50 protein-coding genes (2 of these 50 cut by a window edge) are annotated in these 57,671 nt (G+C 67.2%); 17 read left to right on the forward strand and 33 right to left on the reverse strand.

The features are described from left to right. On the reverse strand, window positions 1-385 hold the beginning of the coding sequence (locus HZA32_03320) for a hypothetical protein (GenBank protein ID MBI5423088.1). It extends 1,250 nt beyond the left edge of the window; the window shows 385 of its 1,635 coding nt (coding positions 1-385); its start codon is at window positions 383-385; its stop codon lies off the left edge, out of view. 431 nt (window positions 386-816) lie between these two features. On the opposite strand from HZA32_03320, the gene HZA32_03325 reads away from it, so the two are divergent. From HZA32_03325 to HZA32_03345, 5 genes are all read left to right on the forward strand, one after another. Then, window positions 817-2,784, forward strand: coding sequence for a hypothetical protein (locus tag HZA32_03325; GenBank protein MBI5423089.1), 1,968 nt, complete (start codon window positions 817-819; stop codon window positions 2,782-2,784). Window positions 2,785-2,795: 11 nt separating this feature from the next. Continuing rightward, window positions 2,796-3,656 carry a hypothetical protein gene (locus tag HZA32_03330; GenBank protein ID MBI5423090.1) on the forward strand — a complete coding sequence of 287 codons (861 nt, stop codon included), beginning with the start codon at window positions 2,796-2,798 and terminating at the stop codon, window positions 3,654-3,656. 64 nt (window positions 3,657-3,720) lie between these two features. Further along, window positions 3,721-4,512: a fumarylacetoacetate hydrolase family protein gene (locus HZA32_03335; GenBank protein MBI5423091.1), complete on the forward strand. Its 792-nt coding sequence runs from the start codon at window positions 3,721-3,723 to the stop codon at window positions 4,510-4,512. Window positions 4,513-4,641: 129 nt separating this feature from the next. Further along, a complete protein-coding gene (locus HZA32_03340; protein MBI5423092.1) occupies window positions 4,642-6,303 on the forward strand; it encodes a hypothetical protein in 1,662 nt (553 codons plus the stop codon). A 219-nt stretch (window positions 6,304-6,522) separates the two neighbouring features. Then, a complete protein-coding gene (locus HZA32_03345; protein MBI5423093.1) occupies window positions 6,523-7,617 on the forward strand; it encodes a cupin domain-containing protein in 1,095 nt (364 codons plus the stop codon). Window positions 7,618-7,699: 82 nt separating this feature from the next. On the opposite strand, the gene HZA32_03350 is transcribed toward HZA32_03345, so the two are convergent. Next, the gene (locus HZA32_03350; GenBank protein ID MBI5423094.1) at window positions 7,700-9,475 is read right to left on the reverse strand and encodes a cytochrome C peroxidase; all 1,776 of its coding nucleotides are present in this window, start codon (window positions 9,473-9,475) and stop codon (window positions 7,700-7,702) included. A gap of 110 nt (window positions 9,476-9,585) precedes the next feature. Here HZA32_03350 and HZA32_03355 point away from each other — a divergent pair, with 110 nt between their 5' ends. After that, entirely contained in the window at window positions 9,586-10,317 is a 732-nt protein-coding gene (locus tag HZA32_03355) for a response regulator transcription factor (protein ID MBI5423095.1), read from the forward strand. A 15-nt stretch (window positions 10,318-10,332) separates the two neighbouring features. Here the strand turns inward: HZA32_03355 and HZA32_03360 are convergent, their stop codons facing one another. Beyond that, window positions 10,333-12,048, reverse strand: coding sequence for a YHYH protein (locus tag HZA32_03360; GenBank protein ID MBI5423096.1), 1,716 nt, complete (start codon window positions 12,046-12,048; stop codon window positions 10,333-10,335). 127 nt (window positions 12,049-12,175) lie between these two features. Here HZA32_03360 and HZA32_03365 point away from each other — a divergent pair, with 127 nt between their 5' ends. Further along, window positions 12,176-13,633: a HAMP domain-containing histidine kinase gene (locus tag HZA32_03365; protein ID MBI5423097.1), complete on the forward strand. Its 1,458-nt coding sequence runs from the start codon at window positions 12,176-12,178 to the stop codon at window positions 13,631-13,633. A 91-nt stretch (window positions 13,634-13,724) separates the two neighbouring features. Further along, window positions 13,725-13,877 carry a hypothetical protein gene (locus tag HZA32_03370; GenBank protein ID MBI5423098.1) on the forward strand — a complete coding sequence of 51 codons (153 nt, stop codon included), beginning with the start codon at window positions 13,725-13,727 and terminating at the stop codon, window positions 13,875-13,877. Between the two features lie 25 nt (window positions 13,878-13,902). Here the strand turns inward: HZA32_03370 and HZA32_03375 are convergent, their stop codons facing one another. The 4 genes from HZA32_03375 to HZA32_03390 all read right to left on the reverse strand — a co-directional run bounded on the left by HZA32_03375 (window position 13,903) and on the right by HZA32_03390 (window position 20,823). Beyond that, on the reverse strand, window positions 13,903-16,197 hold the full coding sequence (locus tag HZA32_03375) for an oligopeptide transporter, OPT family (GenBank protein ID MBI5423099.1): 2,295 nt from the start codon (window positions 16,195-16,197) through the stop codon (window positions 13,903-13,905). Between the two features lie 232 nt (window positions 16,198-16,429). Continuing rightward, a complete protein-coding gene (locus HZA32_03380) occupies window positions 16,430-18,460 on the reverse strand; it encodes a M13 family metallopeptidase (GenBank protein MBI5423100.1) in 2,031 nt (676 codons plus the stop codon). A gap of 158 nt (window positions 18,461-18,618) precedes the next feature. Next, window positions 18,619-19,575 (reverse strand): 2-dehydropantoate 2-reductase, encoded by a 957-nt coding sequence (locus HZA32_03385; protein MBI5423101.1) that lies wholly within the window; start codon window positions 19,573-19,575, stop codon window positions 18,619-18,621. Window positions 19,576-19,980: 405 nt separating this feature from the next. After that, on the reverse strand, window positions 19,981-20,823 hold the full coding sequence (locus HZA32_03390) for a pantoate--beta-alanine ligase (protein ID MBI5423102.1): 843 nt from the start codon (window positions 20,821-20,823) through the stop codon (window positions 19,981-19,983). Between the two features lie 136 nt (window positions 20,824-20,959). Here HZA32_03390 and HZA32_03395 point away from each other — a divergent pair, with 136 nt between their 5' ends. Beyond that, complete coding sequence (locus HZA32_03395) at window positions 20,960-21,814, forward strand: 2,3,4,5-tetrahydropyridine-2,6-dicarboxylate N-succinyltransferase (GenBank protein ID MBI5423103.1); 855 nt, start codon at window positions 20,960-20,962, stop codon at window positions 21,812-21,814. Beyond that, entirely contained in the window at window positions 21,811-22,833 is a 1,023-nt protein-coding gene (locus HZA32_03400; protein ID MBI5423104.1) for a M20/M25/M40 family metallo-hydrolase, read from the forward strand. Before HZA32_03395 ends, HZA32_03400 begins: the two co-directional genes overlap by 4 nt. 33 nt (window positions 22,834-22,866) lie before the next feature. Here HZA32_03400 and HZA32_03405 read toward each other — a convergent pair whose 3' ends face one another. From HZA32_03405 to HZA32_03425, 5 genes are all read right to left on the reverse strand, one after another. Beyond that, window positions 22,867-23,169, reverse strand: a complete 303-nt coding sequence (locus HZA32_03405; protein ID MBI5423105.1) for a hypothetical protein — start codon at window positions 23,167-23,169, stop codon at window positions 22,867-22,869. 478 nt (window positions 23,170-23,647) lie between these two features. Further along, complete coding sequence (locus HZA32_03410; GenBank protein MBI5423106.1) at window positions 23,648-24,241, reverse strand: membrane integrity-associated transporter subunit PqiC; 594 nt, start codon at window positions 24,239-24,241, stop codon at window positions 23,648-23,650. A gap of 5 nt (window positions 24,242-24,246) precedes the next feature. Next, window positions 24,247-25,257, reverse strand: coding sequence for an MCE family protein (locus HZA32_03415; GenBank protein MBI5423107.1), 1,011 nt, complete (start codon window positions 25,255-25,257; stop codon window positions 24,247-24,249). Then, window positions 25,254-26,042 carry an ATP-binding cassette domain-containing protein gene (locus tag HZA32_03420; protein ID MBI5423108.1) on the reverse strand — a complete coding sequence of 263 codons (789 nt, stop codon included), beginning with the start codon at window positions 26,040-26,042 and terminating at the stop codon, window positions 25,254-25,256. The genes HZA32_03415 and HZA32_03420 overlap by 4 nt, the downstream gene beginning before the upstream one ends. A gap of 25 nt (window positions 26,043-26,067) precedes the next feature. Next, window positions 26,068-27,213 (reverse strand): ABC transporter permease, encoded by a 1,146-nt coding sequence (locus tag HZA32_03425; protein MBI5423109.1) that lies wholly within the window; start codon window positions 27,211-27,213, stop codon window positions 26,068-26,070. A 251-nt stretch (window positions 27,214-27,464) separates the two neighbouring features. On the opposite strand from HZA32_03425, the gene HZA32_03430 reads away from it, so the two are divergent. Further along, window positions 27,465-28,112, forward strand: coding sequence for an HAD family hydrolase (locus tag HZA32_03430; protein MBI5423110.1), 648 nt, complete (start codon window positions 27,465-27,467; stop codon window positions 28,110-28,112). 203 nt (window positions 28,113-28,315) lie between these two features. Here the strand turns inward: HZA32_03430 and HZA32_03435 are convergent, their stop codons facing one another. From HZA32_03435 to HZA32_03455, 5 genes are all read right to left on the reverse strand, one after another. Next, on the reverse strand, window positions 28,316-28,768 hold the full coding sequence (locus HZA32_03435; protein ID MBI5423111.1) for a DUF2721 domain-containing protein: 453 nt from the start codon (window positions 28,766-28,768) through the stop codon (window positions 28,316-28,318). Between the two features lie 46 nt (window positions 28,769-28,814). Continuing rightward, entirely contained in the window at window positions 28,815-29,201 is a 387-nt protein-coding gene (locus HZA32_03440; protein MBI5423112.1) for a hypothetical protein, read from the reverse strand. Next, window positions 29,198-29,653: a DUF2721 domain-containing protein gene (locus HZA32_03445; protein MBI5423113.1), complete on the reverse strand. Its 456-nt coding sequence runs from the start codon at window positions 29,651-29,653 to the stop codon at window positions 29,198-29,200. Before HZA32_03445 ends, HZA32_03440 begins: the two co-directional genes overlap by 4 nt. Before the next feature lie 209 nt (window positions 29,654-29,862). Next, entirely contained in the window at window positions 29,863-30,225 is a 363-nt protein-coding gene (locus tag HZA32_03450) for a DUF1304 domain-containing protein (GenBank protein ID MBI5423114.1), read from the reverse strand. A gap of 103 nt (window positions 30,226-30,328) precedes the next feature. After that, window positions 30,329-30,802, reverse strand: coding sequence for a MaoC family dehydratase (locus HZA32_03455; GenBank protein ID MBI5423115.1), 474 nt, complete (start codon window positions 30,800-30,802; stop codon window positions 30,329-30,331). 103 nt (window positions 30,803-30,905) lie between these two features. Here HZA32_03455 and HZA32_03460 point away from each other — a divergent pair, with 103 nt between their 5' ends. Next, window positions 30,906-31,466 (forward strand): DUF2059 domain-containing protein, encoded by a 561-nt coding sequence (locus HZA32_03460; GenBank protein ID MBI5423116.1) that lies wholly within the window; start codon window positions 30,906-30,908, stop codon window positions 31,464-31,466. A 24-nt stretch (window positions 31,467-31,490) separates the two neighbouring features. Here the strand turns inward: HZA32_03460 and HZA32_03465 are convergent, their stop codons facing one another. Continuing rightward, window positions 31,491-32,006 carry a hypothetical protein gene (locus tag HZA32_03465; GenBank protein MBI5423117.1) on the reverse strand — a complete coding sequence of 172 codons (516 nt, stop codon included), beginning with the start codon at window positions 32,004-32,006 and terminating at the stop codon, window positions 31,491-31,493. A gap of 232 nt (window positions 32,007-32,238) precedes the next feature. Between HZA32_03465 and HZA32_03470 the strand changes: the two genes are divergently transcribed. The 5 genes from HZA32_03470 (at window position 32,239) to HZA32_03490 (ending at window position 38,486) form a co-directional block, all read left to right on the forward strand. Continuing rightward, window positions 32,239-33,000 (forward strand): hypothetical protein, encoded by a 762-nt coding sequence (locus tag HZA32_03470; GenBank protein MBI5423118.1) that lies wholly within the window; start codon window positions 32,239-32,241, stop codon window positions 32,998-33,000. Window positions 33,001-33,118: 118 nt separating this feature from the next. Then, window positions 33,119-35,419, forward strand: coding sequence for an ATP-dependent RecD-like DNA helicase (locus HZA32_03475; GenBank protein MBI5423119.1), 2,301 nt, complete (start codon window positions 33,119-33,121; stop codon window positions 35,417-35,419). Window positions 35,420-35,571: 152 nt separating this feature from the next. After that, entirely contained in the window at window positions 35,572-36,834 is a 1,263-nt protein-coding gene (locus HZA32_03480) for a mechanosensitive ion channel (GenBank protein MBI5423120.1), read from the forward strand. 190 nt (window positions 36,835-37,024) lie between these two features. Then, window positions 37,025-37,507 carry a cytochrome P460 family protein gene (locus tag HZA32_03485; protein ID MBI5423121.1) on the forward strand — a complete coding sequence of 161 codons (483 nt, stop codon included), beginning with the start codon at window positions 37,025-37,027 and terminating at the stop codon, window positions 37,505-37,507. A 40-nt stretch (window positions 37,508-37,547) separates the two neighbouring features. Further along, window positions 37,548-38,486: a ChaN family lipoprotein gene (locus HZA32_03490; protein MBI5423122.1), complete on the forward strand. Its 939-nt coding sequence runs from the start codon at window positions 37,548-37,550 to the stop codon at window positions 38,484-38,486. A 4-nt stretch (window positions 38,487-38,490) separates the two neighbouring features. Here HZA32_03490 and HZA32_03495 read toward each other — a convergent pair whose 3' ends face one another. From HZA32_03495 to HZA32_03565, 15 genes are all read right to left on the reverse strand, one after another. Further along, a complete protein-coding gene (locus HZA32_03495) occupies window positions 38,491-38,778 on the reverse strand; it encodes a response regulator transcription factor (GenBank protein ID MBI5423123.1) in 288 nt (95 codons plus the stop codon). A gap of 356 nt (window positions 38,779-39,134) precedes the next feature. After that, window positions 39,135-40,442 (reverse strand): TlpA family protein disulfide reductase, encoded by a 1,308-nt coding sequence (locus tag HZA32_03500; GenBank protein MBI5423124.1) that lies wholly within the window; start codon window positions 40,440-40,442, stop codon window positions 39,135-39,137. Window positions 40,443-40,528: 86 nt separating this feature from the next. Beyond that, the gene (locus HZA32_03505; GenBank protein ID MBI5423125.1) at window positions 40,529-41,626 is read right to left on the reverse strand and encodes a redoxin domain-containing protein; all 1,098 of its coding nucleotides are present in this window, start codon (window positions 41,624-41,626) and stop codon (window positions 40,529-40,531) included. Window positions 41,627-41,667: 41 nt separating this feature from the next. Beyond that, entirely contained in the window at window positions 41,668-44,736 is a 3,069-nt protein-coding gene (locus HZA32_03510; GenBank protein ID MBI5423126.1) for a TonB-dependent receptor plug domain-containing protein, read from the reverse strand. Between the two features lie 75 nt (window positions 44,737-44,811). Further along, on the reverse strand, window positions 44,812-45,846 hold the full coding sequence (locus HZA32_03515; protein MBI5423127.1) for a FecR domain-containing protein: 1,035 nt from the start codon (window positions 45,844-45,846) through the stop codon (window positions 44,812-44,814). Then, complete coding sequence (locus HZA32_03520) at window positions 45,843-46,286, reverse strand: sigma-70 family RNA polymerase sigma factor (GenBank protein MBI5423128.1); 444 nt, start codon at window positions 46,284-46,286, stop codon at window positions 45,843-45,845. Before HZA32_03520 ends, HZA32_03515 begins: the two co-directional genes overlap by 4 nt. 252 nt (window positions 46,287-46,538) lie before the next feature. After that, window positions 46,539-47,753 carry a TlpA family protein disulfide reductase gene (locus tag HZA32_03525; GenBank protein MBI5423129.1) on the reverse strand — a complete coding sequence of 405 codons (1,215 nt, stop codon included), beginning with the start codon at window positions 47,751-47,753 and terminating at the stop codon, window positions 46,539-46,541. Between the two features lie 125 nt (window positions 47,754-47,878). After that, window positions 47,879-51,010: a TonB-dependent receptor gene (locus tag HZA32_03530; GenBank protein MBI5423130.1), complete on the reverse strand. Its 3,132-nt coding sequence runs from the start codon at window positions 51,008-51,010 to the stop codon at window positions 47,879-47,881. 97 nt (window positions 51,011-51,107) lie between these two features. Then, on the reverse strand, window positions 51,108-52,169 hold the full coding sequence (locus HZA32_03535; GenBank protein ID MBI5423131.1) for a FecR domain-containing protein: 1,062 nt from the start codon (window positions 52,167-52,169) through the stop codon (window positions 51,108-51,110). Continuing rightward, window positions 52,166-52,708 carry a sigma-70 family RNA polymerase sigma factor gene (locus HZA32_03540; GenBank protein MBI5423132.1) on the reverse strand — a complete coding sequence of 181 codons (543 nt, stop codon included), beginning with the start codon at window positions 52,706-52,708 and terminating at the stop codon, window positions 52,166-52,168. Before HZA32_03540 ends, HZA32_03535 begins: the two co-directional genes overlap by 4 nt. A gap of 116 nt (window positions 52,709-52,824) precedes the next feature. Continuing rightward, on the reverse strand, window positions 52,825-52,995 hold the full coding sequence (locus tag HZA32_03545) for a response regulator transcription factor (GenBank protein MBI5423133.1): 171 nt from the start codon (window positions 52,993-52,995) through the stop codon (window positions 52,825-52,827). Window positions 52,996-53,362: 367 nt separating this feature from the next. After that, a complete protein-coding gene (locus HZA32_03550; protein ID MBI5423134.1) occupies window positions 53,363-54,859 on the reverse strand; it encodes an altronate dehydratase in 1,497 nt (498 codons plus the stop codon). 8 nt (window positions 54,860-54,867) lie between these two features. Beyond that, a complete protein-coding gene (locus HZA32_03555; protein MBI5423135.1) occupies window positions 54,868-56,400 on the reverse strand; it encodes a tagaturonate reductase in 1,533 nt (510 codons plus the stop codon). Between the two features lie 195 nt (window positions 56,401-56,595). Next, entirely contained in the window at window positions 56,596-57,417 is an 822-nt protein-coding gene (locus tag HZA32_03560) for a hypothetical protein (protein MBI5423136.1), read from the reverse strand. Between the two features lie 73 nt (window positions 57,418-57,490). Further along, on the reverse strand, window positions 57,491-57,671 hold the end of the coding sequence (locus HZA32_03565) for a S9 family peptidase (GenBank protein MBI5423137.1). It continues 1,922 nt past the right edge of the window; only the last 181 of its 2,103 coding nucleotides appear in the window; the start codon falls outside the window, past its right edge — the gene reads right to left on this strand; its stop codon occupies window positions 57,491-57,493.

Raw genomic sequence — 57,671 nt, forward strand, 5'->3', positions numbered from 1 at the left:
GGATGTCGCCGGCGGATTTGGCGTCGGTGAACAGATCGGCGGGCGTCGGCAGCGTCATGAAACGCGGCACGCCGTTGGTGTTGAGCGCGGTGGCCCAGACGAACGCTTCCCACGACCATTGATGGAACGCGCAGTCGGGCGTCGGCATGTTTTTCGTATCGTCGATCGGGAACGCCGCGCCCGGTTTCAGGTAAGCGGGCAGCAGCTCCGGCCAGCCGATCATCGGGCAATTGTCGAAACCGGCCGGGGCCGGGCCGGCCGCGGTGGCGGGCGCAGCCGCGGGAGCTTGGGCGAACGAGGCGGCGCCGGCGGAAAGCGCGGCAAGGAGGACGAAACAGCGCGCGAGCGGCACGCGGGGCATGTGGTGGTCAGCAGTGGATTTCATGGGTGTGGTTCGGGTTCACCCGGCGCGCCATGGCCCTGCCGCGCCGGGAAACTGGATCGACGGCTCCGTCCGGAACTCGCGCATGGCGCGCGACAGTCTTCAGGGTGGAGCCGCAAGGGTGCGTGGAAAGAAGCTGGCCCGCGCGCGAACGAAGGGCGCGCCTCGCCGCAAAGCAAGCGCGGGCTCTCCTCCCCGATTTCCCGCGCCTCGCGGCACGGCCCGCGCGCCACCGCGCATTGTGCCCTTGCAGTCGCAACCGCGCCGGAAATGATGCGCGCATCACGGGCCACCTCCACGCCACTCCTCGCGAGTAGCACAACCCCTCCGGCCCACGCCGGCTCATACTCCCGTCCGACGCCAACCCGCCCGCCCGCTTCGCTCGCACCTTGCCTGCCTGCGCCGCGCGCGGCCACACCCCCACCGCTCCTCCCATGATCCTCCCCGGCAGCGCTTCGCTGGTCCTCTCCGCAGTCCAGCAGATCGTCAAACTCGGCGGCCGCCTCGACCGCCTCATGGCGCAGAAAACCGCCGCGCAAGCCCAGCTCGTGCTCGGCATGCCCACCGTCCGCGTCGACAACCTCCCCGCGCAATGCGCGCTCGCGCTCCAGCAACTCAACGCGACCGCCGGACAGGACCCCGATCCGTTCGGCGCCGACCGCGGGACGTTCACCGCCGAGGCCAACAATCCCACCGCGGTCTTCGATCAGCTCTTCCTCAAATACTTCCCCGAGGAAGTCGCGAAAACCACCTTCAACCCCGACGCCGCCTACCTCGCGCAACTCCAGGCCGCGTTTCCCAACGTCGACTGGACCGACCTCAGCGTGCGCGTCGCCGCCTTCGCGCTCAGCGCCGGCCCGAGCAACGACCAGATCGGCTTCACCGGCCGCGTCGCCCTCGCCGTCGCGGACACGTTGCTGGAATTCGGCGCGGAGAACACCGCGCTCTTCGTCCGCGACGAGAAACTGCAGGGCGTCGTCCAGTCCGTGCTCGAACGCTTCGCGCAACCCGAGTGGGACCAATTCGAAAGCTGGAATCCCCTCCTCCAGACCGCACTGGGCATCACGCTCAACTCCGCCCTCGACGTCGCGCACGCGCTCCCGAGCGAGAATCCCTGGCTCGACGCCACGCTCGACGCGCTGGTCAAAGCCCGCGCCGCCTCGCCCACGCCCGACGATTTCCTCCTCGGCCTCATGCAGGGCAAAGGCGTGCCGCTGCTGCTCTCCCAAGGCCTGCTCGTCGCCGCCGACCGCCTCGACGCCTCGAGCGCCGCGTCGTTCAAGCAAGTCGCCGCCGACGTCCTGCGCGCCGCCGCGCCGATCATCCAGAACTCCGCCAATCCCACGCTCGGCCAATTCCTCCAGGACCACTGGGGCGACCTGCTCCGCGCCGGCCTCACCTCGCTCGAGAAACACGGCTCCACGCTCCTCGCGCCCGGCCAGCCGCTGCTCTCCGGCGTGCTCACCGCGATGGTCGGCCAGCTCGCGCAGACGCCGAACGCGCAGTTCCTCTCCAGCGACACGCTCTACCGCCTCGCCGACGCCGCGATCGACACCGTCGCCGCCAATCCCGCGCAGCTCGCCACGCTCACGAGCGCGCCGTGGCTCCAGCAATTCCTCGCCGCCGCCGCCACGACCGCGCAGCAACTCACCGCGCGCAACCTCTTCACGCCCGCCGCGGCCGACGCCCTGCTCGCCGACGCGCTCGGCGTGCTCGCAAAAAATCCCAGCCTCGTCGTCGGCAACAACCCCGCGACGCTCACGCTCGCCTCGTCGATTTTCACCGCGCTCGCCGCCGTGCCGAACCTCACCACCGCCGGCACGCGCACGCTCGGCGAAACCGCGTTGCGCGCCGCGCTCACTTCCCTCGCGCAAAACCCGCAGCTCGTCTCCACGAAGTTCGCGCCGGTCGTCACCGCCGTCGCCACGCAACTCGCCGGCTGGGTCGGCGCCGGCCAGATCACCTCCGCACAGGCCGCCGCGCTCGCCTCCGCCGTCATCGACGCCATCTCGCGCAACCCGCAACTCTACGCCGGCGCCACCAACGGCATCGCTCAAGCCGTGCTCTCCGCCGTGCAAGGAGCCTTCTCGGCCAACGCCGCGTGGGCCCAGCGCCTGCTCGTCGACACCGCCAACCAGACGCTGCTCGCCTACGCCCGCGCCGGCGGCTCGCCGGGCGCGCCGACCCTCGCCGCGCAAGTTCAGCAACTGCTCCTCCAAGTCCTCGGCTCCGGCCTCCAAGTCGCGCAGACCCAGCTCGGCCAGTCCACCGATCTTGCCGGCATTCCGCCGATCCTCGGTGGCCTCGTCGCCCAAGCCCTGCGCGGCAACCTCACCGCCCTCGACCCGACCTCGCCAACCTTCATCGCCGCCTTCCAAGCCCTCGCCCCGCAAACCGCCTGATTCCTTCCGCCATGTCTTCGCTCGTCCACCGCACCTTCCGCCCGCTCGCCCTGCTCGTCGCGCTCGCCCTCGGCGGCTGCGTCACCACCGACCAAGTCCGCGACATCGTCCGCAGCAGCAACTACGAGATGCTCGTCTCGGCCGACCCGGCGCTCGCCACCACCGTGCCCGCCGACGCCAACACCGGCCCCAAGCCGTCGCCCAGCGCCGCCGAACGTCTCACCACGTTTCTCCAGGAGCATCCGAACGACCCCGTTCTCGGCCCCGCGCTCAACTTGCGCCAGGCCCTGCTCTACCTCAACGAGCGCCAGTTCGCGCTCGCCCAAGCGTCGTTCGACAAGGTCAAGGGCGCGAAATTTACCACCGCGCGCGACGAGGCGCTCGCCGCCGCCTTCCCCACGATCAAGTGGTGGACCGAGCAATCGCTCGCCGCCGGCGGCGCCTTCCGCGCCGAGCGCGCCAACGCCGTCGCGCAAATGAAGACGCTCGCCGACTTTGCCGCGGGCAGCGCCAAGCAAATCCCCGACGTCGCCGACTACTTCCTCGAGATGCGCGCGTGGATTGGACTGAAAGCCGGCTTCGCCGTCGTGCTCCCTGCCGACGCCGCGTTCCAACAACAGACGCTGCAGGACGCGATCAACGGTTGGACCGACACCTTCGCCGCCGATCAGCTCGCCCTGCTCAGCCAGTCGAAATTCGGCCCGAACGACGCCCTCACGCTGTCCACGCGCCGCGTGCTCCGCCTGCGCACCTTGCTCAACACCCTCGCGACCGTCGCGAAGTCCGGCGGCACCCTCGTGCCGCCGCCCGCGCTGCAATTCCACTCGGCCGACGCACAGCGCTACTACGAAGCCAAACTCGCTGCGCCCTGAGCGCCGGGTTCATTCCTCGCAAAGCCGCGTTGCGCTCAACGCGGCTTTTTTATTTTCTCCGCCCGTGAAAATCGTCCGCCACCTCACGCCCGCCGGCCCCGCCCACGCCGCTCTGCAACCCGACGGCTCCGCGCGCGCCATCACCGGCGATCTCTTCGGCGAGTGGCGCGTCACCGACGAAGTCGTCGCGCCGGGCAAGCTCCTCGCGCCGGTCGCGCCGACCACGATCATCTGCCTCGGCCTCAACTACGCCAAGCACGCCGCCGAGGGCAAACGCCAGGCGCCCGAGCGCCCGATGTGGTTCATGAAGCTGCCCGGTGCGGTGCAAAACCCCGGCGACGCCATCCGCATTCCGACCGTGCAGGCGAGCACCCGCGTCGACTACGAGGGCGAACTGGCGATCGTATTGAAAAAACCTGCGCACAACGTCGCACGCGCCGACGCCTTCGACTACGTGCTCGGCTACACCTGCGCCAACGACGTGAGCGCGCGCGACTGGCAACGCGAATGGGGCGGCGGCCAGTGGAACCACGCCAAGAGCTTCGACACTTTCTGCCCGCTCGGCCCGGTGCTCGTCACCCCCGACGAACTGCCCAATCCGAACACACTGCGCATCCGCTCCGTGCTCAACGGCACCGTCATGCAGGATGCGACGACCGCCGAGATGGTTTTCGACGTGCCGACGCTCATCGAGTTTCTCACCGCCGACAAAACGCTGCCCGCCGGCACGCTCATCCTGAGCGGCACACCCGAGGGCGTGGGTTTCGCGCGCCAGCCGCCCGTGTGGCTGCAACGCGGCGACACCATCGCCGTCGAGATCGAAGGCATCGGCACGCTGAGCAATCCCGTCGCCTGAACGCGCGGCGCCCGCCTCGCCGCTAGCGCCATTCTTCCCGGCTGCGCCTAGAGCGCTTTGACCCTAGCGAAGGGAGGCAACCTGCATTGACCGTCCCGCAAGCTCGCGTAGCCTCTCGCGGCACAACTGATGAATCTCCTCAGCCGCCTCGTGCTGGTCACGCTGCTCGTGTGCGCCGGTTTCACTACGCTCTACTGGATCACGCTGCAGCAGGGGCGCACCGAGATCGAGGGCCTGCTCCAGGATCTCTCCGTGGAGCGCAACGAGCGCTTCGACACCGCCACCCGCCTGCAAGGCGCCGGGCTCGAGTCGCTCGTCTCCAGCTACGCCTGGTGGGACGACATGGTGAAATTCATGGACAAGCCCGATGAGACTTGGGCGGCCAACAACGTGGACAACATCGTCGGCATTCCCAATGGCGGCGACGCCGTCTGGGTCCTCAACACCGACCTCGCGCTCGTCCACACCATCGACAAGGACTACCGCCGCCTGCCCGCGCCTTTCCCGAGCGTCGCCGCGCTGCGCCAGGCGATCGGCGATCGCTACACGTCCCGGTATTTCACCCGCATCGACGGCGCGCTCTGGGAAATCTACGTCGCCGCGATCCAGGACGCGAAATTCTGGCGGCATCAGACGCCCGTGCGCGGCTACCTCCTGCTCGGCCGCCGCTGGGACGAGCAATGGATTCACCAGCTCAACACGCTCGTCGGCGCGCGCATCACCGTGCATCCCGCCGACGCCGTCCTGCCGCGCGTCCCCTTGCTGCACGATTTCCGTCGCCTCCTCAAGGGCCCCGACGGCCAGCCGCTCGCGCAGCTCGATCTGCGCTTCAACTTCGATCTGCTCGAAACCGCGCGCCAGGCCTTCATCAGCCGCGTGATTTTCCTGCTCGCCGGCGCCCTCCTGACGCTCGCGCTTCTCGTCAGCGTGGTCGCTTTCCTCGTGTTGCGTCCGCTCGGCCAGATCACGCGCTCCCTCGAAAGCCGCGTGCCCTCGCACCTGACCGGCCTGCTCAACTCCCGCACCGAGTTCGGCGAGATCGCGCGCCTCGTCGCCGGCCAGCTCCGCTGGGGCCGCATGCTCGAGGACGAAATGCGCCGCCAGCTCGAACGCGCCAACCCCGACACCTCGCGCCGCGACGCCGAGGCCAACGAGGCGCTCCGCGTCCGCCTCGCCGGCAACATCCACGACGGCCCCATCCAGTCCATCTACGCCGCCGGCCTCCAACTCGCCGCCGTGCAAACCGGCGCCGAACAGGGCCTCGCCCCGCGCCCGGAGCAAATCGCCGCGATCAACAAGATGCTCCAGCAGGCCTCCTCCGATCTGCGCAATCTCATCCTCGACCTCGAACCCGAGGAGTTGCGCGAACGAGACCTCGAGACCGCGCTCAGCCGGCTCGAACGGCACATGCAGCAGGTCGCTCGCTGCACCTTCGAACTCAAGGTCGCCGACGGCGCGCTCGACGGGCTTTCCCGCGACGCGCAAACCCAGCTCTATTTCATCTGCCGCGAACTCGCGAGCAACGCGCTCCGCCACGCCCGCTCCACCCAGGCGTCCCTGCATTTTTCGGCCACGAAGGGCTTCCTGCACCTCGAGTGGATCAACAACGGCACCCTCGCCCAATCCCCCGCCAAGGGACAGGGCAACGGCCTGCGCAACCTCGAGCGCCGCGTGATCGAACTCGGCGGCAAGCTCAGCTACGGTCCCGGCACCGGCGACCGCTGGCGGGTCCAAGCCGAGCTTCCCTACTCGAGCCTCACGCTCGGCGGCGCGCCGAACTCGATCGTCTGACTCTGCCGCCCGCAATCGGTAGGGGCGGTTGCCCTCAACCGCCCTTCTCGTGCGCGTTTCGCAGGGCCGTTGAGGGCGATGGCCCTTACCTATTTGTGCGCGGCTCGCCCGCCTCGCGCCATCACGCGGAAAATCTCCACGACTGTGCGCCTCGCGCCCGCTGCGCGCTTGCGCGTCGCTCGCCCGCTCGCGCATCCTCGCGCTCTACCCCTTCCACGCATGCTGAAAGTCAACCTGCGCGACGTCCCCGAACTCGAACAGCGCTCGCCCACCGGCAAGTTCCACTCGTTCGCGAAAAACGTCTCCCTCGCCCTCGGCGGCGTCCGCAATGCCGGCGTCTGGGGCGGCGGACACCCCTTCGATTTCCAAGTGCGCCGCGTCCCACCGGGCGCCGCCGTGTGCCCGCTCCACGCGCACATCGTGCAATGGGAGCTCTTCGTCGTCCGTCGCGGCACCGGCACCGTCCGACTGGAGAACGAACGCCGCGAAGTTCGCGCCGGCGATTGCTTCCTCCATTTGCCAGGCGAGGCGCATCAGTTGATCAACACCGGCGGCGAGGACCTCGAAATCTTCATCATCGCCGACAACCCGCAGCTCGACGGCTTCTGGTATCCCGACTCGCAGAAGTGGGGCCTGCGCACGCCGAGCGTCTTTTTCAAGATGACGCCGGTCGACTACTTCGACGGCGAGGACACCGTCGACCCCGCTCCGACCGCCGCCGCGGATGTTCGTAATACGAACATCGCCACCCCAACCGCACCGGGCGCAGGCCCGGGCAATGTTCGTAATACGAACATTGGCGCCCCCGCGCTGCCGCCGCCCGCGACGCCCTTCTCCGCGCGCTGCAAGAATCTCGACGACATCGCGTGGGAAGACTGGCAATCGCCGAAGGGAAAATTCCGCGGCTCGTTTCGCGGCGTCTCGCTCGCTTTCGGCGCGCAACACCGCACGCCACTCCACGCGGGCGGCCATCCCTTCGATCTCGAACTCGGCAAGGTGCCTCCCGGCGCGACGCTTCTCCCGTTCCATTGGCACGCCCTGCAGTGGGAATTCTACGTTTTCCTCGAGGGCCGCGGGGAGTTCCGACTCGGCGACGCCACCTTCCCCGTCGAACCGGGCGACTGCGTCATGGCCGCCCCGGGCGTGGGCCACGGCTTCCGCAACACCGGCGACGTCGACCTGCACTACTTCGTCATCGCCGACGACCCGCTCAACGAATTCTGGTCCTACCCCGACTCGGGCAAGTTCGGCTTCGCCAATCCGCGAAAAATCTTCCGCGCGACCGAAGTCGAATATTCCGACGGCGAGGAGTGAGCTTCCGAAGCACGAGGTAGGGAGGGACCGCTGGGCCCGCCGTAAACGTGATTCGCGGCGCGCCCAGCGGTCGCGCCCTACCTCACGGAACGAGAGCGAGCTTCACCTCCGGCGGTGGACGCTCCGGACGCGCCGCGCGTGTGAATTCCCGATCCGTCAGCGTCTTCAGGAACGCCACCAGCGCCGCCTGATCGTCGGCGCAGAGCGCGAGACCGGCCTTGGGATGCTTCGCGAGATTCGGATCGAGGTTGCTCGCGCGCTGCACGCCGTGGTCGTAGTGCGCGACGACTTCCTCGAGCGTCTGGAAGCGGCCGTCGTGCATGTAGGGCGCCGTGAGCTCCACGTTGCGCAGCGCCGGCGTCTTGAAGCGTCCACGATCATCCGCGCGCCCCGTCGCGTTCTGCGCGCCCGCGTCGGCCGCAACGAGATCGAGGCCGTTGTTCTTCACCGCGAAATCGCTGAAGAGCACGCCGCCGTGGCAATGAAAGCAGTCCGCGCCGCGCTTGCCGCGCGCCGGATCGTATTCGGTGACGAACAGCTCGAAGCCGCGCTGCTCCTGCGCCGTGAACGTGGCCTGGCCCGCGAGCGTCCGGTCGAACTTCGCGTGGTTCGACACCAGCGTGAGCAGGAACTGCTCGAGCGCCCGGCCCAGTCGCTCGCCGGTGATCTCCTCGCTGCCGAAGGCCGCCGCGAAATCGTCGCGCACGCGCGGATCGTCGCTCAATTCGGCCACGACGTCTGCAACGCGCGCGTTCATCTCGATCGGGTTCGTCATGGCCGCGAGCGCCTGCTCGCGGATCGTGCGCTTGGTGCCGTCCCACGCATAGGCGGGATGCCACGCGAGATTGAACAGCGGCATCGCATTGCGCTGGCCGAGCGCGCCCTCGGTGCCGCGACTGAGCGCGACGCGGTCGCTGAACGCCGCACGCGGATCGTGGCAGCCCGCGCAGGACTGTTCCCCGTTGCTCGACAGGCGCCGGTCGAAAAAGAGCCGCCGGCCCAACTCGACCCCTTGCTCGGTCAACGGATTGTCCGTCGGCAACGCGGGCTGCGGAAATCCGGCCGGCACCGTGAACGCGAACGGCGTGCCGGCGCTCTTCGCCGCCGCCGTGCCCCGCTCCGGCGCGGACGGCGCGACGGAGTCATCCGCCTGGAGCCAGAAAAACGCCCGCTCGGTGCTGCGCGCGAGCGCGGTCGCGAGCGCATCGCGATCGTCGGAGTGGGTGGAGGCGGTGCCGTCGCTCGCCGCGATCCGGCGGTCTTTGAACAGCGGCGCGATATTCAACGCCAGATCGATGCGCGTCGCTCGCGCCACCGTGAACCCCGAGAGGAAGCGCACGGTCATCAGCTGCGGCTCTTTCGCGAGGTGATACGTGAACCCCGAGGAGTCCACCGCCCCGGCGTTTCGCCAGTAGCCCTCGAGGGCGAGGAAAACGTAACCGCCCGACCAGCTCCAGTGTAGCCCGTTAGTGGTTGGATTCAGAGCATGGCCGGGCGGCCAAAGTCCAGGATCGGCGTGGTTCACCGCCTCGGGCACGCCGACGCGCACCTGCAAGCCGCGATACTCGCCCACCGGCACGTTCGTCAGCGCGACTTCCAAGCGATCGCTCGCCGCGTCGATGAAGCCGTATTGCCCCTCGAGGCGCACGACCGCGCCGTCGGACCGCAGGAGCTGAAAATCCGACAACAGCGCCGCGAGCCGCGTCACGCGCACGAGCTGACCGCCCGGTGTCGCGACCTCCGCCGATGGCCCCGGCAGAGCGCGGTCGCCCCAGCGCGGCTCGACGCGCACGCGCAGTTCCGCCGCGCCGAGAGCGGCGGCGGTCCCGAGCAACAACGCGAACGTGAAACGGAGCATGCCGCCAGGGTCGCGCCGGGCGGTAAAGTGCGTGTGCAGGCCGCGCGGCAAAATTGTTAAGGCCGGGTAAAGGTTGCGGCGGAACTTCGCCCGCGCACCATGCTGCCGCCATGGAATCACCCGCGCCGGGCCGCACGCGCCTGCTGATGATCGACGACGACCGGAAGCTTTGCCGACTGGTCGCGAGCTATCTCGAGCCCCTGGCCTTCGACGTCGTCGCGGTGCACGACGGACGCCTCGGCCTCGAACGCGCGACCGATCCGGCGGAGAAATGGCACGCGGTGCTCCTCGACGTGATGCTGCCGGGCATGGACGGCTTCGACGTGCTGCGCGGCATCCGGGCGAAAACGACGGTGCCCGTGCTCATGCTCACGGCGCGCGGCGACGAGATGGACCGCATCGTCGGACTCGAAGTCGGCGCGGACGACTACCTGCCGAAGACCTTTTCGACCCGCGAGCTGCTGGCGCGCCTCCGCGCGGTGCTGCGCCGCGCGGCGACCGTCGCTGTCGCCGAAGGCAGCGCGCCGATGCAGGAACTCGTCGTCGGCGATCTGCGCGTTAACTTCGATGCGCGCAGCGCAGCGATGGGCGCGACGGCGCTCGTGTTGACGCCCGTGGAGTTCGACCTGCTTGCCTCGCTGGCGAAAGCGCGTGGCCGCGTGAAATCGCGCGAGGCGCTCCTCGACGAATGCCGCGACCGCAACTACGACGTCTTCGACCGCTCGATCGACGTGCACATCTCGGCCTTGCGGAAAAAACTCGGCGACGACGCGAAACAACCCCGCTTCATCCGCACCGTGCGATCCGCCGGCTACATGCTCGTGGACCCGCGCGCGGAGTGAGGTCACCCATCGCGCTCAACGCCGCCGCGCCCGGAGCACCAGCAGCGTTGCGGCCAAGGCGGCGAACCAGTCGCTCGGCGCGCCGCCGCCACCGCCGCCGGATGACGCGCTCGCGGTGCTCGTCCCGGACGTTGTCGTCGTAGGCGTAGTTGTCGTGGGCGCGGTGGTGGTCGTCGTGGAGGTCGTGCTGGAGCCGTTGGTCGGGCCCGTCGCGGAGCTGCCGGTGCCGGTGTAGTGCAGCGTCGCGGTCGTGCCAACCGGCGTGCCGACAGTCGCGTTCGTGTCGTAGGTGGCGATGGCGGTGAGCGAGACGCGGTAGTAGTTCGCCGTGGCGGCGGCGGTGTAGGTCGTCGTCGCGCCGCCGCTCGTGACCGTGGAGCTGAGCGTGGTGAACGAGGAGTTGTCGCTCGAAGATTCGACTTTGTAGGTCGCGCCTTCGGCGGAGTTCCACTGGAGCGCGACTCCGTTGCCGGACGCGGTGCCGGTGAGCGTGATCGCGGCGGCGGGCGCGCCGCGATCGTATTCGGCGACGGTCTCGCTGATCGACGTGACGCTGCCGCCGCTCGGGTTGCCGTAGTAGGAGCGACCGATGATGTAGGGGAACTTCGGCGTGCCGTCGGTTTCGATCGCGATGAAATAGGCGTAGGTGCCGTTGGGGAACTCGGGCGTGACGCAGAAGCGGCCGTTGTATTCGTCGAGGTCGAAGTCGGTGCCCTGCTTCTGGCCGAGGTCGCCGAGGTAATCGTAGTCCTCGATGTAGTGCCCGAGCACGTAGGTCGCGTTCACGGCGGGGCCGGATTGCGCGGCTGTGAGCGTGGTGCGGCCTTGGGCGCGTTGGGCCCAGGCGGGCAGCGATGTGCGGCCGGTGGTGGAGAGATTCGCGGTGCCGTTCGAGCCGTCGCGCTTCACGAAGCCGGAAACCATGCGCCGCACGCCGCTGCTGGCGTTGTTCGCGGAGGCGAAGCCGTAGGGACCATAGACCGGATAGCCGTCGGCCATGAAACCGAGGAGCGGCGAGTGTTTCGTCGGCGCGGTGGATTTCTCCGCGTAGGTGCGCGTGGCGCTGTTGTAGGTGATGTTGTCGTCGAGCAGGTAGCGGAGCGCGGGAGTGTTGGCGTGGTAATGGTATTGGGCGCCCGCTTGGTGCGCGAAGGCCGGATCGAAGGTCATGGCTTCGTTCACGTAGGCGTCGCGATTCCAGACGCCGTCGCCGCGCAGGCCGTTCACGGGCGTGGCGTCGGTGGCGGAGGCGTTGACGTAGGAGTAGGCGTCGCGGCTGTCGAAGAATGCCACGCCGTCGACGCCGTAGCCGATGGCGCCGAGGCCGGTGAGCGTCTTCGTCGTCGGCACGGTGGGGTTGCGCGGGATGCGGTAGAGGACGTTCGTGTTCGCGGGGAAGTTGGGAAAATTCTGCGTGTGCGCGGCGTCGCCATACCACGGGCCCATGACGTGGTAACCGAGGCCGGTGGAGCGCAGGTAGACCCAGTCGCCGGAATACTGGACCTGCGTGACGCCGGCGTAGGCGGGCGAGGATTGGGTGCCGGAGCCGCGACTCCACGTGGTCGAGGCGGTGCCGGCGGATTTCGCGGCGTCGGTCTGGTAGAGTCGCGCGTAATTGCCGGCGGCGTCAGTCAGCCAGGCGGTGACGCGCGGGTCGGTGGATTGGGCGGCGAGCGGCGCGACGAGGACGGCGAGAAGCGCGAGAGAGCGAAGCGGGGAATTCGGGTGCATGGGCGTGGAGCGTTGGCCCGAGTGAAACGCGGAGCGGTTAAGCGCGGATGTGTGTGCGCGCGGCTTTTTGTTAAGGGCGGGTAAATGGTCGGGATTTTTCCGGAGCGCCCGCTAGTGTCGTCGCGCTTTGAAAATCCCGCTGCCGCTTTGGATCAAGGTCTGGCTCCTGCTCGCGCTGAACTTCGCGCTCGTCGCGGCGCTGGGCACGGCGTGGTTCTTTGCGCGCAGCGAACGCGGTTGGGAGCGCATCGCGCTCGGCCCGCTCGGCGATCGCGTCGCGGCGCTCGCGGACGAGATCTCGGACGAGCTGCTGAACGCCGAGGAAAGCGAGTCGGCGGCGATCGTCGCCCGCCACGCCACCGAACACGGCGTCGAGTTTCTCTGGCTGCGCAACGACGGCCTCGTGCTCGCCGGACCCTCGCTGCCTTTGCCGGAGGCGGTGCGGCACGAGCTCGTGCGCAGCGGGCCGCGGCCGGGGCGCGGCGGCCGGCCACCGCTGGACGACGGCCCGGGGCCGGGTGAAATGGGTCCGCCGCCCGGCGCGCGGGGCGGCGCGGGACGGTTTCTCTTCCACCCGGAGAGCGGCGACTACTGGTTCGGGCTGCGCATCCATCCGTCACCCGAGCTGCTCGAGCGCGGCGGGCCGCCGCCGCGCACCACGCTCATCATCCACACCCAATCGGCGTTCCGCTTCGCGATCCTCCTCGGCTTGCACTGGTGGGCCAGCGTCGCAGCGCTGGCGCTCGGCGTGTCGGTGCTGTTCTGGATGCCGTTCGTGCGCTCGATCACGCGGCGGCTTGACGCGCTGACGGCGGCGACGGACCGGATCGCCGAGGGGAAATTCGAGACGCGCGCGCCCGTGGCCGGCACCGACGAGATCGGGCGACTCGGCGGCGCGATCAACGACATGGCGCGACGGCTGGAGTCGCACGCCGAGACGCAGAAGCGCTTCCTCGGCGACGTGGCCCACGAGCTCGGTTCGCCCGTTGGCCGTCTGCAGGTCGCGGTTGAACTCCTCGAACAGCGCGCCCCCACTCCACTCCAGGCCACCGTGGGCGACGTCCGCGAGGAGGTGCAGCAAATGGCGGAGCTGGTGGGCGAACTGCTGGCCTTCACGCGCGCCGGACTGAAGCCCCGCGAAACCGCCCGCGAGCCCGTCGCGCTCGAACCGCTGCTACGCGAGGTCGTCCTCCGCGAGGACGGCGCCGATCGCGTCGTGATCGAGACGCCCCCCGCGCTGCTCGTGCTCGGCGACCGCGCACTGCTGTCGCGCGCCATCGGCAATCTCGTGCGCAACGCCCTTCGCTACGGTGGCGACGGTGTGGTCCGCGTCACCGCGACGCGGCGCGACGGCGACGTGCGGGTGAACATCGAGGACGAGGGCCCCGGCGTGCCGACGGACGCTCTCGCACGTCTCGGCGAGCCGTTCTTCCGACCCGAGGGCGCCCGCGCTCGCGAGACCGGCGGCGTTGGGCTTGGGCTGACGATTGTGCGTTCGAGCGTCGCGGCCTGCGGCGGCGAGATCACCTTTGCCAACCGGCAACCGCGCGGCTTCCGCGTGGAGGTCCGACTCGCGGCCGGTTGAGCGGCGCGCTTACGCGGGCTTAACAAAAATCCGGTCGCGCCTTCATACGGCGCCAACGCGCGCGTGGTTTCATGGCGCCATGATCCCCGCCATGAGCGCTCCCGCTCCCACCTCGCCCGAATCCGCGCCGGTCGCCGTCGTGACGACCGTGCCGCAGATCAACGCCTTCAACTGGCTCCTCGTGCTCGGATTTCCGCCCGAAGTCGCCGCCGCTGCCGCGCACCCGGAGACGTTCGCGCGGTGAGCGCTCGTCCGGGCGCGAGGCCGCCTCAGCGTTTCGGCGTGAGCACCTTCTCGCGCGCGACGAGATAAAGGAACACGCAGAGCAGCGCGAACGGGATCATCGCGAGCGCGTCCGCGTTTTCGCCGCCGTAGAACGGATTGTGCGCCAGCGACCACGCCGTGATCGACGCGTCGAAATCGCTCGTGACACCGGCGAAGAACGCGATGGCGATGCCCGCGATGGCGCCGCCGGCGATGTAGCCGGATGCGAGCAGCACGCCGGGGCTCTTGTCGCTCTCGGCGGCGAATTGCTCCTCGCTAAGATTCGCGTAGGCGGGCTTCTGCCGGACGCGGCGATCGACCAGCCAGCGGATGAAGCCGCCGATGAGAATCGGCGACGACGCGGAGAGCGGCAGATAAACGCCAACCGCGAACGCCAGCGCCGGCACGAAGCTCATCTGGAGCACGACCGCGATCATCACGCCGAACAACACGAGCGCCCACGGCAGCTGCTGGTCGAGAATGCCCTTGATGATGTAGGAAACGAGCCGTGCCTGCGGGGCGGCGAACTTCTGCACTGTCGTGCCGTCCGGCCGCTCGTTGTAGGCGCCATTGATGCCGGGATCGACGAACCACACGGCCTCGCCGCGCTCGTTGACGAGGTATTTGCCCGCTGGGCCGCCCGCGGCGTCGGGCTTTTGCCAGACGAGATAGCTGCCAGCATCGGTGCGCGCCTGCGGGCCGACGAGTGACTCATGACGCGCGCCAGCGAGCGCGGCTTGCTCAACGTGCACGCCGGCCGGTGCGACTTTCGCGACGGGAACGTAGACGGTCGCCGAGTCGTTCAGGCGAAGCAGGATCGGCCCGAGCAGCACCGCCGACGAAAACGCGCCGACGAGAATCGCGAGCTGTTGCAGGCGCGGCGTGCCGCCGAGCAGGAAGCCCGTTTTCAAGTCCTGCGAGGTCGTGCCGCCGTTTGACGAAGCGATGCACACGATCGCGCCGATCGAGAGCGCGGTGACGTAATAGGTGCCGCCGTTCCAGCCGATGAGCAGGAAGATCAGGCACACGAACAGCAGCGTGGCCACCGTCATGCCCGAGATGGGATTGGACGAGGAGCCGATCTCGCCGGTCAGCCGCGACGAGACGGTCACGAAGAGAAACCCGAACACCACGATCAGCAGCGCGCCGAGGAGATTCATCTGCAGCGGCCGCGCGAGCACGATCAGCGCGAGCAGCACGACGATGCCGATGCCGATAAACTTCGGCGAGAGATCGAGGTCCGTGCGCGGCACCTTTTCACCGGCAGCGCGGTCGCCGCGCGCGAGGCCGACGTCGCGCAGGCCCGCCACGAAGCTGTGCCAAATCGTCGGCAGCGCCTGGATGAGGCTGATGATGCCGCCCGCGGTCACCGCGCCGGCGCCGATGTAGAGGATGTAGGCGCGGCGAATCGCGTAGGGATCCATCTCCGCGATCGGCACCGTGCCGGGCGCGATTGGCGTGGGCACGCCTTCGCCGAAGAAGCGGATCAGCGGAATCAGCACGAGGAACGACAGCGCGCCGCCGCCGCACATGATCGCCGCGATGCGCGGACCGATCACGTAGCCGACGCCGACGAGCTCCGGCGAAATCTCCGCGCCGACCGAGCCGCCCTTGAGCGGCGCGCCGAAGACTTTTTCCGGGATGTCCTTCCAGCCCTTGAACGCCGCCATCACGGTCTTGTAGAGCAGGCCAATCACGAAGCCGCCGAAGACCACCTTCGCGCCGGGCGACTTGCCGAGGCCGGCCGCCTCGGCGGCGGCCATTTCGGCTTTGGCCGAGGGAGAAGCCGCGGCGCGAGAAACATCGTCGACGCCGGCCTTCAACACCGCCGCGCACGCCGTGCCCTCGGGGTATTTGAGAATGCCGTGTTCCTTCACGATCAGCGCGCGGCGCAGCGGGATCATCATCAGGATGCCGAGCAGGCCGCCGAGGATCGCCACGAGCATCACGCGCGTGAGCTCGAGATCGAAGCCGAGGATCATGATCGCCGGCATCGTCGCGCCGACGCCGAAGGCGAGCGATTCGCCCGCGGAGCCGGCGGTCTGCGTGATGTTGTGCTCGAGGATCGTCGCGTCGCGCACGCCAAGTTTCGAGAGACCACGGAAGAGTGTGAGCGAAATCACGGCGACCGGGATCGACGCGCTCACGGTCAGACCGACCTTGAGGACGAGGTAGAGCGACGAGGCGCCGAAGATGACGCCGAGCACGGCGCCCGTCAGCACGGCGCGCCAGGTGAACTCCGGCAGTTGAACGGACGCGGGAATGAACGGCTCGAACTTCGGCGAGTTGTTTTGCGACATGGAGGGTAAAAAACGGCCGCGAGCGTGCGCACCGCACGGCGCACGCGCAATGGCGGAGTTGAGCTCGTGCCGCTCCGTGGAGGGCGCGCGTCCTCGCGCGCCGCGAGCGTTGTTTTGCTTTCGCGATCTGCGGCCCGCGGGGACGCGGGCCCTCCGGGCTGAATCGTGCCGACAACAAAAAAGGCGCCGCCCGGGTGGCGGCGCCAATGTTCCTATTGAGCAACCAACGCGCTCACCAGATCGTCACGCGCGCGTCGCCGGAGCGGCGCATCGGCGCGCCCTCGGGAACGCCGAACGCGGTCCAGAACTCCTCGAGATTCGAGAGCGGACCGTTCACGCGCCAGACGCCCGGCGAGTGCGGGTCGACGTTCACGCGGCGGCGCTGTTCCTCGGGACGCTGGAGATCGCGCCAGATGTTGGCGTAGCTGAGGAAGAATCGCTGCTCGGGCGTCCAACCGTCGATCTTGTCACGCGGCTGGCCTTCGAGCGCCTTCTGCAGCGCGGCGTAGGCGACCTTGATGCCGCCGAGGTCGGCGATGTTCTCGCCCTGGGTGAGTTCACCTTTCAGGTGGAGCGTGCCGTCGAGCACGGTGTAGCCGTTGAACTGCTCGACGACTTTCGCGGCGCGCTTGTTGAACTCCTCGCCGGATTCCTTCGACCACCAGTCGACCAGATTGCCGGCAAAGTCGTAACGACGGCCGGAGTCGTCGAAGCCGTGCGTCATCTCGTGGCCGATGACGGTGCCGATGCCGCCGTAGTTGGAAGCGTCGTCGGCCTTCGGATCGAAGAACGGCGGCTGAAGGATGCCGGCCGGGAAGGTGATCGAGTTCGCCTGCGGACTGTAGGAAGCGTTCACGGTGGGCGGCGTCATGCCCCACTCCGTCTTGTCGGTCGGCCGGCCGAGGCGTGCGATGTTGCGCCGCTGCTCGTATTGGGCGATGCGGAGCTGGTTGAGCACGTAGGAGCTGCGGTCGAGGTGCAGCGCGCTGTAGTCCTGCCACTTGTCGGGATAACCCATCTTGACGGAAAACGCGGCGAGCTTCGCCAGCGCCTTTTCCTTCGTGGCGGCGTCCATCCACTCGAGCGCGCGGATGCGATCGCCGAGGGAGGCGCGGAGATCTTCGACGAGCTTGAGCACGCGGGCCTTCGCCTCGGGCGGGAAATACTCGGCGACGTAGAGCTGGCCCAGCGCCTCGCCGAGCGCGTTGTCGGTCGCGCTGACGATGCGGCGCCAGCGCGGCTTGCGCTCCTTCACGCCGGCGATGACGCCGCTGTAGAAATTGAAATTCTCCTCCTCGAACACGGTGCCAAGCGAGGTCGAGAAATTCGACAGCAAACGCCAGCGCAGGTAGGCCTGCCAGTCGGCGGCGGGCGCTTCCTGCACGAGCTTCGCGAAGCCGGCGAAGAACTTCGGGTGCGCGAGATTCAGGTCCTTGAACTCGCCGAGTCCGAGCGTCGTGAAGTAGCCGGACCAGTCGAGTCCCGGCGCCTTCGTGGCGAGATCGGCGACGGCGATCTTGTTGTAGCTCGCGTAGGGATTGCGCAACGCGGCGCGCGGGAGCGAGACTTCGGCGAGCGCCGTCTCGATGCGCAGCGCGCCGGCGGCGCCAGCTTGCGCGGCGGTCGCGTCCCACCCGGAGAGCTCGAGCATCTTCGCGATGTGCGCGACGTATTGCTCGCGGATTTTCTGCGAGCGCTCGTCGGTGTTGAGGTAGTAGTCGCGATCGGTGTCGCGTCCGCCGCCCGGCAGGCCGAGGCCGCCCTGGCGCATTTGGAAGATCTGCGTGTTGCTGTCCTTCGCATCGGGGCCGACGCCGGCACCGAAGCCCACACGGATGCCTTGGGCGTGAAGCGCACCGAGCGTGGCGAAGACCTCCGCCGGTGTGTGCGCAGCCGCGACGCGATCGAGCAGCGGCTGCAGCGGTTTGATGCCGGTGGCGTTGATGGCGGCCTCATCCATGCCGCTGGCGTAGTAGTCGCCGACGAGCTGCTCGATCGCGGTGCCCGATTTGCCCTTGGCGGCGGCACGCTCGGCGAGCTGGCGCAGCGCTTCCATGTTGCGCTCGGCCAGGATCGTGAAGGTGTGCCAGCGCGCCTGGTCGGCGGGAATGGCGGTGTTCTTCAACCACGTGCCGTTCACGAATCGGTAGAAGTCGTCCTGCGGCTTCACCGATTGGTCGAAGTTGGCGGGAGTGATCTCCGCGCGAGCAACGAGTCCGAGTGCGCACACCCAGACAAGCGAGAGGGTTTTCAGGGAACGCATGGCGGCAACCTCTCCCGCTCCGCCGACCGGCGCAACGCGGAATCGACCAACGTGGCGACCGGAGCGATGACGCGGCCGGGGCGTCGGCGTCCACCTCTTCCTTTCGCCGGCGCGAGGAAATTCACAGCGGGCCCACCGGTCCCGCCGACTCCGAATTCTCAGCGCTTTCGCTTCGCCGTCTTGCGAGCGGCGAGGCGATGGCGGATCAGCCAATAGAGCATCTCCATGCGCGGCACGGCGGCGCCGACGGCTTTCGCGCGCCGCACGGGTTCGCCCCAGATTTCCTCGATCTCCAGCTCCTTGCCGTCGTCGAAATCAATCAGGCTCGAAGGCCGATAGCCGCCCATCTTTGCGGTGCGCTCGAACTGCAGGTCGACGAACGAGCGCGGGATTTCGTGGCCGAACTTCGCGGCCGTGTCCACGACCTCCTCCATCACGCGCCGAGCGAGCATGCGGAGACCGTCGTCGGCCATGATGACATCAGTCGTGACGCCGCCCGCCGCGATGGCGATGCCGTTGAAGGGGACGTTCCAGACCAGCTTGCGCCAGCGCATCTCCTCGAGGTTGTCCTGCGCCTCGCATTTGACGCCAGCGCGGCTGAACAGCGACGCCACGGCGTGGGTGCGCTCGCCGGCGGGCTTGCCGAACTTGCCGATCGTCATCACGCCAGGGAAACGGCACTCGACAACGCCCGGCCCTGTGCGCTCGGCGGCGATGTAGCACAGCGCGCCGATCACGCGATCCGGGCCGGCGATCTCGGCCACCGGCTCCTCGACGCCGAGTCCGTTTTGCAGCGTGAGCACGAGCGTCGACGGTCCGAGCAACGGCGGCAGCAGCTTCTTCAGCGCGTCGTTCGACGTGGCCTTGAGCGCGACGATCACGAGATCGCAGGCGCCGATCTCCTCGGTGGAGCCGTAGACCTGAACCTTCTTGAGATGGAATTTCTCGGTCGGCGTCTTGATGCGCATGCCGCGCGCGAGCACGGCGGCGCGACCGGTGCGGACGAGGAAATGCACGTCGTGTCCCGCGCGCGCGAGGGAGGCGCCGTAGTAGGTGCCGAGGGCTCCGCTACCCACGATGGCGACGCGAGGTTTCGAGGGAAATGGGGCGTTCACGCGGGTAAAACACACAGGCTGCGCCGAAAAGTTCAACACCGCTCTCCGGCGCATCCCGGGGACTTTTTCGCCATTTCCTCACAGCCCGCGGCGCGTCCCGGCGCGGCGCAGAAAGACGCCCCGAATCGGGGAAGTCCCCGCGACACCGCTTGGCGGAAATTCCGGGAGAATTGCCCGGCGGCACAGGCGGCACGCTTGCTCAGCCGCCGCGTCGAGAACGAGCCATCGCTGCGCCGCAGGCGGTTACCCAAGCCTCGGCGGCCGAGCAGCCCGGCCCGCGCTATGCACTTTCGCCGGCACCCGACCCCCGCAATTTCGCGGGCCTGCGACGGCATTTCCCTCGGCCGCGCGCGGCATTTCGCGCGTCTGCCGACAAGTTATTCACAGACGCTCCGCAGCGCCGTTTCAGAGCGGCATGTTGTCCGTCAGGCGGACCTCATCGACCCAGAACGCCACGGACATCAGCGACACTCCGGGCACGACCTCCCGCATCGGATCCATCGTCTCACGGTTCACGACCGCGATGTAGATGACGCGCAGCCGGCGCTTCGCGGCCATGATGTGCGTGGCCTCGGCCACGACGCGATCCGCGCTGCGCACACCGGAATCGACCATCTCCTTCGCGCGCTTGAGCGCCTGAAAAACCGCCAGCGCCTCGTCGCGCTGGGTCGGCGTCAGGTAGCTGTTGCGCGCGCTCACCGCGAGTCCGTCCGCATCGCGCACGGTCGGCGCGGTCAACACCTCCACCGGCAGCGCGAGATCGGCGAGAGCCTTCCGCACCACGGCGACCTGCTGGAAATCCTTTTCACCCATCACGAGCGCATCGGGCTGCACGACGTTGAGCAGCTTCAACCAGCAGGTGAGCACGCCGCGGAACAACGCCGGGCGCGACACGCCGCACAGCGGCTTGCTGACGCGCTCCTCCGTCACGGCCAGCGAGAAGCTCTTGGGAAACATCTCCTCGACCGCCGGCGCGAAAAAGACGTCGGCGCCCTCGCGCTCGCACAGCGCCGCGTCGGCGGCCGGATTGCGCGGGTATTTCGCGAGGTCCTCGTTGGCGCCGAACTGCAACGGGTTCACGAAGACGGACACGACGACCGCGAACCCACGTTCGCGGGCCAGCCGGACGAGGCTGACATGTCCAGCGTGCAACGCGCCGAGCGTGGGAATGAGCGCAAGCCGGCGCCCCGAGGCGCGCAACTCCGCGGCGCTGGCCCGCATCGCCGTGAGAGAGTCGATTTTTTGCATGACCGGGAAGGAACTTGAACTAACCCCTCCCCGGGCGCTTTATCAAGCCTCCTCGCCTCGGCCGCGCCGTCAGCGAGTCCGCCGTGGCACCTCGCGTCGCGGCGACCCTGTCCGATAATTCACCCGCGCTTTACGCATGTCCCCCACGCCCGATTTCGCCGCCCTCCGCACGCAGACCGAGCAGCTCTTCGCCGCCGGCCCCGGCGCCGACAAGGCCGCCGCCCGCGCGCTCTGGTCCGAAGTCCGCTCCGCGCTGAACGCCGGCGCGGTCCGCTCCGCCGAGCCGGACCCGTCTTCGCCGACCGGCTGGAAGGTCAACACGTGGGTCAAACAGGCCATCCTCCTCGGCCTGCGCCACGGTGACATGGCCGACGTGAGCGGCGCGTTCCCCTTCTACGACAAGGACACCCTGCCCGTCCGCCGCCCCGGCCTCGCCGCCGGCGTGCGCATCGTCCCCGGCGGCTCCTCCATCCGCGAGGGCGCCTACATCGCGCGCGGCGTCATCTGCATGCCGCCGATGTATATCAACCTCGGCGCCTACGTCGACGAAGGCACCATGGTCGACTCGCACGCCCTCGTCGGCTCGTGCGCCCAGATCGGCAAGCGCGTGCACCTCTCCGCCGCCGCCCAAATCGGCGGCGTCATCGAACCCGTCGGCGCGCTGCCCGTCATCATCGAGGACGACGTTCTCGTCGGCGGCAACACGGGCATCTACGAGGGTGCCATCGTGAAAACCCGCGCGGTCATCGGCGCGGGCGTCGTGCTCACCGGCTCCACGCCGATCTACGATCTCGTCAACCAGACCATCATCGCACCCGCCGCTGGCCAGCCGGTCGTTGTGCCGCCCGGCGCCGTCGTCGTGCCCGGTGCGCGCACCGTGAAACGCGCGCCCGGACCCGAGTGGGGCCTCTCCGTCGCCACGCCGGTCATCGTCAAATACCGCGACGAGAAGACCGACACCCGCACCGAACTCGAAAGCTGGATCCGATGAGCGCCGCGACCCAATCCCCCGCCCCCTTCGACGCCGTCGCCTTCGCGCGCGGCCTGATGGACATCGATTCGACGACCGGCAAGGAAGCCGCCGTCGGCCGCAAGCTCGCCGCCGACCTCCGCGCCCTCGGCTGGCGCGTGCAGGAGCAACCGGTCTCCGGCGAACGCTTCAACATCCTCGCCACCGTCGGCGAGCCCAAGGTCACGTTCTCGACGCACTTCGACTGCGTGCCGCCGTATTTCCCGAGCCGCGTCGAAGGCGACAAGCTCATGGGCCGCGGCGCGTGCGACGCCAAAGGCATCCTCGCCGCCCAGGTCGCCGCCGCCGAGCGCCTCCGTGCGCAGGGCGAGACGCGCGTCGCGCTGCTCTTCGTCGTCGGCGAGGAACGCGGCAGCGACGGCGCCAAGCGCGCGAACACGCTCCCGAACCAATCCAAGTTCCTCATCAACGGCGAACCCACCGACCTCCGCCTCGGCACGGCGACGCGCGGCGGCGTGCGTTTCCGGCTCCACGCCGACGGCCGCGCCGCCCACTCCGGTTATCCGGAGCTCGGCGAATCCGCGACCGAGAAGCTGCTCGATTGCCTCGAAATCCTGCGTCGGGCCGAGTGGCCCGACGATCCGGTGCTCGGCCGCACGCATTTCAACATCGGTCTGCTCAGCGGCGGCGTGGCGCCGAACGTCATCCCGCCGCACGCGCACGCGGAGCTGTTCTTCCGGACCGTGAGCGACGCCGACATTGTCCGCCGACGCGTGCAGGAACTCGTCGGCGCGCGCCTGCGCATCGAGGAGACCGCCTTCGTGCCGCTCGTGCGCCTGCACACCGTCGGCGGTTTCGAGCAGGCCGTGTTCTCCTACGCGACCGACGTGCCGTTCCTCGACAACTGGGGCACACCGCTGCTCTTCGGCCCGGGCTCGATCCACGTCGCGCACACCGACCACGAGTTTCTATCGATCGCCGAGCTCCACGCCGCCATCGACGGGAACGTCCGCATCGCGTCGGAACTACTCGCGCAATAAGCCGCAGGCCGGGCACTCGCGAGCGCGAGGCGCTTACTTCAGCAGCCGCTGGCTGGTCGCGTGCTCGTGCACCCAGAAGCGGTGCACCGTCAGCGGGCCGAGCCGCAGGTCGTAGCCCCACTCGGTGTCGACGATCGTCGGCGAACCGAACGCGCCGGCTTCCTTGATGCGGCTCCACGTCTCGTTCGCGAGGCAGCGGGCGTTGTGGAAGGCCGCCTCGACGTCGCGATACGAGCCGCGGTTCGTGGAGCGCTGCGTCGGCGTGCTGTCCGGTCCGGTTTCCAGGGAAAACTGGATCACGGTGAAAGTGGAGGGGGCGTCTCCGGACAGGGCCATGCCCGGACAGATAGCCGGCCGCGTGCCATCAGCCAGCCCAAAGTGCGTCCGCCTGGGATATCGAGGCAGGAAGCGCCCGTGATCGTCCCGCAGGCACGATGAGCCGTTCGCGGCTCGCCGGGAGGCGAGCCCTCCAGTCGCGCGCCGACAAACGAACGCTTGCTGGCGTGGCCCCGCGATTCGGGAAGCTCCGCGTATTGGGGAGGGCCCGCGTCCTCGCGGGCCGCGCCCGCGGCGCGTAAGCGCGCTTCCAACTGAACGGGCCCACGCTAGATAGTGCCGGCCCGCTCCCCTTTTCACCTACAGCGTTTTCAAACACAATGTAGCCGGGGTCGCTGACCCCGGAAAGAGGCTTTCCCGAGGCAAGAAGCACCGACCGGGCGCAGCGAGCCCGGCTACAGAAAAACAGAAAAGGCTCCAAGCCGCCCAAGCGCCGCGTCGCGTCGCGTTCGCGACGCTTCATCGGCCACGCCGCGCGCTACTGTTTCGGCACACTGGCCACAATATCGTCCGCCAGCGCCGCCACCGCTTCACTCAAGCCGCGCGCGAGCTGCCCGTAATCGCCGTGCCACGCCGCCGCGGGGGCCGTGAACTCACGGCGCACCACGACTTCCGGTTTGTCCCCGACCCGCAGCAATTCGATCACGGCCACAAAGCGCACGCCTTTCGCCGCGCCCTCGGCATTGAGCACGCGAACGGTCAGGTCGTAGTCGCGCGGCAGTTGCGCCGGGAACGGATAAGCCAGGATGTTCGCGCGCGCGGCGAGTTGCTCCCGCAATACCCGCGCGATGCCGGCATCGAGCGGCTCGGCCCAAAACGCATCGGCGGCGTAGCTGACCTCGTTTTCCCCGCTGCGCGTGACGATCGCCTTGTGCTTGAGGTAGGCGGGCACTTCGACGGGGCGCAGGCCGAGCTTCACCGCGCCGGCCGGCGGCGCATCGGCGGCGGGATGGGCTTCGAGGACGTAGTAGCGCGCGCTTTCGGGCCGCGCCTCGGGGAGGATGTTGCAGCCGGCGAGGAGCGCCGCGGCCGCGGCGGCCAAACCAAAGCGAAGAGAGGAGGAGAAATTCATGGCGATCAGCGTTTCGAATTGCCGTCGACCTTGCGGCCGACGAGCAGCGCGTTCGGGTTGCGCTCGAGAAGTTCGGCGAGGCGCTGGATCGCGCCGGCGGCATCGGAAACCTGCTGCAGCGTGCGCGTCACGTCCTCGCCGAGGTAGCCCTGCGACTGGACGAAGCGGCGCGTGGTCGCGGCCGCGGCATCGATCTGCTTCAGCGCGGACTGCGCGTCGGCCAGCGTCTGCTTCAGCTCGCCGCTCACCGGCTGCACCTGCGCGTCGAGCTTGGCGATGAGCGCCTGGGTGTCGGTGATGGTCTTGTTGAGGTTCGCCATGACGGCCTTGGCGTCGGGCGAGCTGGCGAACTTCTCCACGGAATCGGCGGCGCGACCCACGCGCTCGGTCAATCCCTTCACGTCGAGGTCGGCCATCTTTTGATTGGTGGTCGCGAGGAGCGTCTTCAGTTCCTTGCTCAAGCCGGCGAAATCGACGCGTTTGATGTCGGCGACGATTTCCACGATGCTGCTTTGCACTTCGGCGATGGGCGACTTGATGGCGGGAATGACGGGATACGGCTCGACCGAGTTGCGCTTGGGCGCCGGATATTCGCGCGGGTCCTCGAAGCTCAGCTCGACGAACAACAGGCCGGTGATGCCCTGCAGGTTCAGCTTCGCGCGCATGCCGCGCTCGATGAGGTTCTGGAGCTCGACGGGATTGGTCAGCTCGATCGTGTTGCCGTCGCGATCGGTGAGCACGTTGCGGTCGATCTCGCAGATCGTCTGGACCAGCGCCACGCGCGTGGCGGAGTCGTAGCGGACGTTGATCGCGGCGACGCGGCCGATGCGCACGCCGTTCACCTTCACCGCCGCGCCGGGGTCGAGACCGCTCACGGACTCCTCGAAATAGACGACGAAGCGCGTGGGCTTGGAGAAGAAGTTCGTCCCGCCGAAGGAGACGAAGGCGAGCAGGCCGAGCAGCACGGCCCCCAACACAAACATGCCCACGGCGGCAGGACTGAAGCGGGATTTCACGGGGTTGAGACTCCTTTTTGACCGGCGGGCTCCATGCGTCTATTCAAAAACTCCCTCACGCGCGCGTCCTCGCTGCGATCGCGCAGCTCGCGCGGGTCGCCCTCGGCGATCACGCCCTTCGTCTCGCGGTCGAGCATGACGACGCGGTCCGCGATGCCGTAGATGCTGGCGAGTTCGTGCGACACCACGACGATGGTCGTGCCCAGCGTATCGCGCAGCTGCAGGATGAGCTCATCGAGCTTCAGCGACGTGATCGGGTCGAGGCCAGCCGACGGCTCGTCGAAGAACACGATCTCGGGATCGAGCGCCAGCGCGCGCGCGAGGCCGGCGCGTTTCTTCATGCCGCCCGACAGTTCCGACGGATAATAATCCTCGTAGCCCGCGAGGCCGACTTGCGCGAGCTTCAGGCCGACGATGCCCGCGCGCTCGCGCCGCGAGAGGTCCGTGTAGAGTTCGAGCGGCAGGGCGACGTTCTCGCCGACGGTCATCGAACTCCACAGCGCGCCGCCTTGGTAAAGCACGCCGAAGGACCGCAGGAACGCCTTGCGCTCGCGCGAGGCCGCGTGCGTGAAGTCGCGCCCGAAGTAGCGCACGCTCCCCTTCGGCGGCTGCTGCAAGCCGACGAGGTTGCGCAACAGCGTGCTCTTGCCGCAACCCGAGCCGCCGATGATGAAGAACACCTCGCCCTTCTTCACCGCGAACGAAACGCTCTCGAGAATCACGCGCTCGTCGTAACGCGCCTGCAGGCCTTCGACCTCGATGGCGAATTTTCCGGCGGCGGGCATGGGGATCTTGGTGTCGTCGCTCATGTCACCACCCGAGGATGTTGAAGATCACCGCAAAAACGGTGTCCAAGACGATGATCAGGAGGATGCCCGTCACGACCGCGCTGGTTGCTGCCGCGCCGACGCCCGCCGCGCTGCGCTCCGCCTGCAACCCGCGCAGGCAGCCGGACAAGCCGATGATGATGCCGAATATGCCCGACTTGATCAGACCGACGAACAGGTCTGACAGGTCGACGATGCTCTTCGTCTCCGCCCAATAGAGGCTCGCCGGGATGTCGAGGATGCCAGCCGAGATCACGAGCCCACCGAAGATGCCGAGCACGTTCGAGTAGAGCGCGAGCAGCGGCATCATCAGGAACAGCGCCGTCAGGCGCGGCATGACGAGAAAATCCACCGGCGACACGCCGAGTGTCTCGAGCGCGTCAATCTCCTCGTTCGCCTTCATGTTGCCCAGCGTCGCCGCGAACGCCGCGCCCGTGCGGCCCGCGAGCACGATCGCCGCCATGAGCGGGCCCATCTCGCGGATCACCGCGACACCGACCATGTCGGCCACGTAGATGTCCGCACCAAATTGCCGCAACTGCACCGCGCCCTGATACGCGAGGATGATGCCGACAAGAAAACTGATCAGTCCCACGATCGGCAGCGCCATCGCCCCGCACAGCTGCATTTCGTGGATGCAATCCCGCCAGCGGAACTGCGCCTGCCCGCGAAAGAACCGCGCGATGCTGAACACGCACTCGCCGACCAGTCGCGAGATATCGCGCAGCTCGCGCACGAGACCCGTCGCGGAATTTCCCACCGCGGTGAACAGGTCCGGCAGCGCCGGATCCTCGTGCTTCGGCGCCTTCGGCTGGCCCAGTTGCAACACGAGCTGGTCGACGCCGTGCGGCAGATTGACCGTCTCGAACTGCGCGTGGATCGCCTCCGCCCCGCGCTTCGCCTGTCCGACGAACAGCGGCAGCGCACTGTCCCAATTCGTCACCTCCCGGCCTTCCACGCGGATCATCCGGGGCGGCTCCTTCGTGCCCGCCGCCGCCATCGCCTTCTCCGCCAGATCGTGCCAATCGGGCCGGTCCTCCGTGATTTGCCAACACCCGCTCACCACGACCATGAGCACGCCGTCCGCGAGGTGCGCTTCGGCTCGGGCTGTGGCGACGGGATTCGACATCTCCCCGACTTTCGCCGCTGCGACGCGCCGTCACGAGAACTTTTTGGCCCGGTTCCGCCAATTCGGGAGAACCTCCGGCATCGCGCTCGCCACCCTCCGGAGGGCCACGCGATCGGGCTCCGGGCCCGCCCCAAGCCGATCGCGCGGTCGCCCGCGAATCGCAGGCGCGCACTCCGCCACGCCCGTCGCCTCGCCCGCGGACGGATTTCCGTCTCGCCGCTTCCGCCGCGGCGCCGTTTGCTCCACCGCTCATGCGCTTGCGCACCGTCCTCTTCGACCTCGACGGCACCATCGTCGACCAGTTCAACGCGATCCACCGCTGCCACTCGTTCGCGATGCGGCAAATCGGCCTGCCCGCCCCGACGTTCGAGCAGGTCAAACGCGCCATCGGCCGCGGGCTCGACGACGCCATCCGCGATCTCGCCGGACCGGACAACGTCGAGCGCATCCTGCCCATCTATCTTGAACACTGGCGCGCCACGAGCCTGCAAGACGCGGCGATCTTCCCCGGCACGCTCGAACTCCTCGGCGCCTTGCGGGCCCGCGGCGTGAAATGCGCCGCGCTCACCAACAAGCGCGGCGATGCCTCGCGCGAAGTCTGCGCCCACCTGAAAATCACGCCCCTGCTCGACGGCATCTTCGGCGCCGGCGACACGGAGTGGTTGAAACCGCAACGCGAATTCGTCGACCACGCGCTGCGTGCGCTCGGCACGACGGTCGCGGAAACGGCGTTGGTCGGCGACTCGATCTACGACGTCGCGACCGCCCTCAACGCCGGCCTCGCCTTCTACGGCGTCACCACCGGCACGCACGACGACGCCGCGCTGCGCGCCGCGGGCGCGACCGAGATCTTCGCCGACCTGCCGTCCGCCGCCCCGGCGATCCTCGCACGCTGTTGAGTCGGCTCCCCCGGACGCGTCGTCGCGCACCACGCAATGAAGTTCGCTGCAGGTTGCCGCCCAGCTTCGCGACCCGCCCCGTTCTGTAACCTATTAGGTTACAGTTTCGCCCCGCCAGTCGCGGCGATCCGGGCAAGTGTAACCTAATAGGTTACACTTGTCAGATGCCGCTGGCGGGCAGACTCGAGGAATGGTCCGCGGCGTCACTTGCCCTGGCGCGACCACGCGACTTCCGAGTCGAGCGCGTGGAGCGAGAGCACGATGTCGCGCACGAAGTAGACGAGCGAACCGAACAACAGCGCGATCCCGCCGACGAAAAACGCCAGCAGCAGGATCTCGCCGTCGAACTTCAACCGCGCCGTCGCGAAGATCGCCAGGATCAGCAGGCAGGCCGACAGCATGCTGAGCACCGCCCACAGCACCGAGGCGCGGATGAGGCGCGTGCGCACCGTGAGCACCTCCAGTTGTTCCTCGATGCGCGGGTTTTTCTGCTCGGGATGCTCGCGCAGCTCCTTGGCCAGCGCGCGCGTGCGGTCCACCGCGCGGCCCATGCGGTTGGTGAGCGTCAGCAACAACATGCCGGCGCCGGAAATAAGGATCACTGGCGTGATCGAAGCTTGGATGACCGGCAACATACTCGAAGGAATCGCGTCCATGCCTGAACTGTAGCCTCGCGGCCACCCGGAGCAACCCGCCCGTCCGTCACGACTGTGCGCCGGTTGCCAGAGCCAGCGCATGCAATGCCACGCCGACCAAGAACACCCCGAAAAGCGCCCATGATCGCGCCACTCGCGGCCAGCAAATCAACTGCAGCCCCGCGCGCAGCACCCAGAATCCCGTCACGCCGACCAGTGCGGCGCGTCCGAGCGGCGTAGCCACCCACGCCTCGCGCAGCGTCGCCTGCGCCAAGGCCACCGCGAAGAACACGTAGGTGAGCATGATGTTCAGCACCGGCACGACACCGCGATTGATCGCGCTCAGCCGCGGCAGCTCCTCGCGCCAGCGGAACAGTTTCCAGAAACCGAGGTGAAAAAGGCCGAAGGCGGCATTGAAGACCGCAGCCGCGAGGATCCAGCCGCCCGCGCTCATTGCCGCGGCAGACCCTTGGCCCGGTCGATCTGCAAGCGCAGCGCGTGCAGCGCCGAGAAGATGTCGCGCAGGAATTCCGCGAGCGACGCGATGAGCAGCACGATGCTCAAGCCGAACAGGAACAGCACCACCTCGCGCACCGGCCAGTCGAGCAGCGCGCCACAAAACAAAGCCACGATGAGGAAACAGGACGACAACATGCTGAAGCCCGCCGCCGTGACCGCGCGCCGGATCATGATCGAGCGCGCCCACATGATCTCGAGCTGATCCTCCAGATGCTGGCGCGATTCGCCTGTCGTCTCCGGAATCGTCTCCGCCAGCACACGCGTGCGGTCGACGATGCGCCCCATGCGGTTGGTCAGCACGATCATCAACGCTCCCATGCCCGACAGCAAAATCACCGGCGTGATCGCGAGCTGGATGATCGGCAGGAGCGACGAGAGTGATTCCATGCCGCCGAGATTGCGCGCCGTCCGGCGCGTCGCAATCCGCTTATCGCCGCCAAGTCAGCCCGCGCTCCCGAGCACCACGCGAAGTTGCGGTGGGGCGCGCTGACCTCCACGCGCTCAGCCATCCCGCAGGCCGCGAGCTTGCTCGCGCCATTCTTCCGAGAAACGCGACCGAGGCGCGGCCCACAGAGGAACGGCCCCCGAATGCGCGCTCAGCGCGCCAGCGCGTTCGCGACTAGAGCCAGCGCGCCCGGCAGCGCCTGCACGAAGAGAATTTTCCGGCTGGCCGTCGCCGCGCCGAACACGCCCGCCACCACGACGCAGCCGAGGAAAAAGACGCGCACCGCAAAACCGAGGTCGCCCGCCGCCACCATTCCCCAGACGAGTCCCGCCGCGAGGAAGCCGTTGTAGAGCCCCTGATTCATCGCGAGCCTCCGACTTGCCGCGGCGAACTCCGGCGTGAGCCCGAACACGCGGCGACCGTAGGGCGTGTTCCAGAGGAAGATTTCCAGCACTAGGAAGTAGACGTGCAACAGCGCGACGAGCGCCGTGAGGAGCGTGGCGGCGAGGGACATGACCGCACGGTGCCGCGCCGGCCGCCGTTCGCCAAGCGCCGAAACGACGCCGCTCTCCACCCGACTCGCTCCGCGCCCGACGCCGCGGTAGGGGCGGTTGCCCTCAACCGCCCGCGCTTTCTCCATCGACGGTCGTCTCACGTCGCCGCTGAATCACCAGCTGCGACGTCATGTGCTGCACGGTTTTCCCATCCTGATTGTAGGTCCGGCTGCGCAACGTCAGCCGCCCGTGCGTGGGGCGTCCGGGCATTTCGCTCTTCGCCACCACTTCCTGCGCGACACGCAAGCGGTCGCCCGGCCGCACCGGCCGAGGGAAACGCAACTCCTCGACCACGTGTCCGATCACGCCGCCCTCCACCTGCATCTCGCCCTGCACCATCAGGCGCATGCTCACCGCCGCCGTGTGCCAGCCGCTCGCCACGTGCTCGCCGAAGAGCGAACCCTTCGCCGCCTCCGGGTCGGTGTGAAACGGCTGCGGATCATACTGCCGCGCGAACGCGACGATCTCCGCGGCGGTCATCTCGTATTCCGCGGTGCCGAATTTCTGTCCGGGTTGCAGGTCTTCCCACGTGAGCATGCGCGCAGGGTGCGCGATTCGCGCGGGTTGTCCAACGCCGCGTTGAAATTCCCCGCGCATCTGCTTCGCTCCCGGCTGCGCCCGGGCCAGCGCCCACACAACCATGAAGAAAATCCTGTTCCTCCTCGCGCTTGTCGCCGCCGTCGGCGCGCGCGCGCAAACCCCCGCTCCGGCGCCCGCGCCCGACGCGGCCAAGCTCGCCCTCGCTCGCGAAGTCATCACCGCCATGCAGGCCGACAAGATCATCGACCGCATGACCGGCCAGATGAAGCAAATGGCCGCGCAGATGGCGGGCTCCTCCGCCGATCTCTCGCCCGAGAAACGCGCCCGCGCCGAGGCGACGCAGGCCAAAATCATGGGCCTCAGCATGGAGATGTCCAAGACGCTGCTCTCGAAAATGGACACGGTCTACGCGGACGTTTTCACCGAAGCCGAGCTGAAGGCGATGAAGGCCTTCTATTCCTCCCCCGAGGGCTCCAGCGCCCAGCTCAAGCAGGCCGATGTCGCCAAGCGGATGATGCCGCTCTTGCAGGACCTGCAACGCGGCCTCATGCCGAAGATCCAGCAGATCGTCGCCGACGCGCAGGCCGAGGAGGCGAAAGCCGATGCCGCCGCCGCGACTCCCGCCACGCCGGCCGCCAAGGCGCCCGAGCCGGCGAAGTAATCCGCTTCGCCCGCGCGCTCCGCGCTACCGCCCGCCGCGCTTCGCGGCGGGCTTTTTCTTTTCCGGATACGGCATCAATCCCATCTGCCGCAACCGCGCCACCACGCACGGCTCGGGATCGCGCTTCGCGCGCCGCAACGCTGCGCGCACGTCGGCGCGAAACTCCGGGTGACGCTGCGCGAGCCACCACAGCGCGTTCAAACTCCACACGCGCACCGTCGCCTTCGGATCCTCGAGTCCGTTGCGCAGAAACGCTCCCACCTCCGCCGGGGCCGTTTCCATCAGCTCCGGATTCTCCGTCCAAAACTGGCTGAGCACGAGCCGACCGAGGTGCGAGCGCACGCCGTCCAGCCCGTCGATGACGACGCTCAGCGCCTCCGCCGGCGGCTGGGCGCCCTCGCTCACCCAGCGTCGCAGCATCCACGCGCCCGTCCACTCCAGCACGCGCGAACCGCTCACGATCGCTTCGGCCACGGTCTGCGCATAGCGCGGATGCGCGCGGTTCCGCTCATGCCACTGCCGCATTTGCGGCACGGACATTCTCGGATCTGTCTCCAGTTCGTCGAGCAGCATGCTCCTTTTTCAATCAACAGCCCGACCGGAGCGAGCCTGCTTGTGGATCAAATCGCATTGCCTTCCGCAGCTTCTCCCATGCGTGCCGGCCTCGAACTCAATCTCTTCGACGAAGAAATCTACTCTGGCATTACGGGTCCACGTGTCTTGACGCCCGAAGGAAAACCCCTTCGCTCCCATCCTTCATTTTCCAACTTTCATGAAAGTCATCACGCTCCCGCGCCTCCTCGCCCTTCTCATCACCTTCGCGGTCACCGGCTCGCTCCAAGCCAGCCTGGTGACTTTTAAAGGCAACAATATGACCGTGCACCGCGGTCATGTTGATACCTCTACCGGACAAAGCGTAGAAGCCAACGAGACGCTGCAGTTTCAGGGCCGCGATGATTCCATAAACTTCACCGACCTCGATGCGCAGGGCAACACCACGGTCGCCGCGCTCAGCGGTCAGGTCACGGTGAAGCTCGCCAACGGCCAGTCGGTCACGATCGATGCGGGCACGGGCGTCGTGATCAGCTCCACCGGCTTCGCCTCCGCGCCCACCAGCCTTTCGTCCTTGGTGAAAAGCAACCCAGCCCTCGCCACCAACCTGGTCGCGGCCGTTACCGATGTCGCCAAGCTCGCCGGCAGCACTCCCGCCGCCCTCACCCAGCTGGCCCTCGTGGTCAAGGTCGTCGCCACCGCCGTGCCGGAGCAAGCCACCACCATCGTCCAGAATGCGGTCTCGGGCCTCGGCTCCACCGGCACCATCACAGGTGAGGTCCTGAATAAAGCTGTCGGCGCCGTCATTCAAGCCACGGCTCAAGGTTCGGGCGCCACCGTGGCCGCGCTCACCGCTGCGGCCACCACCGTCCCGGGTGTTACCGTGACGCCGACCACCGATACTCAAGTCCTCAACGAAATTCTCGATCCCGTGACGCCCGTCGAGACTCCCGTGATCAATCTGCCGGCCAGCCCGAGCTGAGCCTAGCCAAACTCTTTCGACCACCAAAGGCCGGGCCATCGAGGTCCGGCCTTTCGTTTGACCGCCCCCCGCGCTCCGCGCTTTTCTTTCCAGCCCACGTCGCCAACCTCTTGCTCTCGTGGCGGCCCCCTCCTCCAACTCCCTCGTCGGCGTCCTCGAGCGCATCATCTTCTTCAACGAGGAGAATCATTACACCATCGCCGAGCTGCGTCCCGACACCGCCGAACGCGCCGAGGATCGCGTCACCATCGTCGGCACGCTCCCGGGCGTCCAGTGCGGCGAGACGCTCCAGCTGACCGGCGAGTGGGTGAAGCACGCGCAGCACGGCGCGCAGTTCAAAATCGCCGCGCACAAAAGCGAGCTGCCCTCCTCCGTCTACGGCATTCGCAAATACCTCGGCAGCGGCCTCGTGCCCGGCATCGGCAAGGTCTACGCCAACAAAATCGTCGACGCGTTCGGCACCGACACGTTTCGCGTGCTCAGCGAGGAATCCGGCAAGCTCCGCAAGGTCCCCGGCATCGGCAAAGTCCGCGCCGCCGCGATCAAGGCCGCGTGGGACGAGCAGAAAACCCTCCGCGAAGTTCACATCTACCTTCAGACCTACGGCGTCACGACGTCGCAGTGCGTGAAGATCGTGAACAAGTTCGGCGCCGCCGCGCAGCAGATCATCCGCGAGGAGCCCTACCGCATTGCGCGCGAGATCGACGGCATCGGCTTCAAGACCGCCGACAAGCTCGCCATCAACCTCGGCTTCGCCAACGACGCCGCGCCTCGCCTCGATGCCGGCCTGATCTACGCGCTCGAGACGTTGCAGGAAGACGGCCACACCGCCTACCCGCGCGACGAGCTCGTCACCTACACCGCCACGCTGCTCGAGACCTCCGCCGAGCGCGTCGAGGCCCGCATCGACGCCCTCATCGCGCAGAAAGCCATCGTGGCCCACGCCACTCCTGTAGCCGGGGTCGCCGACCCCGGCCGACCGGGCTCACCGAGCCCGGCTACAAGCGCCGCGCGACGCGAAGCGACGATCCAGCTCCCCACCAATTCGCGCGCCGAACAAAAGATCGCCGACGTCGTGCGCCGCCTCGGCACGCAGCCGACCGGCCTCCCGCCGATCAAGGTCGATGCGGCCGTCACGTGGGCGCAGGAGAAGGCCGGCTTCGAGTTCCACGGCCTGCAATCCGCCGCCATCAAGAACGCGCTCACGCACAAGTTCACCATCCTCACCGGCGGCCCTGGCACGGGCAAAACCACGATCCTCCGCGCCCTCGTCGACATCCTGAAGGCCAAGAAAGTCCGCGTGACGCTCGCCGCGCCCACCGGCCGCGCCGCGCAGCGCCTCGCCGAGACGACCGGCGGCTTCGCCTCGACGATCCATCGCCTGCTGAAGTTCGAGAACGGCGCGTTCACCGTGAACGAGTCGCACCCGCTCGCGACCGATTTCCTCATCGTGGACGAGGCCTCGATGCTCGACGTCCGCCTCGCCGCCGCGCTGCTCCAAGCCGTGCCGAACCGCGCGCACCTGCTCCTCGTCGGCGACATCGACCAGCTCCCGAGCGTCGGCGCCGGCAACGTCCTCAAAGACCTCATCGCTGTAGCCGGGCTCGGTGAGCCCAGTCGACCGGGGTCCGCGACCCCGGCTACAAGTCTTCCCGTCACGCGCCTCTCCTTCGTCTACCGCCAGGGCAAGGAGAGCGCCATCGTCACCACCGCGCACGCGATCAACGAAGGCCACGCGCAACCGCCGCCCGTCCTGAGCGAAGTGGACAAGGCGCAGGCGTGGAGCGACCTGAACTTCATCGCCGCGCACGACGCCGAGGATTGCCTCGCGAAGATCGTCGAGCTCACCACGCGCTTCATTCCCGCGCATTTCAAGTGGTTCAACCCGATCACCGACGTGCAAGTGCTCGCACCGATGCACAAGGGCACCGTCGGCGTCGGCAACCTCAACACCCGCCTGCAAGCCGCGCTCAATCCGCACGAGAAAGGCCTGCGCGCCGTCAGCGGCGAGTATCGTCCGGGCGACAAGCTCATCCAGCTGCGCAACAACTACGACAAGGGCCTTTTCAACGGCGACATCGGCACCGTCGTCAGCACCGATCTCACCAAGGGCACGCTCATCGCGGACTTCGACGGCGAGCAACACCTCTTCGAGCGCGGCGAGATGAACGAGGTCGCGCTCGCCTACGCCATCAGCATCCACAAATCGCAGGGCAGCGAGTATCCGGTCGTCATCGTGCCGCTGCTGAAGGCGCACTTCATGATGCTCCAGCGCAACCTCGTCTATACGGCGATCACGCGCGGCAAGAAAAAGGTCTTCGTCGTCGGCGAACCCGCCGCCTACTCGATGGCCGTGCGCAACGCCGAGTCGAAGCAACGCTGCACCCATTTGCGGGAGAAGATTCTCTCTCTCGATTAACCTTCCGCGTCCGCCGCAGCCGCAGCACAGGCCGAGGCACTCACTGGCGGGCGGAAGACCGGTGTGGCCGGTTTTGTCGTGGGGAATCGACCGCGCGCCATGACGCGGTTCAGCCATTGCCAACGCTCCGTCGGCTCGCACACTTCTGCGCCGTGGGCCGCCCCAGCTCGCTCATTCGTTCGTTTCGTCTCCTCATCGCGTGCGCGCTTCCTGTCGTCGTCATCGCCCCAGCCCGGGCCGCGGACGCGCAGGAAACATCCGCGACGAGCGGTCTTGTGCTGGCCGTCGTCGCCACACTCGCGCTCGCGGCCTGGTTGACCGCCGTGCTCTGGTTGCGTTCGCTCGCGCTCGAACGGCTGAAAACCCTGGCGGTCGAAAAGGCGCGCCACATCGGCTCTGCCCGACTGCGCCGCTTCAGCCTGCGCCGCCTCGGCCAGTTGGTCGTGGTGGGAATCCGACTGGCCACGATCGCGCTCGTGCTCGCGGGCATGCTCGCGTGGGCGATCGTCTTGCTCGACCTCCTGCCGGCCACTCACGCCACCGCCCGGCATATCGAGAATGAGGTCTTCGCCGAACTGGAGCGCCTGATCGTCGGCGCCGCCACGGCGCTGCCCGGGTTGTTGGTCGTCGCGCTGATCTATTTCGCCACGCGCATCGTGCAGGAGCTGCTCAATCACTATTTCCGCTCCATCGCCGACGAAGAGATCGCGAGCAACCTGTTCGATCCCGTCACCGCCGAGACCTCGCGGCGGCTGGCCGACGTCGGCCTGTGGATTGCGGCCGTCATCATCGCGTTTCCCTACATTCCCGGCAGCGAGTCGCCGGCGTTCCGCGGCGTCACGGTCCTCGCCGGTCTCATGCTTTCGCTCGGCTCGAGCAATCTCGTGGCGCAGTTCGCCAGCGGACTCGCGCTGATCTACGGACGCGCGATTCGCCCGGGCGAATACGTGATCGTCGGCGAGCACGAGGGCACGGTGGAGCACATCGGCTTGTTTGCCTGCACGCTGCGCACGCCGCGCGACGAGCTGTTCGTGCTCTCGCACACGGTGGTCTCCCAAGGCGTGCGCAACCTCTCGCGCCACGCCGATCAACTGCGCCTGACCACGACGGTGACCATCGGCTACGACACGCCCTGGCGGCAGGTGCGCGACTTGTTGCTCGCAGCCGCCGCGGCCACGCCGGGCATCCGCACCGAGCCCGCTCCCGAGGTGCGGCAGACGGCATTGCAGGATTTCTACGTCGCGCACGAGCTGCGGTTCACGCCGGAGAATCCCGCAGAACGTCTCGCAGTGCTCGGTCGCTTGCATGCGGCGATCCAGGATCAATTCCACGCCGCCGGCGTGCAAATCATGTCGCCGCACTATCTCGGCGATCCAGCGCAGCCCAAAGTTCCGCCCGGCCGCCCGCCGAGCTGATCCATGCGCGCTCGCGCCAAGCCCGGCGTGCCATCCCGAGCCCCTTCCGGCCCCGCGAACACCTCGTCTCATCGCAGAACCGTCCAATCGCGCGCCCGACCGGTATTTTCATCTCGGAAAAGACGCGCCTCGTCGTGACGTCATCGCAAACCGCTCGACGACCCACCGTGCGCGCCAAGCATCGCGCGCCATGATTCCGCGCCACCTGTTCTCCGTCGTCCTCTGCCTCGCCCTCGCCACGCTTGCCCACGCCGCCGATCCCACGCCGGCCCATGCGCCGTATCCCGAGAATTTTCTCAATTGGAAGAAAATCAAAGCCACGTCGCTCGACCCCGCCGCCCCTGCCACCGCCGAGCTCACCGATGCGCACTTCGTCTACGCCAACGCCGCCGCGCTGGAGGGACTGCGCACCGGCACCTACCCCGAGGGCGCCGTGTTCGTGCTCGATATCCTTAAAGTCGAGCGGAAGGGCGGAACCACCACACTTGGTCAACGCGCCTCCACCAGCACCATGGTGCGCGACGCCTCCGCCGCCTCCACCGGCGGCTGGCGCTTCGAGGACTACGACATCGTCACCAAGGCCGCGCTCGAGATCGACGTCGTGAAGGACTGCTACGTTTGCCACACCAAAGTCGCGAAGCGTCAGCACGTCTTCACGCGCTTGAAACCCTGATCTGGCTCGTCTCAAGACACACGGCTGCTTGGATCCGGCGATGCTTTTGCCCCGCCTCGCCATGCTCACGACCCTCGCCGCCGCGTCCGCCTTCGCCAACCCCGCCGAGTTCTGGCTCGACCTCGTTTCCGGTGAGGAATCCGGCAACGCCGACGTCTTCGCCGACCTCGCGAAAGCCGACATCGTCTACGTCGGCGAATCGCACACGATCGACCGCCACCACGCCGTGCAGCTCGGCGTGCTGCAGGAACTCCACGCCCGCGGCCGCGCGCTTACACTCTGCCTGGAACAGCTCGAGGCGCGCGACCAGGCAACCATCGACCGCTTCAACGCCGGCGCACTCACTTTCGAGCAACTCGCCACGGAACTCGGTTGGGCGAAGAAGTGGAAGAACTACGCCGACTACCGCGCGCTCTGCGACTTCGCGCAGCAGAATAGCATTCCGGTCCGCGCGCTCAACGCCCCGCCGGAAGTCATCCGCGCCGTCAGCCGCGGCGGCGGCCTCGCCAAGCTCCCGGCCGAGCAGCGCGCCACGCTTCCGTCTGATATCGAGCTCAACGACGCTCCCTACGAGCGCCTGCTCAATCTCCAGCTCGCCGTGCACTTGGCCATGGACCCCGCAAAACTGCGCCCGGTGTTCGAAGCGCAGGTCGCCCGCGACGAGACCATGGCCGCCAACATCGCCGCCGCCCGCGCGCTCACCGGCCCCGACGGTTCACCGCGCACCGCCGTGGTCGTCGCGGGCACCGGCCACGTCCGCTTCGGCCTCGGCACGCCGGACCGCGTCCGCCGTCGGCTGCCCGGCATCGTCGACCGCATTGTGCTCTCGACCGAAAGCGGCCAGTTGAAACTCACCGCGGCCGACAAGGCCGCGATGCGCGACATCGAGATTTCCCACGCCGACCTGCGCGCTCTCGCCCGCCCGCCGGGCGACTACCTCCGCGTTCTGCCGCTGGCCGCGGCGACCGGCACGCCCTAGCGCTTCAACGACACCGCGCCAGCAAGCGCGCGCGCGAAGGCACGCCGTGCTTCCGCAGGATCGAGGCAACCTGGTTCTTGATCGTGGCCTCCGCGCGGCCGAGTTCGTTGGCGATCTCCTTGTTCGAAAGACCGGTGAGCAACAGCTCGCGCACCCGCTGCTCGGCGGGAGTGAGGGCCGCATCGATGACCGCAGCACGAGGCCGCGGCGCGAAATACGGGCGCGATGTGAGCAGGCAGCTCGCCCCGAGGAGCAGGCTGGACGGGACGAAATCGGATCGGGAGGCAACCATGACAGGGGAGTATTTCCGTGCCGCGGAAAGGCGGCACCTCTAGCTAAGACGAACGAGGCCGCCAAATCCCCGAAGAAAATCCTTCGGGTGCGGCAAAAAACCGGGCATTGCCCGTTTCAATGGACAACGCCGGTGCGGAAAGCTGCCGCGCGCCGACGGAGAACGTCCTGCGGGACTAGCGCCCCAGCAGACGCTTCACCTCGGCCGCGAATTTGTCGCCACGGGCGTTCGTGCCGGCGAGTTCTCCGCCCCCGCCGACGAGAAACATCGGCGGGGCCGCCCATTCAAGATGAGCCCAGCGGAGTCGGCGGAATGCGCACCAGCGGCGCGAATTGAAACACGTGGTAGCGCGCGATCTACTCGCCCTTCTCTGCGGCCAACTCCTTGGGAATCTCCACCAGATGGCCGGTCAATTTCGCGAGCAGTTCCCAGATCTTCCGGCCGGTCGCGTGCTGGGTGACCATGAATCCCTCTTGATTGATGACCCAAACGCGCGGAATCGAATCCACGCCGAAGCGCTGCCCGATCTCGTTTTTGCGGCCCTTGCCGTCGTAAAACTGAGGCCACGTCATGCCCAACTTCTTCGTCGCCTCGATGAACTGCTCCCGCGTGCGATCCGCCGGGTTGCGCGGAGCACCTTCTTTCGGCGCCTGGTCAAACGAGATCCCCACCATTTCCACGCCGAACGGCTTGAAAGCCGCGTAGGCCGCCTTCGTGTTCGGCAACTCCTGCAAACAAGGGCCGCACCACGTCGCCCAGAAATCGACGATGACCACCTTGCCGCGCAATTTCGCGAGATCGAACTCCTGGCCATCGACCGCCACGAACTTGAGGTCCACCGGCTTTCGGCTCGCTGCGATCGCGTTCAACTTGCCGCGCGCCATCTCCGCCAGAGCCGGACTGGAGGACGCCGCGAGCTGGTTTAGATAAACATCAGCCTGCTCCGGACGCTGCTGCACCAGAACCTCGACATACTGGCTCTCGTAGGAAACGAGTTCGGGAGTCCCCGGCTCGCGACGGGCGGCCTCGTCGATCGCCTGCCGCCAGCGAGCGAGCGCCGCGTCAGTCTGCGCGGGAAATTGCTCGATCAAGAAGGTCGCATACTGGTGCTCCAGCATCACCACCATCGCCGAAGTCTGCGCCCGGCGCGCGAAGCGATCCAAGGCCTCACGCCAAATCGCCGGAGCAAATTTTCCCGTCCGCTGCGCCTCCTTGTAAACGGCGACGCGCGCGTGCACGACCTGCATCATCGCGAACTCTTCCACCTGTTCGGCCGGCACTCCGGGCGTTTCCAGAATTTGCCGCTCACAGTCTTTGCGCAGGGCGTTCCACGCCAGCTGGTCCGCCGCGGCGGTCGGTCCCTCGAATCGAGGTTCGCTGAACACGATTTTCTGCATCGCTTCCCAGCGACGGACATCGGCCGGGAAATTCGCGATGAAATCGGCCGCCGCCACCGCGATGGCCCCGTTGGTCTGCAGACGCGCAGCCTCTCGCGCCGCCCGCTGTTCCTCCGTCTGCTGCGGCAGGCTCGTCCACTCGAACTGAGTGGCTTCAACGTTTTTGAGTTTCGTGTAGGCAGCGTCGGCCGCCGCCGGGGTCTCACCACGCGCCACGCCGGACAGGAGCGCGACGGCGCACGCGATCGCTAAGCTGTATTTTTTCATGAAGATCTCCGCAGGGCGGAGCGCGCGGAAGTTGAGCGCGCTCCGCATGAATGATTTTCTCGCGCGCTTCGGCGCGACGGGAACGGTTAGTTCGCTGATTTGCGGCGGACCGCCTCTTGGTATTTGGCGAGGTCCGCGTCCACCTGATCCAGCAGCTGTTGTCCGACTTTGTTCGGCAGGTCGTGGAGGTAATCGCGGAATTTCGCCTGATATTCCGCCGCTTGAGCGGCCTCGCCGAGGCGCCAGGCGCCTTGGGCCAACGCAAAGAAGACGTTGCCTTTGGCGTCGGCTTTCAGGTTTTCCAGCGCGTAAGCATACATCTCCTTCGGCAGCTCATCGGTTTCCAGCAGCACGCTGAGGTAAGCCTGCACGGTGGTGCGCTGCAAAAGATCGGACGGATCACGCTGCGATTTCTCCACCGCGGCCTGCGCCTCGGCGAAAGCCTGCTTCGCATCGAATTTCACCAAGGAGCGGAAACGCATCGCGGGCATCTTGGCCGCGAAGGTCGGGTATTCGGCCCAGACGTCCATGGCCTTGCGCCAGTCCTTCGCCTGCATCGCCTCACCATACTTCTCCATCACCTTCAGCATGGTTTCCTGGTTGCCGGGATCGCCGGCGAAGTCGGCCGCGGATTTGGCGTAGTCGAATTCCCCCGCCAGCAATTCCTTCACGACGCGGTCGAGCTCGAACGGCATCCCACTGCTGATCCACGCAATCTTCCCCGCAGCATCGACCACGATCGACGTCGGAATTCCCGCCGCTTTGGTCGGGTTAAACCAGTTTTTGAGCAGGTCGTCATCGGCGGTGTCGCGGCAGATCGGGTAATCGGCGTCCTTGCCCATTTGCGCGATCACCTTGTCGACGGCGCGGTCCGCCTCCGGGCCGGGCAGCCGTTCGAAGAGATCGACTCCGATCACGGTCAGCTTGCCCTTGTATTCGTGCGCGAGCTTGGTGAGGTGCGGCATCGCGGCGCGGCAGGGCGAGCACCAGGTCGCCCAGAATTCGATGATGTAGATCTGACCCGATTCGAGGCGGGTGATCGGACCGTGTTTCACCCAGCGCCCGGCTTTGAACTCAGGCGCGGGCTGGCCGATTTTGAACGCCGCTTCCTCAGCGGAAACAGAGGAGACGACGGCGAGAAGCAGCGCGCTCAACACGAGCGAGCGCAGAGAGGGGAGTTTCATAGGTGAGCCTTTCGATTCCGAGCCGGCGAGAGCGACGTCGCTCAGAATTGCCGCGTGATGTTGATCGCGTAGTGCTGTTGACGTTGCTCGATCGTGCCGAAGCGGAACGTGCCATCCGCGAGCGGAGGGTCTTGGTCAAAGACGTTGAAGACGGTGAATCTCACGCGCGTGTCCTTGAGCAACACACGAGCCCAACGCTGTTGGATAGCCTTCGACCGCCCAAAATCGTAGCCGAACTGCAAATCCCAGCGGATGCTGGAGCCGATGACCGTGGTGCTCGCCAGGCTCTCGTTGAACGAACTGTTGTAGGTCGCGAGCGTTCCGATCTCCATCGCGCCGGTGCTCCAGAAGAGCGAGCCGGACAGTTGCCACGGGAGATTGCTCGTGCCGGTTTGAGAAGGCGTGATGGGCCCGTTCGGTCCGCGGACGCGCATTTCATTCTTATCCGTCCGCGCCACATCCACGCGCGCATCGAGGCGCCCCTTGGCGGTCGGCAGGTTGTAGCGCAGGCCGGCATCCCAACCCGCGTGTTTGGACGCGCTCACATTCATCCAGCTCTGCACCCACTCGACGATCCGTCCCGGCGTGGTGCCGGACGAAGGCGCGCGAATCATGAACTCGGGGTAGAGCGTCGCGATTTCCGTGAAACTAAAAATGCTGTTCATCTGGACAATCCGACTGGAGTAGTCGGTCTCCCAGCGGGTGCCTTGGACCGACAGGCCGGGAACTCCCGGCACATCCAAGGTCAACGAGAAGGTGTTACTCTTGAAGACCTCGGGATCGATGTTCGGATTGCCGGAAATGGTGGACGTGAACGGAAGCGTGATGGGCTCGTTGTTGCGCAACGGATCCGTGAACGTCGGGGGAATCCGCGTCAGATTCGAGCGGGACGCGACGCGACGCTCACTGAAGAGCGGGGGCACGCGATACCCTTCGGAGCGGGTCACGCGCAGCGAAAGCCAGGAGATCGGCTGCGCGAGCACGCTGAAGGTCGGGTTGGTCGTCGACGGAAAATCCGAATAGCGGTCGTGGCGCGCGGCGACTGACGCGTCCAAGCGGTAAAGCAGCGGGATCTTTTGCAGCGGCGAAATCACCGGAGCCCTGACTTCAGCCGCAAAGCCATACGAACGCCGGCTCGCGGAGGGCACGAGCGCGCTCGTGCTCTCCAATTCGTCGTGCGTCGATTCCGCGGTGAGGGCCATTCTCACATCGCCGGCCGGCAGCTTCCAAACCTTGCCGTCCGCGCTGGCGGAAAAGAGGAGGACTTTCGGCCGCTCTTGCGTGACGGCCTGCGGTCCGGCCACCGCGCGGAAGACATCCTGCAGTGCGATCGCGCGGCGAGTGCTGTCATACAACAGCGTCGGAGGAGTGCCGGCGTTGAGCAGCGGCTGGACTCGCGCCTGCTCGAGCACGCCGGTGCCGTTGTCCGGCACGGATTGCGATTTATCCAGTGTCGCGCTCACGTCGTAGCGCCATTCGTTCGCCAGCTCCCCGCGGAAGCCGATGGTTCCGCTGAACGCTTTGCGCGTCACCTTGAAGTCGGACAGGTTGTCGAAAAATGTTTTGTGCAGGATGATGGGGACACCGAAGGGATTGCCCGGATAGTTTGCCGGCAGCGTCAACCCGAAGGCGAAGCCCACGTTGAAACCGGTCGGGCCCGTGTCGTTGAAGTAGAGGCCCTCGGTGTTGTAAGGATCGCCATAGCCCACGTTCTCGCTCTCGACGTAACGCCCTTGGGCGTAAACGGAGAAGACCTTGTTAAAGGTATACTCGCCGCCGAAGAGCACCGAATTCTGCTCGAAGCGCGGGCTCGCGTAGATGGAAGCCGCATCAAAGCGCTCGCCCCAAGCGGTCGCATCGTCCGTTGAAAACGGATCCCACGAAGCGCCGCCGGCTGCCGCATAGGCATTGGCATAGTCGGTCGCGGTGAGACCGGTTCCGGATGAGTTCGCCGGGATCGGCACCATCGGCGTGGCCAAGCCGGGAAGATTCAAACCACTCTCCGTCTCGATCCAGCCCGGCACGACGCGAATGGAGTCGCTGCGGTTATCGACTCCGCCAAACGCGCGGCGATCGTTCGTGAAGATCGTGGCCGTGTCGCGCGCGGCCAGAGGCGTGCTCCGCTCATGCGACAACGTCACCCGCGCATTCCAGTTGGCGCGCGAGACGCTGTGGGTGAGCGAATAGCTCTGAATCGAGGCGTCCTTCCGGAACGTGTTGTCATAGTTGATCTGAACTTCCGTCCCATTGTAGTCCTTCCGCGTGATGATATTGATCACGCCGGCGACCGCATCGGCGCCGTAGATCGCGCTCGCTCCGTCCAACATCACCTCGATCCGGTCCACGGCCGAGAGCGGGATGCCGCCGATGTCGTAGCGATCGTTGATCGTGACCTGGCTGCCTTTGGTCACTCGTCTGCCGTCTACGAGGATCAGCGTGCTCGCGCCCTGAAAGCCGCGGAGGTTCGCGGACACCGCATAGTCGCCCGCGAGAGGGCTCGGTGAGCCCGCGTTGTTGCCCATGCCATTGCTGGCGCTGCTAATCTGCGGAATCACCCGGAATACATCGCCCAAATTGGCCGCGCCCGTCCGCTGGATCGCCCGGCGATCGAGGGTGAAGACCGGCTGCATCGTCTGCTCGCCGACCAACGTGCGAATCCGCGATCCCGTGACCTTGAAAGCGTCCAGCTGGACAGTCCCGTCCTTGACCGTCGCGCTGGAATTGCCGGCCCCGCCGCCCGCCGCCGCCGCGTCAGCGGGGCGGCTTGAGACTTTTTTTGCTTCCACGGTCGGCTCGCGACGGACAGCGATGGCACCGGTTTTCGCATCGGTGGTGGCGACGAGACCAGTGCCGGCGAGGAGCAAATCGAGCGCCTGCGCCGCAGTCAGCTCACCCTGAACGTCCGGAGTTTTCACGCCGTTGACGGTGGCGGGCGCAAAGACGATCTCGCGACCGGCCTGCTGGGCGAACTGCTTGAGGCTTTGGGCGGCATCGCCAGCGGGGATGCTGAACGTGCGCGCGGCTTCCGCCGCCACGAGTGAAACGGCGAAGACGCAGCCGAGCGCGACGATTGCGAGCGCCCGGCGGATGAGGGGTAACGAGAGGTTCATCAAGGTGTGCGGGTTCGCAGACCAAGACCCTTCACGCGGCGCTTTCCATGAAGCGAAAAAATCTATGACCCGCGCTCACTGGCGGCTCAGGGCGATCTCCGTCTCGCCACGCCAGTCGGCGCGCATGCCGAAATCGGACTCCATGAGGCGGACGAACGCTTCGACGTTGTCCGAGCGAAAGGTGACCGTGAGGCGGAGCGCGCGCAGCGAGGGATCGGCCAGGACGAGCTGCACCGGATTGCGACGGTTGAACTCGGCGACGATGTCCGCGAGCGGCTGATCGGTGAAGTCGAGCAGCCGCGGCTGCCACGCGAGCGCGCGCTCCCGCTCGGCCGCGTCCACGCGCAGAACCTGCGGCGCGGCCGCGGACGGCTCGAGCGAGACGACCGTGCGCTGGCCTTCCTCCACGAGCGGCGGAGTCGTGCGCACCGCCGCTGCGGCGGGCGGCGGCGTGACCTCGACCTTGCCCTCGGTGACGAGGACCTCGACCGCTTTCGGGTCGAGGCGGACGTTGAATTCGGTGCCGACGGCGCGAACGTTGACGCCGGCGGCTTGGACGATGAACGGGCGCAGCGGATTCTTCGCGACGGCGAAGTTCGCTTCGCCGCGCACGAGATGCACACGCCGCTCTTCGGGGGCGAAATTCACTTCGAGCACCGCGCCGCGGTTCAGCGAGACGACCGTGCCGTCCTCCAGCGTGCGTTTCTCGATCGGCGCCGCGAGTGCGTAGGACGGCGCGCGCTCGACCGGCGGCGAAATCATCGAAGCGGCGCGCGGCCACCAGAGGACGGCGGCCAGTGCGACGGCCGCGGCGAGCCCGAGCGCCTGCGGCCAGAACCGCAGCACGCGAGCCGCGCGACGGCGCGGCCGCAGCAGATCCGGATCGGGCACGGCGTGAACCGAATCCTGAATGCCGGTGAGACGATCGAGCTCGTCCCAGCCCCAGCGCGCCGTGGCCAGCGCCTCGCGGTGGCGAGGGTCGGCGGCGAGCCATTGCGTGTAGGCGTCCTGTTCGGCGGGAGTGAGACCGCGATCGAGACGCAGCACCCATTCGGCGGCGGCGTGGGCGATCGGATCGGAAGCGGAGTGATTGGGGTCGGCGGGGTTCATGTTCGCACGGCGCGGTCGTGGCCCCGACGGCGGAAAAATTCGATGCACTTGCGCAGGCCGATGGCGCCCTGCGCCTCGACGGTGTTTTCGGTGATGCCGAGGCGCTCGGCGGTCTCGCGCTGCGAAAGGCCGTAGATTTTGCGGAGCGTCACCACTTGGCGGCAGCGATCCGGCAGGGACTGGATGGCGTCGATCAGGACTTGAAAATCCTCGCGTCGCGTCAGCGTCTCCGGCGCGCCGAGGGCATCATCCAAGACACTCAGCGGATCGACTTCCGTGGCCCCGGCAGGGCGCTCGTAGCCTTGATGGCGGAGGTGGTTGAGGGCGAGGTTGCGCGCAGTGACAAAGAGGAACGCCTTCGGATTGGCGATGGGGCCGGAAGCGTGGGCGCGCATGAGCCGGGCGTAGGCGTCTTGCACGACGTCTTCCACATCGCTCACGTCCGGGAAGCGCGCGCGGACCCACCCGCGGAGTTTGGCGTCGTGAGGAAGGACCTCATCGACAAACCAACGCGCTTGTTCTGGATCTTGTGGCGGCACCGGGAGCGACGCGCGAAAGGCGCGTCAAAGAGCTGAGACACGCCAACCGCTCCCCTCCCCTAAAGCAATTTTCGAAAAATCAGGAAGGGGCGCGATCAACGGCCGGTCGCCTGGCCCGCCGGCAGGCCAGCTCCCGCGGTGCGGCGCTCGCACTCAGAGCGCCAGCAGGCGCTTCACCTCGGCCTCGAGCTTGTCGCCGCGCGCGTTCGTGCTGGCGAGCTGGCCGTCCCGGCCGACGAGAAACATCGATGGAACCGCGCGAATGCCGAAATAGACGCCGAACTCGTTCTGCCAGTATTTGCCGTCGAGGTGTTGCGGCCATGGCATCTTGTGCTCGGCGGTGAACTTCAAGAGCTTCGTCCGGGCCGCTTCGATCTTGCGCGCAACTTCCTCGGGCAAGTCGGCCTTGGCGTCGGGGGTCCGGGTGCGAAGACGCGGGAGTTCCGCTTCGGTGACGACGCCGGCGTTCTCGAATGCCACGCCAATGATCTCGAAACCCTGATCGTGATACTTCGCGTAGGTCTCGAGGAGGTGCGGCAGCTCGGCGATGCAGGGGCCGCACCACGTGGCCCAGAAGTCGATCAACACCACTTTGCCCTTCAGCTTCGCGAGATCCACTTCGCGTCCATCGGCGCTGGTGAATTTGATTTTGCCCAAGCCCTGACGGACTTTGTCGAGGTCGGCCTTGGCCTCTTTCGCAGTCGCGCTCAGAGTGGCGGACGGGCTTTGCGCCACGCGATCGAGATAAGCGGCGTAGGCTTCCACGCCGAATCCGGAATAGGGATAAAACACTTCCGACTGGAGCCTCGTGAGCGAGGATTCGTCGAGTCCTTCGGTGGCGAGCTGTTCGATCTGCCGCTGAATCGCGTCAAGTTCGGCCGCGGTCTCGGCCTTGTCCATCGCCCGCATCACCAGCTCGCGTCCGGCGCGCGCTCGTTGCTCGGTCGTCGCGGTCTGGTCGGCGCGCACGCGCTCGAGCAAGGCCTTGGTCTCCGCCGCGAACGCACGCTGTTTGTCTTCGTCGAACGTGAGGTAGTCGCGCTTGGCATTCTGGTCGAACGCGGGATCGATCGCCGTGATGAACATGGCGCCGCGCTTGACCAGTGCGAGTGCCGCCTCGGCATGCTCCGACCCGGTCGGATGTTTCGCGAGATAGGCGCGGACCTGCCCGAGAAGCACAACGCTGGCCGCGTCGTAGGTGAGCCAACGTTCGCGGGGGGAGAGCTCGGGCTTTTGCAGCACGGATCGATCGCTCGACTGTCGCAGGATCTCCTGCAGCTCGGGATCGTTGGTGGCGGGCGCCGATGGCGGCGACGGTTGAGCGAGTGCCGTGACGGCGAGGACGAGGAGACAGAGGAGTGATTTCATAAAAGTGAGGCGTTGAATCTCAGGAGGCGGCCGCGGTCAGATCGTGCGGCCCCCTTTTTCCACGGCCGCGACGCGGACGGCGCGACCGTGGAAGAGACGAATCGGAAGCGAACAGCGAAGGCAGATCAGAATCCCTTGCGGAGCGTGATGACGTATCGCGCCATGCGCGGATCGGTGACGGCGAAACCGGCCTGGCCTTCGATGTGCGGCGGCTCGCGGTTGAACACGTTGTTGATGTTGAAGGCGACCTTCGTGCCGGAAAGAAGCCAGCGCTTCATCCGCGTGTCATTCGTCGCGTCGCCGCCGCGACGATCGAAGTCGTAGGCGATTTGGGTGTTCCACTCGAGCGCGCTGTGAAAGCGCACCGCCGTATAGGTCAGGTCGCGATACTGCTTTTCCTGATAGAAACCGCTCACGCCGAAACCCCACGGACCTCTGGTCCAGTAAGTCTGCCAGCTGAGGCGCGTGGGAAACTGGTTCAACGTGCTCGAAGGAGCTTTGCCCGGGTTGGCGGTGGCCAGGTATTTGAGGTAATCCGTCATCGTGACCCGCGCGTCGAACGAGCCCCACGCCGTCGTGCGGCGGTAGGACAGCTGGTAATCGATCGCCTGGATCTCGAGTTTGGCGATGTTGGCCGAGCGCGTGTCGATTCGCGTCGGGATGCCAGCCCAGCCGGGCAGGTCGCCGGGAAGATTCGCGCCGCGCGTGATGCGCTCGGGGAAAAGGTCGAAGATTTCCTGCGCGCTGCCGAAGCCGGCGATGCGGTCGGTATAGTCGATCACTTGATAGTCGGCGGAGAACGAGAGTCCCTTGAGTCGTTCGAAAGGCGACTCGATGACGATGCCGAGGTTGTCGGAAATCGACGTCTCCGGCTTGAGACTGAGATTGCCGCCGAGGGCCGTCGCGTAGACGCCGGGCGGGAGCGGCGTGTTGCCGCGCTGCGGATCGATCGGCGAGCTCGAGAGATCGAAGAACGTGAGCCGGCCGTTGGTGAGCGGACGATAGAGATCGTTCAGGGTGGGCACGCGGAACGCGTGGTTGCGCGAGGCGCGAAGGATAACCCATTTGACCGGTCGCCAGATCAGACCGTAGCCGGGGCTGACATCGCCGCTGGTGTCGCTGTAGGTGTCGTAGCGGGCCGCGGCCGAGAGTTCGAGGCTGTGCAACCAAGGCCGATGCTGCGCTTCCGAAAAGAGCGGCACGCGCGTCTCCGCGAACGCGGCTCGGGCATCGCGCTTGAAATTGCCGACGAGGCTCTGGTTGATCCGGGGACCATCGGGCACAGCCAGCGTGGTGCGGGCGCGTTCAGCACGGTATTCGCCACCGACCGCGAGTCGGATTGCGCCGGCGGGCAATTCCCATAGCGGGCCGTCGGCCTGCGCAATGAAACTACCGTTCGTGTTGCGCTCCGACTTGGCGCCGTTGCGGAGCATGGAGCGGAGCACGTTGAGATCGTTCGGCCGTTGCGTGCGGCTGTCGTAGAAGAGCACCAAGCTCTGCGCGTCGATCAGGGGAGCGAAGACATTGTTGTCGAGCGCGGGATCGTAGGCGTCCTTGTCCTCGAGGTAGGCGCGGTTCCAGTCGAAGCCGGCGTCGTAGCGCCAGTCGGAAAAAGGCAGGTTGCCGCGCAATCCGGCGGCGAGCGCCGTGTTCGAGGTGAGCGCGGTCTTCTGACCCTGGATGGGGCCGAGTTCCCAGAAGGTCTTGTAGAGGTCCAGTTCCACGCCGAACGGATTGCCCGGGTAATCCGCCGGCACGGAGAAGATGCTGTTGCGGTAGTTGACCGGCATGCCCTCGATTTCGGTCCTCGTCTTGCTGTAACGGCCCTCGAGGTAGAGATCGTGGTTTTCCGTGAGACGATAGTTGGCCCGCAGGCTCGCGCTCGCGTTTTGCTGCGGCGAAATCAGGTTCACGTATTTCGCGCGATCGCCGGTGTAAGCCGGAACGCCCAGATCGTCGCCGGCGACCGACACGTAAGCCGAAGCCGGCAGCGGCGCGGCGCCGGCATTGTTGGGAATGAGGGCGTAGGACGAAGTGCGGCCGGGAAGGTTGTCGCCATAATACGCCACGATGCCCGCGCCCGTCGCGAAGCCGCCGAAGGCAAATGAATCCGTGCCGGTCGCAAAACCGGACGTGCCGCCGAGCGTAACCCAGTCATCGGTCGCGGAGAACCGGCGGTCGACCGCCGCGAAGGCATGGCGGTCCTGCACGGTGGCGGAGAGCTGCAGCTCGAGTCGGTCGCGGGTGATGCCGTAGGTGAGCGTCGCGGTGCGCACCGCGGTGTCCGTCGAAAACGTGTTTTCATAACTGAGCGCGAGTTCGCCGCCCGTGTAGTTGCGGCGGAGGATGATGTTGATCACGCCTCCGACGGCATCGGAGCCATAGATCGCGGACGCGCCGCCGAGGAGCACCTCGACGCGTTCGATCGAGGCGACGGAGATGCCCGCGAGGTCGGAGGCGTCCTGGCCACGAATGATGCCGGTCTTGGTGACGCGACGGCCGTTGATCATGACCAACGTGTTCTGTCCGCCGAGACCGCGGAGATTGAAGGTGCTGCGCGCCGTCGCCGTCGCGCTCGCGCTCGAGCCGTCCGAGGTCGTCATCAGACCTCCACTTTGACCGCCAAAGCCGATGCCGTCATAGGAGCCCTGCGAATAGGCCTGCGGGATGAGACGGGAAATTTCACCCACCGAGGTGATGCCCGCCCGTTCGATGTCCGTGCGACCGAAGGTCACAACCGGATTGATATCCGCGGAACCCACGAGGCTGCGAATGCGCGAGCCGGTGACTTCAAACTCCTGGAGCTTGACCGTGCCATCGTCGCGTTTGGTCGCGGAAGTCGCCGAACGCGCTGCCGCACCGTTCGCCACCGCCGCGTCAGCGGGGCGGCTTGGGACGTTTTTTGATTCGGCGGCGGTTTCCTTCCGCACGGCGAGGGCGCCCGTGGACTTGTCCTGCGCGACGACGAGCGCGGTGCCTTCGAGCATTTGCTCGAGCGCAGCGCGAGGGGTCAGCTCGCCCTTGATCGCGAGCGTCTTCACGCCCGCGACGTCGGAGGGCGAGAAGAGCAATTGCTCGCCGGACTGGGCGGCGAATTGCTTCAGCGCCCGCGCCGCGTCGTCGGCGGGCAGGTTGAAATTCTTCTTCACGGCCTCAGCGGCGAAGCCGAGCCCGGCGAAACAGAGACTGAGCAAAAAGAGGACAGGCGTCCGCAGGTAACGTGCGGCGCCGACGCGAGGATGCGAGGGTGAGGTCATAGTGTGTGACCGGAGCGCGGAAGGGGCGGCGCGGCGGTCACCAAGGGCAGACGGACAGACTTCGCAAACTCTCTAGAAAATTTCCCGCGACGAAATGTCATCGCGCCGCACGCAGCTCGATGCCCTGCGCCGTGCGTTCGCTCGCCACGCCGAAGTTTTCCTCCAGCAGACGCACGAACGGTTCGTAGCCGTCGGCGCGGAACGTGCCACTGAAACGCTTCGCGTTCAGGGCGGGATCGGCGATGACGAGCTTCGTCTGGTTGTAGCGGTTGAACTCCGCCACGACATCCGCGAGCGAGACGTCGTCGAACTCCAACCGCCGCTCCTGCCATGCCAGCGCGCGGTGCATCTCGGCGCCGCCGAGTTCGCTGATCGCCACGACCGGCGGGGCGGACTTCTCGATCTCCGAGGCCAGTTTCACGCGCACGCTCTCGCCCTGCACGAGCAGCGGCGGGCCGGACTGTTCCGCGACGGCGGGCAACAGCGATGCGCCCTTCACGGCATCGTTCACCTGCACTTTGCCCTCGGTCACGAGGACGTCGACGGCGTCCTCGCGCAGGCGGACATTGAAGGCGGTGCCGACCGCGCGCACGGCGACATGATTTGCGGCGACGACGAAGGGCCGCGCGGGGTTCTTCGCCACGTCGAAATGCGCTTCGCCGCGCAGCAGCTCCACGCGGCGCTCGGTGGCGGTGTAGTGCACCTTGATCGCGCTGTCGGTGTTGAGCTGCACGACCGAGCCGTCCTCCAAATCGAGTTTCTGAAAAGCGCCCACGGCGGTCTCGGCGGTCGGACGCGTGGCGCTGAAACCCGCCCACCCGGTCCACGCCAGCGCGAGCGCGGCCGCGGCGGCGAGCGATCCCCACGCCACGGCAACACGACGCCTGGCGCCCACGCGCGAGCGCGGCGCGAGCAACTCGGGCTCAGCTGGGGCAGCGCCCGCCACGCCGGTGGGTCGCAGCGCGGCGGTGCGGTTGAAATCGCGCCAGACAGCATCGAGTTCGGCGAAAACCTCGGCGTGTCGCGGTGACTGCTGCAGCCAGCGCATGAACTCCGCGGTCTCGGTCTCGGTCATGCCGCGATCGCGCAGGCTCAGCCACACGGCCGCGGTGGCCTCAATTTCCTCCGGGTCGTGACGCGGCGGCAGCTCGGCGTTCATGCGGCACCTCCGTGCGTGACCCCGTGTTGTTTCAGAAAATCGCGCAGCCGCAGGACTCCGATCGCGATCTGTGCATTCACGGTATGTTCGGAAATGCCGAGCTGCGCCGCGATCTCACGGTGGGACAGGCCGTAGATTTTGCGCAGGGTCAGCACTTGGCGGCAGCGGGTCGGCAGCGCCGCGATGGCTTCGGCGAGCAGTTGGAGTTCCTGGTCATGGGCAACGGCCTCGGGAATGCCGGGCCTATCTTCCAAGACGGGCAGCGATTCGAATTCTGCTAGACCATCGATGGTGGCGATTTTCCGCCGGCGGAAATAGTCGAAGGCAGCGTTGCGCGCGGTGGTAAAGAGAAACGCCTTGGGCGCGCGGACCTCGCCGTGCTCGCGGGCTTGGAGGAGCCGCGCGTAGGTTTCCTGGACCAAATCCTCGATATCGGGATGAGCGGGGAACTTGCCGCGCAGATAGGATCGCAGCGACGCCTCGTGCGGCTGCACTTCGGCGGCGAACCAGCGGGCGGTCTCAGGATCATGCGGCGGCATCGGCGACGCTCATGGCATCGGCGCGTCCGCCGCCCGAGTCGAGCGGGTTTGCGGCGATTCTGCGTCTCCACAGATTTTTTGCGAACGCCTTAGTAGATTCGCGCCGGCCCCGCGTCTTAGCGGCCAACCACGCCGGTCGCTAGCGGCGCAGCGCGAGCAACCGCGCGCGAGGGCACCCGATGTTTGCGCAGGATCAAGGCAACCTGGTTCTTGATCGTGGCCTCGGTGCGGCCGAGTTCGTGGGCGATTTCCTTGTTGGAGAGGCCGGGCAGGAGCAGCTCGCACACGCGCTGCTCGGCGGGAGTCAGGTCGGGATCAAAAGCGGCGGAAGGCGGCGTCTCTAGTGAAGACGAACGAGTCGGCGAAATCCCCGAAAAGAAAAGGTCGGCCTCGCTCCAGTCGACGTTTTGAGCCCGGACCAAACGAGGCCCGCCGGCCGGATTGCTCCGGCCGGCGGGTAGCCGTTTCGCTGCCGCCTCCACGCCAGCGGCCGGCGAACGCGGCTAAAGGGTCACGGAAAGTTGAGAGTCAATAGTTGAGGGTTGAGAGACTGATCGACCGAGCCGCAGGGCCGAACGCAGCGCGATAAATTTACCCCCGCCATTTGGTTGGGCTCTCAGCTCTGGACTCTCAGCACTCAACTGCATCGTTCTGCTAAAGGGTCACACCGTCCTTGAAAATCGCGATCTCGCGGAAGCCGTTCAGCTCGTTCCGCGCGGGCTTGCCGCTCGCGGTGGCGACAACGAGTTCGAGCAACTCGTCCGCGGCAGCGTCCATCGCTAGGCCGTCGATGATGCGGCCGGCGTCGAAATCGATCCAGCCGGCCTTGCGTGTCGCGAGGTCGGAATTCGATGCGATCTTCAACGTCGGCACCGGACCGCCGAGCGGCGTGCCGCGACCAGTGGTGAAGAGCGCGAGGTGCGCGCCCGACGCGGCGAGTGCGGTGAGCGAGACGATGTCATTGCCCGGACCGGTGAGAAAATTGAGGCCGGGCTTCGCGAGGCGGCCGGCATACGGGAGCACGGCGACGACTTCGGACGTGCCGCCCTTTTGCAGGCAACCGAGCGATTTTTCCTCGAGCGTCGTGATGCCGCCGTCCTTGTTGCCGGGCGACGGGTTCTCGTAGACGACCTGGTTGTAGCGGAGGAAGTATTCCTTGAAGCCGTTGATCATGCCGACGCAGTCGTCGAACACCGCGCGGCTGGCGCAGCGATTGAGGAACAGCGCCTCGGCACCGAACATCTCGGGCACTTCGGTGAGCACGGTCGTGCCGCCGGCCGCGACGAGCCGATCGGAAAACGCGCCAACGACGGGATTGGCCGTGAGGCCCGAGAAACCATCGGAGCCGCCGCACTTCAGGCCGACGCGCAGGCGTGCGAGCGGGTGCGGCGTGCGGCGGAACCGCGCAGCGTAGGCGGCGAGCTCGCCGAGGAGTTTGGCGCCTTCGGCCATCTCGTCGGGCGACTCCTGCACCGAAAGGAAACGATAGCGTTCGCTCGCGCCGTCGACCGCGCCGAGCAATTTCCGGAAGCTCGGCATCGTGTTGTTCTCGCAACCGAGGCCGATGATGAGCACCGCGCCGGCATTCGGGTGCGTCGCGAGACCGGCGAGGATCTGCTGCGTCGACGCGTGATCGGTGCCGAGTTGCGAGCAGCCGTGCGGGTGCGAGAAGGCCTGCACGCCGTCGATGCCGGCAGGCAGGCCCGCGGCGCGGAGGTTGCGCGCGAGCGCCTGCGCGACTTCGTTCACGCAGCCGACGGTCGGGATGATCCAGAGTTCGTTGCGGATGCCGACGTCGCCGTTCGGGCGCGCGTAACCGAGAAAGGTGCGGCCCTCGACGCGCGGGAGCGGCGCGGGCGGCTGCGGCGCGAAGGTGTAATCGAGCACGCCGTCGAGATTGGTGCGGACATTGTGCGTGTGCACCCAGCCGCCAGCCGGGATGTCGACCGTGGCCGAGCCGATCGGCTGACCGAACTTCCGAACATGGTCGCCGGCGCGGAGCGCGACGCGCGCGAACTTGTGCCCGCACGGGATTTCGACGGCGAGCGTCACCGGCGTGCCACCGGCATCGACGGTCGTGCCGGCCGCGAGGCGGCGGAGCGCGATGGCGACGTTGTCGGCCGGATGGATGAGGAGCACGCCGGAGTTCATGGGCGAGTTCAGGAACGCGGTGTTTCGAGCACGAGTTTCTTCAACGTCTCGCGCATGCCGAGGCTGGCGATGCGCTCGAGGGAGATCGACACCGCGAAGGCCAGGCCGGGCACCTCGTTGAGGTCGCGGCCCCAGAACTGGGTTTGCGCGAGCGCGTTCTTGGTGAGCTGGAAGCGGTCGCCGGTCTCCTCGACGAGGCCCCACTCGCGCGCGAAGAAGTCGAGCACCGCTTCGTCGTCGCGGATCGGATACTTTTCGTCGCCGCGACGGCCGAACATGCGGCCGTCCGGTTCGCGATGGCCGCGATAGAACCACAGCAGCGCCGCGAGCGAGAACGCGAGCAAGGGCGGCACGGCACGGCGCGCGGCGACTGCATCGAGCAGCGAGGGCAACACGCGGACCTTCCACTTCGAGACGGAATTGAGCGAGATCGAGAGCAGCTCGTGGCGGACGAACGGATTGCGGAAGCGCTCGAGCACGGCCTCGGCGTAGGCGCGGCGCTCCTCGGCGGGTTGCGCGAGGCACGGCACGATCTCGTCGAACACGATCCGATAGACGAACGCGGCGGTGAGTTCGTCGTCCATCATCTCCTTCACCGTCGTGGCGCCGGCGGCGTAGGCGGCGAGCACGGAGCCGGTGTGCGCGCCATTCAGCACGCGGACCTTGCGGCTGCGGTAGGGCGTGAGGTCGTCGGTCCACACGACGTTGAGCCCGGCGCGCGCGAACGGCAGCTCCTGCTCGATTTCGCGCGGCCCCTCGATCACCCAGAGGTGGAAATGCTCCGAGGCGACGATGAGGTTGTCCTGATAGGAGAACTTCGTCGCGAGTTCGGCGGCCTCGGCCTTCGGGTAGCCGGGCACGATGCGGTCGACGAGCGTGTTGAGGAAGACATTGGACTCTGCGACCCACTTGGCGAACTCGGCGGAAAGGCCCCACGCCTGCGCGTGCTTGAGCACGCACTCGCGGAGTTGCGTGCCGTTCTTCTCGATCAGTTCGCACGGCACGAACACCAGGCCGCGCTCCGGGTGGCCGCGGACGACTTGAAAGCGGGCGTAGAGCAGCGACGCGATCTTGGCCGGGAACGATTCGGGGCATTTCGCCGCGTCGAACGGCTCGGCCGAGTAGGCGATGCCCGCCTCGGTGGTGTTGGAGAGCACGAAGCGCAGATCGTTGCTCTCGAAGGTGGCGACGAGCTCCTTCCAACTCGCGTAGGGATCGAGCGCCCGGCGGACGGCGGTGACGACGCGCGGCGACTCGACGACCTTGCCGTTCTCCGTGCCGCGCACGAGCACGGTGTAGAGTCCGTCCTGCGCGTTGAGCTGAGCGGCGAGGCCCTGGCGGATGGGCTGCACGACGAGCACCTGGCTTTGGAGGAGGCCGCGACTGTTAAGCTCGTCGATCATCCAGTCGGCAAACGCGCGGAGGAAATTACCTTCGCCAAACTGCACGATGCGCTCGGGAAAGGTCCCGAGCGGACCGCAGGCCACGCCGGCGGGCAGCGCGGAGGTCTTGGTGAGAAGGGAGCGGGAAAGGGTCGTCATAGACGCGGGCGCGAACGCCTGCGCAATCACTAGGAGGCAAGCACCCGCGCCCGGCGATACGGAGCGATGTCATCGCGCCGGTTTTCAAACCGAGGCGGGGCGAAACGCGGCGCGAGCTAATGACTCGTGTCATGGGGAGCGAATCGCAAGCGATGCAAAGCCCATCGGCCGGCTCTCGCGCTATGCTGGATTCTTTTAGCCGGCGGAAGCGGGCGCGTCGATCCACACGCCGACATCGTGCACGCGGTGGAAATCGGGCGACCACTCGGGGATCGGCGCGAGATTCCAGCGCCAGGTGCGGTCCGGTGCGCGCAAGCCAAAGCGCGTGTAGAGCGTCTCCGTCTTCCACACCGTGCTGCCATCGGGCGCGAGATCGAGCCGCGCGGCATCGACGAGCAAGACGCGCACCGCCCCGCGACGCTCCGCCAGCCAGTCGAGGTGGCGGCGCGCGGCGACTTTGGCGCAACGATCGGGCAGGCCCTTGTCCTTCTCCGCGGCGGGCAGCGAGTGCGCCGGCACGAGTCCGAGCTGAGACAGGCAGTTGGCCGAGACGACGAAATCCGGCTCCCCGCCCGGCGGCGGACCGGGATCGGAGTCGGCGAAGAGCTTCGGCGCGTCGTGCGCGGAGATCACGTCGCGCACTTCCGCGAGCCGCGCGAGCACGCCGGTCGCATCCCATTGCTCGCAGCGCACGCGGCCGGCGAATCGCTTGGAGAAATCCTTCGCGGTCGCGCTGACGACGATGTCGGCGAGCGTGACCTGCGCGAACCGCTCCGCGAGTTCGGCCACCGGCACGTCGAGGCAATCGCCCGCGCCGATCACGAGCGCGCGCTCGCGCCGCGGGCAGCGTTCGGTCGCGGCGAGGATCGCCTCGCGGCTTGCCCGCAGGTGCGGCGCCCAAGCCGCCCGCACGCGCGCATGGCGACCCGCGATGGCGAAGTGTTCGCGCGTCAACCCGAGCCGCTGCGCCCAGCGGGGCGAGTCGGTGCGAAGGCGTTTCCAGAATGCGGCGAGCATGGCTAATCAGGTGGTCGCCGTCGTCCCGACGGCGACAGGCGCCAGCGGGGACGCCTGCGCCCACCTCACGTCATCACTTCAAATACTCCGCGAGCCACGCGAAGACTTCCTTGTGCCAGAGTTCGCTGTTCTGCGGCTTCAGCACCCAGTGACCTTCGTCCGGGAACATGATGAGCTTCGACGGCACCCCGCGGCGCTGGAGCGTCGTGAAGAGTTCCATGCCCTGGTTGAGCGGCACACGGAAATCGCGGTCG

The organism is Opitutia bacterium, assembly GCA_016217545.1.
Lineage (GTDB): Bacteria > Verrucomicrobiota > Verrucomicrobiia > Opitutales > Opitutaceae > Didemnitutus.

Bases quoted from the DNA above. Each gene is read 5' to 3' on its own strand.
- HZA32_03355 (MBI5423095.1), top strand. From the start codon at position 9,586: ATGGAATCACCCGCGCCGGGCCGCACGCGCCTGCTGATGATCGACGAC.
- HZA32_03505 (MBI5423125.1), bottom strand. From the start codon at position 41,626: ATGAAACTCCCCTCTCTGCGCTCGCTCGTGTTGAGCGCGCTGCTTCTC.
- HZA32_03485 (MBI5423121.1), top strand. From the start codon at position 37,025: ATGATTCCGCGCCACCTGTTCTCCGTCGTCCTCTGCCTCGCCCTCGCC.
- HZA32_03425 (MBI5423109.1), bottom strand. From the start codon at position 27,213: ATGTCGAATCCCGTCGCCACAGCCCGAGCCGAAGCGCACCTCGCGGAC.
- HZA32_03560 (MBI5423136.1), bottom strand. From the start codon at position 57,417: ATGCTCGCCGCATTCTGGAAACGCCTTCGCACCGACTCGCCCCGCTGG.
- HZA32_03530 (MBI5423130.1), bottom strand. From the start codon at position 51,010: ATGACCTCACCCTCGCATCCTCGCGTCGGCGCCGCACGTTACCTGCGG.
- HZA32_03410 (MBI5423106.1), bottom strand. From the start codon at position 24,241: ATGAATTTCTCCTCCTCTCTTCGCTTTGGTTTGGCCGCCGCGGCCGCG.
- HZA32_03510 (MBI5423126.1), bottom strand. From the start codon at position 44,736: ATGAACCTCTCGTTACCCCTCATCCGCCGGGCGCTCGCAATCGTCGCG.
- HZA32_03360 (MBI5423096.1), bottom strand. From the start codon at position 12,048: ATGCACCCGAATTCCCCGCTTCGCTCTCTCGCGCTTCTCGCCGTCCTC.
- HZA32_03445 (MBI5423113.1), bottom strand. From the start codon at position 29,653: ATGGAATCACTCTCGTCGCTCCTGCCGATCATCCAGCTCGCGATCACG.
- HZA32_03375 (MBI5423099.1), bottom strand. From the start codon at position 16,197: ATGTCGCAAAACAACTCGCCGAAGTTCGAGCCGTTCATTCCCGCGTCC.
- HZA32_03370 (MBI5423098.1), top strand. From the start codon at position 13,725: ATGAGCGCTCCCGCTCCCACCTCGCCCGAATCCGCGCCGGTCGCCGTC.
- HZA32_03535 (MBI5423131.1), bottom strand. From the start codon at position 52,169: ATGAACGCCGAGCTGCCGCCGCGTCACGACCCGGAGGAAATTGAGGCC.
- HZA32_03390 (MBI5423102.1), bottom strand. From the start codon at position 20,823: ATGCAAAAAATCGACTCTCTCACGGCGATGCGGGCCAGCGCCGCGGAG.
- HZA32_03495 (MBI5423123.1), bottom strand. From the start codon at position 38,778: ATGGTTGCCTCCCGATCCGATTTCGTCCCGTCCAGCCTGCTCCTCGGG.
- HZA32_03555 (MBI5423135.1), bottom strand. From the start codon at position 56,400: ATGACGACCCTTTCCCGCTCCCTTCTCACCAAGACCTCCGCGCTGCCC.
- HZA32_03460 (MBI5423116.1), top strand. From the start codon at position 30,906: ATGAAGAAAATCCTGTTCCTCCTCGCGCTTGTCGCCGCCGTCGGCGCG.
- HZA32_03525 (MBI5423129.1), bottom strand. From the start codon at position 47,753: ATGAAATCACTCCTCTGTCTCCTCGTCCTCGCCGTCACGGCACTCGCT.
- HZA32_03405 (MBI5423105.1), bottom strand. From the start codon at position 23,169: ATGGCCCTGTCCGGAGACGCCCCCTCCACTTTCACCGTGATCCAGTTT.
- HZA32_03515 (MBI5423127.1), bottom strand. From the start codon at position 45,846: ATGAACCCCGCCGACCCCAATCACTCCGCTTCCGATCCGATCGCCCAC.
- HZA32_03340 (MBI5423092.1), top strand. From the start codon at position 4,642: ATGAATCTCCTCAGCCGCCTCGTGCTGGTCACGCTGCTCGTGTGCGCC.
- HZA32_03380 (MBI5423100.1), bottom strand. From the start codon at position 18,460: ATGCGTTCCCTGAAAACCCTCTCGCTTGTCTGGGTGTGCGCACTCGGA.
- HZA32_03540 (MBI5423132.1), bottom strand. From the start codon at position 52,708: ATGCCGCCGCATGATCCTGAGACCGCCCGCTGGTTCGCCGCCGAAGTG.
- HZA32_03550 (MBI5423134.1), bottom strand. From the start codon at position 54,859: ATGAACTCCGGCGTGCTCCTCATCCATCCGGCCGACAACGTCGCCATC.
- HZA32_03500 (MBI5423124.1), bottom strand. From the start codon at position 40,442: ATGAAAAAATACAGCTTAGCGATCGCGTGCGCCGTCGCGCTCCTGTCC.
- HZA32_03470 (MBI5423118.1), top strand. From the start codon at position 32,239: ATGAAAGTCATCACGCTCCCGCGCCTCCTCGCCCTTCTCATCACCTTC.
- HZA32_03455 (MBI5423115.1), bottom strand. From the start codon at position 30,802: ATGCTCACGTGGGAAGACCTGCAACCCGGACAGAAATTCGGCACCGCG.
- HZA32_03440 (MBI5423112.1), bottom strand. From the start codon at position 29,201: ATGAGCGCGGGCGGCTGGATCCTCGCGGCTGCGGTCTTCAATGCCGCC.
- HZA32_03420 (MBI5423108.1), bottom strand. From the start codon at position 26,042: ATGCCCGCCGCCGGAAAATTCGCCATCGAGGTCGAAGGCCTGCAGGCG.
- HZA32_03350 (MBI5423094.1), bottom strand. From the start codon at position 9,475: ATGCTCCGTTTCACGTTCGCGTTGTTGCTCGGGACCGCCGCCGCTCTC.
- HZA32_03435 (MBI5423111.1), bottom strand. From the start codon at position 28,768: ATGGACGCGATTCCTTCGAGTATGTTGCCGGTCATCCAAGCTTCGATC.
- HZA32_03395 (MBI5423103.1), top strand. From the start codon at position 20,960: ATGTCCCCCACGCCCGATTTCGCCGCCCTCCGCACGCAGACCGAGCAG.
- HZA32_03430 (MBI5423110.1), top strand. From the start codon at position 27,465: ATGCGCTTGCGCACCGTCCTCTTCGACCTCGACGGCACCATCGTCGAC.
- HZA32_03490 (MBI5423122.1), top strand. From the start codon at position 37,548: ATGCTTTTGCCCCGCCTCGCCATGCTCACGACCCTCGCCGCCGCGTCC.
- HZA32_03330 (MBI5423090.1), top strand. From the start codon at position 2,796: ATGTCTTCGCTCGTCCACCGCACCTTCCGCCCGCTCGCCCTGCTCGTC.
- HZA32_03345 (MBI5423093.1), top strand. From the start codon at position 6,523: ATGCTGAAAGTCAACCTGCGCGACGTCCCCGAACTCGAACAGCGCTCG.
- HZA32_03325 (MBI5423089.1), top strand. From the start codon at position 817: ATGATCCTCCCCGGCAGCGCTTCGCTGGTCCTCTCCGCAGTCCAGCAG.
- HZA32_03465 (MBI5423117.1), bottom strand. From the start codon at position 32,006: ATGTCCGTGCCGCAAATGCGGCAGTGGCATGAGCGGAACCGCGCGCAT.
- HZA32_03450 (MBI5423114.1), bottom strand. From the start codon at position 30,225: ATGTCCCTCGCCGCCACGCTCCTCACGGCGCTCGTCGCGCTGTTGCAC.
- HZA32_03400 (MBI5423104.1), top strand. From the start codon at position 21,811: ATGAGCGCCGCGACCCAATCCCCCGCCCCCTTCGACGCCGTCGCCTTC.